We start from the raw sequence: 41,376 nt of genomic DNA on the forward strand, positions 1-41,376 counted from the left end.
CAGTAAAGTATGGTCCTCTTCTATAAATGACTGGTTGCTTATTTCCACCGGCAGCCACCGATTTGATTTTCCTGGGGTAACTCCGTTCCGGTCTTTAAACTTTCGCATCCAGTACCATAACTGCCTGGGGCTGATGCCTTCATGGGCGGCGCACCATTCTCTGACGCTTTGCCCACTCATCTTGTATTCGGCTATTCGGGTTTCCCATAGCGCTTCCCGTTCGGCTTTGGTCATAAGAAAAAATCCTCCTCATCGAGCTTTTATCTGAGGAAGATTATCCCTTAAACTTGGGTATTATGCCAAGGTGGGTTGTATTTGACGCTTACATTTAGAGTATTGCCATTCTGCATAACCCATGAAAAGGTAATGACATTGATAAGGGTCATTTACCTTAGGATCATATACATCGATGATGCTGCAGCTTAATGTTAAATATCTGATATCATCTGCAGCGGAGAGTATTGTTACATCGTCTACCTTAACCTTTTTACCTGACTGAATATCCTTTACTTGTTGCTCTGTTAACCAGTAAGTTTTTTCGTTTATCTCAACATATGGAAATTTAGCTACGCCTCTTTGAATTATTTTATGACCTTGCTTTAAATGTTTAATATGGTCTTCTTTTTCAATTTCATTTATAAAGTTTATTTTGGAAGGCTCTGATAAAATCTCTTGATCAGTTGTAATTTGAACATTCTCTGCCTTTATTGTTTTTGTCTCTCCAGTATTATCTTTCATATGTGTTACACTTGCATTTGCCACACAGGTAAATAGTAAAAAGCTAAAACAGGTAAAGAACATAACAAATATTTTTTTAATCATTATTTTCACTCCTCTCATTTTATTCCTAAACAATTTTCTATCTATTGTTGTTCTTAGAACCACTTACTAACATCTAGCTCTTCTAAAAGCTTAGAATGCTCACTCACAAATGGTAATGTATTTTGTTCTTAATTATACATGTTTAACCCCTCCTTTCTAATTATATTTTAATTTCCATTTTCTTAGTTACTTAGCATTTTTCATCTTTTAAACTGTGAAATTACTGTTCACTATAATGACGGATCAAAAGAACTTTTGGATCCCTATTTCTAAAAAATAAAATGTTATATTTTTTAGAACTAGCTTCCCTAAAACATTTTTAGACAGAAGGAATTTTTATATATTCTGCAGAATGTTTGCCAGGAAATAAAAGGATAAATCTAGATAAACGACCAGTATGCAAGGCCACGGTTTAAGGCTTCAGGGAGGCTAAGCGGGACAGAATGCTGCAAAAAGAAACAGGCCCCCCTGTTCTCCAAAAAAGTTTCAGGGAGGGTTTTTCATTTGGAGAAGGAAACACTCCTGCAAAAATTAAAAAATAAAGATCCTCAGGCTCTGAGATTTCTTTACGAAATGTTTTATAAGCCCTTATTTCAGGCTGCTTTTTTTATCGTTAATGACGTTGGTCTTGCCGAGGATGTGGTGCATGAAGTATTTTTAAAGCTTCACCATAAAATTGATCAGCTCCAGGATCCTTCGAAGTTAGGGGTTTGGCTTCGGCGGATGGCCGTAAACACGGCCTGGGATATGGTCCGCAACCGCGCTAAAAGTACGCTGATCCCCGAAACAGAGATTGGTTATGCTGGTGAACAGTTCATTTCGCCGGAATTAATCTGTTTGGACAAGGAAGAAAGATTGCTTGTTCAAAAAGCCCTCAGGGGTCTTCAGCCGGATCACAGGATTGTACTGTACCTAAAATATTATGAGGATATGTCCATTGATCAAATAAGCAATTTTTTAAACATCCCTGTAAACACGGTTAAGTCCAGGCTAATTCGGGCTAGAATGGAATTAAAAAAATTATTATATAAGGAGCGTGTTGAAAGTTGCCACTTTAAAGACGAGTTGACAGATACGAAAGGGGTGAAATAAGAGTGGGCAAGCATTCCGATGGAAATCTGGATAGAAGGTTAAAAAAAATTATAACGGCAGCAGTGGAATCGGTGTCTCCGCCCTCTTTAGAAGAATCTTGGGAGAGATTTGAGAAAAAACTTGGAAAATGTCAATTGCTTACAAACAAAAACTGCAGAGCTGTTAGAAAAAGACTGCCTATCTTTAAGCTTGCCGCAGGGGCGGGAATCGTTCTGCTTCTTGCGGGAGCTCTATTCGTTTCCTTCCCCACACAGGCCAGGGCGATAAGGGAGAAAATAGTTCGTACAGTGGAAACCTTTCTTGGCGGCACATTAATGAACATCAGGACGGAATACAAGCATGATGAATCTGACCGGGTTCCGCCACCGCCGGAAGGCTTCCGAGAAATTACTGTGGAAAATGTGAGGGTTGTTTCCTTGGAAGAAGCCAAATCAGCTTCACCTTTCCCTGTTGTCACACCGCAGTATATGCCTGGTGGCTTTAAACTTACCGAAGTTAAATTTCAAAAGTTGATCAAAAATGCGGCCCAGGTTCAGTTAAAATATACTGCTTCCGGTTCGAGATATTTCGAGATCACAGAAAAAAACACCCCCGCAGGTTATGTCCAGGGGTACGGATACGATATCGAAGATGCTGTTGTTCAGGATATTAAAATTGGGAATACCAGCGGCAAGATGATCGTATTTAAAGACAAGAGCCTAAAAATTAGGTGGATAAAGCTGGGGATAGTTTATCAACTGGAAGGAAATATTAGCAAAGAAGAAGCCTTAAAAATAGTTGAGTCTTTGCATTAAACAAATCACGGCTGGTGCTTTACTTTATATAAATTGCCGATGAATAAGACTCCGCGGGCTTGCTGGGTTCGGTTACCCCGTCATTGGTCAGGCTGTGCTCGCCTCTTACTCGATAATAATAGGCATAAAGGGGAAAAGGGACAACCGACTCCTTTTCCCCTTTACCACATATGGCTGGACAACCGGCCCCCTCTTTTACATGCGGCCGCCTCTGTCCATGGTTTTTAAGGAAAGCTTCGTAAACTAACAGGCCCTGGTTTGCGGCCTGGCCGCCAGGCCCGCCGCGGCCATCTTGCGGCGCACGTAGGCCAGCTGCATCTGCAGGGGCAGACCCATGGGGCAGTTATCTTCGCAGGCCATGAGGCCCACGCAGCCGAAGGCACCCTCTTCCGTGCCCACCACTTCAAAGTATTCCTGCGGGCTGCGCTCGTCCCGGGGGTCCAGCATAAACCGGGCCACCCGGTTTATGCCCGCCGCCCCGAGGAAGTCTTCCCGGATGTTGGCCGTGGCGCAGCCGGCAATGCAGCACCCGCATTCGATGCAGCGCTCAGCCTCGTAAATTTTCAGGGCCGTTTCGTTGTCCATACGCTCTTCCCGGGCCCGGGGATCGAACTCCCTGGTTGTGTGGATCCAGGCCTCCGTTTTCAGGGACATGTGCCTGAACCAGGTGCCCGTGTCCACCGAAAGGTCCCCTATCAGCTTGAATACCGGCAGGGGAAGGAGGGTGATCCTGGACGGCAGGTCTTTGGTCAGGGTCTTGCATGCCAGGCGGGGCTTCCCGTTGACCAGCATGGCGCAGGAGCCGCAGATGGCCGCCCGGCACACGAAGTCAAACATCAGGGAGGGGTCCTGTTCCTCCCGGATTTTATTCAAGGCCACAAACAGGGTCATGCCCGGCATTTCTTCGAGCTTGTACTCCTGCATGTAGGGCTTTATTTCCGGCGTGTTGGGGTTGTAGCGGAAGATGCTGAAAGTCAGCAGGCGTTCAGCCATGATTTTCCTCCTTATCATGTGCGTGGACTGAAATTCACCCGGGTAACGCTTGCCTTTAAAACTGGCTTGCCCTGCTTGCCGTTTGCACCCACGTTCGCTCCGGTTCGCCTCGCAGGCCAAACTGGCGCTCGGGCTTCAAGCTCCGGCGGGGTTCCCGGCCCATTCGGCATCCTGCCTCAGGGGGCCGGTCGAGCACATCCTGCGCTCGACCCCGCCTCCGCTTTTGCCCTCGCCAAGTTTGGCCTCTGCTCGCTCAAGTCGCTCACTTTGTGCAAACGGCAATCACTTTTTGTTCTCCTGGGTATGGTTGCCGGATTTTGCGGCGTTTGCCGCTGATGATTCGCCGTAACCCCGGTCCCCCGGCGGGAGTTCGGTGATCTTAACCGGTTCATATTTCAGCACCGGCAGTTCGGCACCCGGCGGCCAGTAGGCCAGGGTGCGCTTGAGCCAGTTCACATCGTCCCGGTAAGGGTAGTCTTCCCGGGCGTGGCTGCCCCGGCTCTCGGTGCGGTTTAGAGCGCCGTAGGCTATGCACAGGGCCAGGCGGATCATGCCGGGCAGCCTTAAGGCGGAGGCCAGTTCCGGGCTGGCATACTTCCCGCTGGACCGCAGCCCCAGCTTCAAGGAGCGCCGGTAGAGCTCCTGGAGCTTGTCCACGGCTTTTTGCAAATCGGGACCGTTGCGGAAAATACCCACGTATTCCATCAGGGTGTTTTCCATTTCCCTGCGGATCTCGTAAACGTTTTCCTTGCCCAGCCGGCCGGAGATGAGGTCGTTGATCCTGCTTTCCTGGCGCCTGACGTGTTCGTTCACCAGCTGGAGGGGGCAGTCCAGGGTGGCTCCCAGGGTATACTCGGCCACCTTTTTGCCCACCACCATGCCGGCCACAATGGTTTCGGCCAGGGAATTGCCCCCCAGGCGGTTGAAGCCGTGCAGGTCCCAGCAGGCGGCCTCCCCTACGGCAAAGAGGCCCTTTAACCCGTAAGCATGGCCGTCGATATTGGTTCTCACTCCCCCCATGCTGTAATGCTGGGTGGGACGTACGGGAATCAGGTCTTCGGCCGGGTCAATGCCGGCAAAGTTCTTGCATATGTTGGCAATTTCCCGCAGGTTGGTGTAGATATGTTTCCGACCCAGGTGGCGGATGTCCAGCCACAGGTGGGGCCCCCACTTGCTCTCCACACCGTAGCCCTTGCGGATATGCTGGATCATGCGCCGGGAGACCACGTCCCGGGAAGCCAGTTCCTTTTTCTTCGGCTCGTAGTCGGGCATGAAGCGGTGCAGGTTTTTGTCCAGCAGGTACCCGCCGTCACCCCGGGCGCCTTCCGTGATCAGGATTCCCACCGGCACCATTCCCGTGGGGTGGAACTGGACCGCTTCCATATTGCCCAGGGGCACGACGCCCGTTTCCAGGGCCAGGAACATGCCGCTGCCCTCGTTGATCACGGCGTTGGTGGAGACCCCGTACAGCCGGCCGTAGCCGCCCGTGGCAATGACCGTGGACCGGGCCAGGTAGGCGTGGAGCTGGCCGGTGCGCAGGCAGCGGGCCACCGCCCCGTAACATCTCTCCCCGTCGTGAATGAGGGCGATGGCTTCCATGCGGTCGTGGACGGTGATCCCCATCTTAATGACGATGCTGTCCATGGTGTACTGCAGGGTGTGCCCCGTGCCATCGGAAGTGTAGCAGGTACGCCACTTGGCCGTACCGCCGAAGTCCCGGGCCGTAATCAGCCCTTCGTATTCCTTCAAATCCTCTATTTCCCGGCCGTCGGGGAGTTTTTTCCTGCCGGCCACCACCCGGTTCCAGGGAACCCCCCAGTAGGCCATCTGCCGTACAGCAATGGGGGCGGTGTTGGCGAAGAGGCGGGCCACATCCTGGTCGCACCCCCAGTCGGAGCCCTTCACTGTATCTTCGAAGTGGATATCCGGGTTGTCACCGTAGCCCATGGCGCAGTTACCAAGGGATGCCTGCATTCCACCCTGGGCTGCGGTGCTGTGGGAGCGCCTGGGGGGAACCAGGCTCAGGATGATCACATCCAGCCCGTGAGTTGCCGCCTCAATGGCCGTGCGCTCTCCGGCCAGGCCGGCACCAATTACCAGGACGTCCGTGGTATGGGTTTGGTAGACGCTCATTGTGCACCTCCCAGCCTCATGAAAGCCCAGAGGGTGACTGCTCCCAGGGCCACAATGATTACCGTGATGGTTTTCAGCACAGCTCCGATGGTATGCCGGTTAATCCAGCCCCATTTTACAAACTGGCGGTAGAGGCCGAAGCCGGCGTGATACTCACCTGCCAGGAGCAGGATGATGTAGAACCAGAGAAAGGATTGTATCCGCCCGGCGCTGGTAACGGCCCGGATGGGCCAGCCGGTCAGGACCATCCAGACGTGAATTCCGGCCAGTACCAGGATGGCCATGCCGGTAATGGTCTGGAAGACCCATATCCAGGTGTCGGTATGCCCCAGCATTTTACTGTGGCGCAGGATAATGCGCTGTTCCTTCCATTTGTTGGGGATCCGCCGCCCGGCCACCACTATGTGCACCAGGGCTACCAGGAGAATAAAGGGGATACCGATGTAGGAAAGGTAGTATTCGTCCAGAAATGCGGACAAACGGTCAAAAGTTGTGACCCCGAGCAGTATGGCAGCCACAAACAGCATGTGGGTCCACAGGAAACCTACCAGCAGAATGCCACTGGCCAGTTCGACCAGATCCACCAGCATATCAGCCCGGGGATTGCGTGTGAGCAGTTTTTCCTGCGTATTCATGGAACCCTCCTTTCCGGTGATGACGTTTGGTGATATTTTTTGCCGCGGCACCTGCAGTATTTTCGCAATTTTCGTGCCAAGCTTTCAAAGTTTGCGGGTGAGGGTCGGGGCACCGGGAGCCAGATAAACTGGACCATTCAGGTATAATTAAGACTTATAAAATTTATAAGCCCTGCTAGCTTCTAAAAATATGAATTCTTAAAATTAGAAATGGTTATAATGTTATAAAACTTGAGGTAACTTTTGCCAGGGGGCTTTCCGTTTTTTCAGGCAGGCACTGGTAAGAATGGCAGGGTTTTTAAGCCCGCGGGCAGTATGAGGCGCATACCTTTAGCAAATAATATGTGTGCATTCCCGGACAGGCGCAGGAAAGAGGTGAAAAGATGGTTCGCACGCTGTATGTGGGAAATTTACCCTGGGCGACCAGGGCTGAGGATCTGGAGGAGGCCTTTTCCCGCTATGGAGAAATTATCAGTGCCCGGGTAATTACAGACCGTCAGACCGGGCGCTCAAGAGGATTTGGTTTTGTTGAGGTGGCTGATGAGGATGCCGAGGCCATCATAGCTGCTTTGAACGGAACGGAGTTCAATGGGCGGGTAATTACAGTTAATGAAGCCAGGCCCAGGGAAGAACGTTCCTGAAAAAGAGAACCCCCCGGATCCTCCGGACCGGGAGGTTTTCTTTTTACCGGCAAAATTATCTCTTATTTCAAGCAGGAATTTTCTCTTCCAGTTAGAATACTATATATCCTAACCAGATGAATCCTGGCGCAAATAAAATAATATATAAAAAAATTTAAGGAGGCATGCCTTTTGACCATTGATCCGCAGGCGCTGGTTAAGGTTGTCGTTGAGGCGGCGGAAGATAAAAAAGCTTACGACATCACCGTACTGGATATCAGCAGGATATCCATTATCGCCGATTACTTTGTTATCTTAAGCGGGCGCTCTACAACCCAGGTCCAGGCCATTGCAGAGGAAATTATCAGGGTGGTACAGGAGAGGGCCGGTCTTGTTCCCCGGCAGGAAGGTATGCGGGAGGGGCGCTGGGTACTGCTGGATTACGGTGACGTGGTGGTTCATGTCTTCCTGGAGTCTGAACGGCAATTTTATAACCTGGAACGTCTGTGGGGAGATGCCCGGGTAGTGGCCATGTCCGTGAACCTGTAAAAAATTTTACTTTCAGGCTGTTGACAAACGGGCGGGCATGTCGTACAATTGTAGATGTCTGCAGCAAAGTATAAAATTTAATGACGGTGATGGGGAGCAGTAAGCAGCTTGCGGTGTCCACAGAGAGCCGCCGGTGGGTGCGAGGCGGTGAACCGGGTTGCTGAACTCGCCCCGGAGTTGCCCGGGGGAAAGTAAAAGTACTTCGGGCCGGTGTGTGACCGTTAGAGCACATGAAGAGGGTAAATATGGGGCTGTGGCGCAGAGGGAGCGCGCTTCCTTGGCATGGAAGAGGCCGCGGGTTCGATTCCCGCCAGCTCCACCATTTGCCAAGTAGGGTGGTACCGCGGGAAAACCTCCCGTCCCTAAGAGGGGCGGGAGGTTTTAGTTTTACATACATCGTGGAAAGCGGGCCAGAACGGTCGTTTACTGTAACTTTATTCCTTTATTAAGTTAATATTTTAAAGTTTTAAAATATATTTAGGAGGTCGGTGGGATGGACCGCTTTGACCAGCTTACCATGGGGGAACTGCTCGACAGGACAGCTGCCCTTTACCCCGATAATGAGGCCCTGGTTTACGCGGACCGGGGGTTGCGCTATACATACAGGCAATTTCAAGAATTATGCAACCTTGTGGCCAGGGGGTTGATGGCCCTGGGTATAAAGCGGGGCGAGCACATCGCCCTGTGGGCTACCAACATACCCGAGTGGGTATTGCTGCAATTTGCCTCGGCCAAGATCGGTGCCGTGCTGGTGACGGTTAATACCAACTATAAAACCAGGGAACTGGAGTACCTGCTGCGGCAGTCCGATGCCACCACCCTCCTGCTTATAAGCGGCACGAAGGAATCCAGTTACGTAGAAATGCTTTATGAACTGTGTCCGGAACTGGGTCATTGCCTGCCCGGCCGGCTGAATGCGAAAAAGTTCCCCATGCTGCGCAATGTGGTTTTGATAGGAGATGAAGAACATCCCGGTATGTACACCTGGGAACAGGTGCTGGGGATGGCGGGGGCCATTTCCGAAAAGGAGCTGGCGGCCCGGCAGGCTTCCCTGGATCCCGATGATGTAATCAACATGCAGTATACCTCCGGGACCACCGGTTTTCCCAAGGGTGTTATGCTGACCCACAGGAATCTGGTCATGAACGCCAGGAGTGTGGCCGAGTGCCTTAATTTCAGCTCCCGGGACCGCCTGTGCATTACGGTACCCTTCTTCCACTGCTTTGGCTGTGTGCTGGGGACCCTGACCTGCGTGGTGGCGGGAGCCACCATGGTACCCCTGGAGACCTTCAATCCGGTGCGGGTCCTGGAGACGGTGGAAAAGGAAAGGTGCACCGCCCTGCACGGCGTGCCCACCATGTTCATCACCGAACTGGAAGTGCTGGACAAACAGCATTTTGACACCTCTTCCCTGCGCACGGGCATCATGGCCGGGGCTCCCTGTCCCATGGAAGTCATGAAGGCGGTGGTAAACCGCATGGGGATGCGGGAGATAGTCATCACCTACGGCCAGACCGAGGCCTCGCCGGGAATTACCATGACCAGGACCGGTGACCCCCTGGAAATCCGGGTGTCCACCGTGGGCCGGCCCCTGCCGGGGGTGGAGGTCAAGGTGGTGGATCCGGCCACCGGGGAAGAGGTGCCCCGGGGCTACCAGGGTGAGATTTGCGCCCGGGGTTACAACGTGATGAAGGGTTACTATAAAATGCCCGAGGCTACGGCCAGCACCATCGACGCGGAGGGCTGGCTGCACACCGGCGACCTGGGGATAATGGATGAACAGGGATACGTCCGTATTACGGGACGGATTAAGGATATGATCATCCGGGGCGGGGAAAACATCTATCCCCGGGAAATTGAAGAGTTCCTGCACACCCACCCCAAAATTAAGGACGTACAGGTGGTGGGAGTGCCCAGTGAAAAATACGGTGAAGAGGTTATGGCCTTTATCCAGCTCAAGGATGGCTGTACCGCCACGGCCGAGGAGATCAGGGAGTTCTGCAAGGGCAAGATTGCCCGCTATAAAATACCGCAGTATATTCAGTTTGTGTCCAGCTACCCCACCACGGCCAACGGGAAGGTGCAGAAGTTCAAGCTGCGGGAGCAGGCCATCCGGGAGCTTAACCTGTACCGGGCGGCCCGGGTAGTAACAGCCTGAAAGTAGCCTGTTGCCCCCGGGGTGGTGAAGACCACTGGTTGTCCACCACCCCGTTTTTCTCTTTTCACCGGGGTGAACTGCCCTGTTTTGGCTCCCGCTCGCTCCAGTGAGCCTCGCGGGCCAAACTGGTGCTCAGCTCAAAGCTCCGGCAGGCTTCCCGGCAAATTCGGCATCCTACCTCAGTTGCCGGCCTCGGGCATCCATGCCCTCGGGCCTGCCTTCGCTTTTCGCCTCGCCAAGTTTGGCTAACCGCTCGGCTCAAGTCGCTCGCTACCGAGCCAAAACAGGGTTCAAAACTGGGGATCTCTCAGGATAACTCATTCTTGTCCCGGGCATGACATTTGTGATAAAATGACACTTATGATGAAATGCCGTTGAAATAGAGGATTGGTGGTTCAGGCATACGCAAGGAGGATGCTCAGGTGAAGGAACGCTACGATTTCAGGGAAATTGAAGCCAAATGGCAGAAACGCTGGGCTGAGGAAAATATATACAAGACTGCGGATTTCTCGGAGCGCCCGAAATATTACTGCCTGGAGATGTTTCCCTACCCTTCCGGCAAGCTGCACATGGGCCACGTGAGAAATTACTCCATCGGTGATGTGGTGGCCCGCTTTAAAACCATGCAGGGTTATCACGTCCTGCACCCCATGGGGTGGGATGCCTTCGGCCTGCCGGCGGAGAACGCGGCCATCAAGCACGGCAACATCCACCCCGCCGACTGGACCATGGATAACATCAGGGCCATGCGTACCCAGTTGAAGCAGCTGGGCATCAGTTACGACTGGGACCGGGAGATCGCCACCTGCCACCCCGGATACTATAAATGGACCCAGTGGCTCTTCCTGCAGCTCTACCACAAAGGGCTGGCCTATAAGAAGAAGGCGGCGGTGAACTGGTGCCCCTCCTGCGCCACGGTGCTGGCCAACGAGCAGGTCAAGGAAGGCGCCTGCGAGCGCTGCAAGACGCCCGTGGAAAAACGGGAACTGGAGCAGTGGTTCTTTAAAATCACCGCTTACGCCGAGCGTCTGCTCAAGGACCTGGAGCTGCTGGAGGGCTGGCCGGAAAAGGTCAAAATCATGCAGGAAAACTGGATCGGCCGCAGCGAGGGGGCGGAAATCCGCTTTCCAGTGGACGGTATGGATGAAGAAATCGTGGTCTTTACCACCCGTCCCGACACGGTGTTTGGAGTCACGTACATGGTGCTGGCCCCGGAACATCCCCTGGTGGAAAAGCTCATTGAGGGCAGGCCCGGGGCCGGGGCGGTGCGCGATTTTGTACGGCGGGTGCGCAATTTGAGCGAAATTGCCCGGACAGCCACCGACGCGGAAAAGGAGGGGCTGTTTACAGGGGCGTACTGCATCAATCCTCTGAACGGCGAACGGGTACCCATACTGGTCGCCAATTATGTTCTGATGGAATACGGTACCGGGGCGGTTATGGGTGTGCCCGCCCACGACCAGCGGGACTTTGAATTTGCCCGCAAGTACAACCTCCCCATCCGGGTGGTCATCCAGCCGCCCGGGATGGAACTGGACCCGCAGGCCATGACCGAAGCCTATGCCGGCGACGGGGTGATGGTGAACTCGGGTCAGTTCAACGGGCTGTCCAAAGATGAGGGGATCCGGGCGGTTATTGCCTACCTGGAAGAGAAAGGCCTGGGCCGCGGCCAGGTGAACTACCGCCTGCGGGACTGGTTGATTTCCCGCCAGCGCTACTGGGGGGCGCCCATCCCCATTGTTTACTGCGAGCGGTGCGGTATTGTCCCCGTGCCGGAGGAGGACCTGCCCGTGCTCCTGCCCCGGGACGTGGAATTCAAGCCCACCGGGCAGTCGCCCCTGGCCGACTGCCCGGAGTTCGTCAACACCAGCTGCCCCCGGTGCGGCGGGCCGGCCCGGCGGGAGACGGATACCATGGACACCTTCATGTGTTCTTCCTGGTACTACTACCGCTACACCAGCCCCCGGGACGATAAACAGCCCTGGGACCGGGCCAGGGTGGACTACTGGCTGCCCGTGGATCAGTACATTGGCGGGGTAGAGCACGCCATTCTACATCTTCTGTATTCCCGTTTCTTCACCAAAGTGCTCTATGACCTGGGCCTGGTGAGCATCCAGGAGCCTTTTACCAACCTGTTAACCCAGGGCATGGTGTTGAAAGACGGGGCCAAGATGTCCAAGTCCAGGGGGAACGTGGTCAGCCCCGAGGAGATTGTGGCCAGATACGGTGCCGATACCGCCCGGCTGTTCATCCTCTTCGCCGCGCCTCCCGAGCGGGATCTGGAGTGGAGCGACCAGGGGGTGGAGGGCTGCTACCGGTTCCTCAACCGGGTCTGGCGGCTGGTCACCTCCGTGGCCGAAGGCCTGCTGGAAGCGCCGCCGAAGCCGGCGGGCAGGCTGGTGGGGGTGAACCGCCAGATGCACCGCCTGACCCACCTGACCATTAAAAAAGTCACCGAGGATGTCGGCAACCGGTTTAACTTCAACACTGCCGTCAGCGCCATCATGGAGCTGGTCAACGCCCTTTACCAGTATAAGGAAGTCCCGGAGACTGACCGGGATCCGGCGGTTTTGCGGGAGGCCGTTGAGCACCTGCTCATCCTGCTGGCCCCCTTTGCTCCCCACATAACCGAGGAGTTGTGGGAAATTACCGGCCATACGGAGAGCATCCACAGGCAGCCCTGGCCGTCTTACGACCCCGAAGCCATTGTGGAAGACGAGATTACCATTGTGGTCCAGATCAACGGCCGGGTACGGGAGCGGGTGCTGGTGCCGGCGGACATCACCCCGGAACAAATGAAAGAGGTGGTCCTGGCCCAGCCCCGGGTGCAGAAACTGGTGGAGGGCAAGCAAATAGTGAAGGTCATTCCCGTGCCGGGGAAACTGGTGAATATCGTGGTGAAGTGACAAAAGGCCGCTGGCGTTTCACCAGCGGTCTTTCATATAAGTCCGGCTTCCTTTCCGGCCCGTTGCAGACCAACGAAATCTCTGGATACGCCAAAAAACAGGAGGAAGTTTGCCTTGCTGGTAAAACAGGTAATGCTGGAAAATCCCCGGACTCTTTATCCCTGGCAAACCCTGACTGACGCTTGCGAGGTTTACCGGCGGCAGGGGGTGAACTGCGCCCCGGTTATTGATGGTGACGGTAAGGTTATTGGTATCCTGACTGTTTTTCAGGTTCTCCAGGCCCTGCAGAGGGGGGCTTCCTTTGATACCCCTGTGGAACAGGTAATGGAGCGGGATATCATGACCATAAACGAGGATATGCATTTTAACGAGGTAAGTAACCTGCCCATAGACCGCCTGGTCATTCTTAACCGGCAGGGTAGACTGGCCGGGGTCCTGACCCGCATAGACCTGATCAATAAAGTGCACAGCGCCCTGGAGGCCACCGAGTATAAGCTGGCGGTGATTCTCCAGTCGGTGCATAATGGTATCATTGCCGTGGATGCCCGGGGTGATGTTTGTCACTTCAACGCAGCCGCAGAAAAGTTAACCGGCATCCCGGCGGTCAAGGTGCTGGGACGGCCGGCCGGACCTTTGCTGGAACAGCTGGGTCTTGGCCGGGTGGATCCCGGGGTTGATGCCTATTTGGGGCGCTTTAAGGTGGGGGAAAAGGCGTTGATCATCAGACAGAGCCCCATTTTAAAGGATGATCAGGCTCAGGGCTTTGTGCTGGTTTTGCAGGACATTTCGGATCTGGAAGACATATCCAGTCAGCTGGATTCGGTGCGCAATTTGAATAAAGAGCTGGCCGGGGTTATCCAGTCCTGTTATGACGGTATAGTGGTAATCGATCGGCAGGGGAATGTAGAACGGGTTAACGCCAGCTACGGCCGGATTACCGGCATGGATTCACCGGAGGAAATCCAGGGAAAAAACGTGACCGAACTGGCTTTGGGGCGGCATAAACATCTTTTAAAAATCTACAATGAGATTATGTCCGGCAAGTCCCTATATATCATGGCGGTGCACACGGATGAAGGAGCGGAGCTCATCTTTTCCGGTAGCGCGGTGGCCGGGGAGAGGGGGGAAGTGGACCGGATTGTCATCAACCTGCGGGATATAACCGAGCTCAACCGGTTAAAGGAGGAAGCTGCCCGGGCTTCTGCGGAGCTGAAGGAATTGCGGGCCAGGCGGCTGGCCGGCGAGGAAATCATTGCCGAAAGTCCCCAGATGCGCCGGGTGGTGGAACAGGCCCTGCGGGTGGCCACCGTGGACTCTACGGTGCTCATCACCGGCCCTTCGGGGGTGGGTAAGGAGAGGCTGGCCAGGCTCATTCACCGCTACAGCCCCAGGGCGGATAAGCCTTTTATCGAAATCAACTGCGGGGCCATTCCGGAACCCCTCCTGGAGTCCGAGCTTTTCGGTTACGAAAAGGGAGCCTTCACCGGAGCCCAGAAGGAGGGAAAGCTGGGGCTGTTGGAGATTGCCAACGGTGGTACAGTGTTCCTGGACGAAATCGGGGACATGCCCTTGAATCTGCAGGTCAAGTTGCTGCGGGTGCTTCAAGAGCAGGTCATTTACCGGGTGGGAGGGCGCAGGCCCATTAAGCTGGATATTCGCATAATTGCTGCTACCAACAAGGATTTAAAACATCTCATTGCCGAGAAAAAGTTTCGGGAAGACCTGTACTACCGGCTGAATGTGGTGCCCATCAGCATCCCGCCATTGAAAGAACGCCGGGAAGATATTCTGCCCCTGGCTACCCATTTTCTCAACCGCTTTAACGCCAGGCACGGCACCAGGAAGCGCCTGGGTATGGAAACCTGCCGTTTGTTGGAGAGCTACTCCTGGCCGGGGAACGTCAGGGAGCTGATCAACCTTATTGAGCGCCTGGTGATCATGTGCGAGGAGGAGGTAATTGAGCCCCACCATCTGCCCGGCGAACTTATGGAAGCCCTGGGCAGGGAAGGGTGGCGTCCCCAGATTATGGAGATTGTGTCCCTGCAGGAGGCCAGGGAGGCTACGGAAAAAGAATTAATCAGGATGGCCCTTGAAAAATACCGTAGCCTGCGCCGGGCAGGACAGGTTTTGGGAATTTCCCACTCCACCCTTCTGCGTAAGGCCCGCCAGTATGGCCTGGTGGTACAGAACTGCACCAATGCGGTGCAAAACTAAACCGTTCTATGTGCACAATAAAGAAGATCCCCGGTTGATTTTTGCCGCTGAAACCAGCAGGGGCTTTTTCTTTTGCCTTCGCATGGAGTTTGCGTGGAAAATATGCCGTAAAAAATCTTGAAAGTTACAAACTATAAACAAGATGAGGTGAAGGGTATGCGTTACAGGATTATCGTGATCGGTGGGGGGCCCGGCGGTTATGTGGCGGCTATCCGGGCGGCCCAGCTGGGGGCCCGGGTGGCGCTGGTGGAGAAGGAGGAACTGGGAGGAACCTGTCTGAACCGTGGCTGCATTCCCACCAAGGTGCTGGCCGCGGCTGCGGATATGCTGGCCGGTATTAAGAGGGCGGGCGAATTTGGTATCTCCACCGGAGCGGTGGAGGTGGACATGGCCGCCCTGATGGAGCGCAAGCGCCAGGTGGTCGGGCGGCTTGTTTCCGGCATTCAATTTTTGCTTAAGAAGAACAGGGTGGAGCTGGTTCGCGGGACGGCTGTGCTGACCTCGCCGCGTACGGTTAAAGTAATCCTTTCCGACGGGGCTGAACAGGAGCTGGAAGCAGAGAATATTATCCTGGCCACCGGTTCCGGCCCGGCGCTCATCAAGAGCCTGGGGTATGACGGCCGGCAGGTGATTACCTCGGACGAAGCTTTAAACCTGACCTCGGTTCCGGAACGGTTGCTTATTGTCGGCGGGGGTGTGGTGGGATGCGAGTTTGCTTCCATTATGGCCGCCCTGGGCAGCAGGGTTACCCTGGTGGAAATGATGCCCTCCATCCTGCCCGGCGCGGATCTGGAAGTATCCCGGTACCTGCAGGGAATTTTTAAACGTCAGGGGATTACCGTCAGGACCGGGACCACCATCAAGGCCGTCCGCAAGGAAGCCGGCGGTGTGATGGCCGAACTGGATGGCGGGGAGGAAATTGCCGCCGATCTGGTCCTTATCTCTGTGGGCCGTGTTTTGAATACCGGTGGACTGGGGCTGGCGGAAGCGGGAGTGGCCCTGGGCCAGAAGGGTGAGGTGCTGGTGAATGAACGTATGGAAACCTCGGTGCCGGGCATTTACGCCGTCGGGGACATCACCGGTAAGATCCAGCTGGCCCACGTGGCTTCGGCCCAGGGGCTGGTGGCCGTTCACAACATCATGGGCCAGGACAGGGAAATGGACTACCGGGTGGTGCCGTCCTGCATCTTCACCCGTCCCGAGGTGGGAATGGTCGGCCTGACCACGGAGCAAGCCCGGGCTCAGGGCTATGAAGTGAAAACAGCCAAATTCCCCATGATGGCCAGCGGTAAGGCCCAGGCCATGGGAGAAACCGAAGGTTTTGTCAAGATGGTGGCTGACGCCCGTACCGGTTTCCTTCTGGGGGTACACATAGTAGGTCCCCATGCTTCCGACCTGGTAGCCGAAGCGGCCGTAGCTCTGGAAATGAATATGACGGCTGAGCAGCTGGCCCGGGTGATCCATGCCCATCCTACCCTGGCCGAAACGATTATGGAAGCGGCGGAAGGAATTCACGGTTTATCCATTCATGCCTGACCCGGGTTGCAGGATAATGCAGTTTCCGTGGTGAGGTTTGGTTTTGCACCGGAATGGTGCGACAGTGAACCGGCCTGTTCTGAACGGACAGGCCTTTATTGGTGCGAAAATGAACCAGTATTGGTGAGGCCGGAGATTGCACCTGACCTTTGTCGCCCGGCTGACATATGGCACGCTTTTTGCTGCCATAAGTAAACGTAATAGCGCCGGCGCGGGGATATGCAAAATATCATGAAAGGAACGGGGGGAAAGTATGAATTCTTATGGCTACTGGATACTGGGACTGGCCGTCTTATATACGGCGGTGCTCATAGTTCTGGGCAATATTGTCCGTCGCAGGGCTACCTCTGCCGAGGGGTTCTGGGTGGGTGGCCGGTCCTTCAGGCCCTGGATGGTATTTGCGTGCATTACCGGCCTCTTCTCTGGTTCTACCTTTATCGCTGTTATGGAACTGGCTTATCTTAAAGGAGTATCCGCCGCGTGGTATGGTGTGGCGGAAATGGTGCATGTGCTCATTATCGCAATTGTGCTCCTGGGGATGTTTCGCCGGAAATTGGTTGTTACCATTTCCGGCCTGATTGGCGACCACTTTGGCCGGTTTGCTCTGGGAGTGGCAGGGCTGATTACAGCCTTAACCTTCCCTATGTGGTCGGTGGCAACCGCCCTTTCCTTTGCCTCCGCGGTTTCCGCCTTTACCAACCTGCCCATTACGGTTTCCGTGATTATCAGCGCCCTGTTGCTGCTGATATACCTTCAGGCTGGTGGTATGTGGTCGGTGGTTATGACCCAAACCGCCAACACCATTATGTTCGCCCTCATGTTTATTATAGGCGCCGTTGCTTTCTTCATCAAACCGGGGATTGGTGGTCTGACCCAGCTGGCCGCGAGCAGACCCGAGATGTTTGACCCCGCCGGGGTAGGCCTGCAGGTAATTATTGCCTGGTTCGCCACCTTTCTCATCAACGTGCTGCTGGCCCAGGCCGCCTTACAGATGGCCCTGTCCTGCCGCACGGTGGAAGAGGGGCGCAGGGGGCTACTTATGGCTGTTGGTGCTAACATTTTCTTCATCTTCTTCGGCGTTCTCTTCGGCCTGGCTGCTGCGACGGTAGTTCCCGGCGGTGCCAGGGGAATGATCCAGGTACCCCTCTACCTGGCGCAGGTGCTTCCCGCCCCCCTGGTGGGATTGTTCTTCCTCGGTGTTTGGGCCTGCGCCCTGGGCTGGGGAGCACCCTGCCAGTTCTCCGGTTCCACCAGTCTGGGCAGGGACTTCATGGGTGCGGTTAACCCCGGATTAGCCGACGAACAAAAAGTTCGTTATACCAGGATCTCCCTGGTGATTTTAACCGGATTGATGATCCTGCTCAGCTTTCTGCGCAGCGATCAGGCCGCCTGGTGGAACGTGCTGGCCTGGACCCTGCGCAACGGGGCCACCTTTGCCCCGGTGGTGGCGGCTCTGTTCTGGCCCCTGGCTACACGGCGGGCTGCGGTTACCGCCATGCTCTGCGGGTTCCTATTCGGCCTGGCCTGGTATTACCTGGGCGGCTGGCATCCGAGTAATTTCTACCTGAACATTCACCCGGTGTTTGTGGGCATGTCGGCCAATATCCTGGGTTTGGTTGTGGTAACTCTGGTGGAACAGGCCGGGAAATGGCGTATAGGCGGACCCAACCTGGCAGCTGTACGCCGGTCCCTGGCCCTGTTTTCCGGCACCGCTACCGCAGCGGTTCTGTTCCTGATCCTCACCAGCTTCGGCTGGCTGCATAAAAAGGGATTATTGGGCCTGGCCCTCTTCCTGGTGGTAACAGGTCTCTATCTCCTGATTTTGTCCGTGGTGGTGCCCAAAGAGGAAATGGTGGCCGATATGGAAACGGACCCCGCCACGGCATGATTACCTGGGGTTGAAGTAATTTTCAATAAATTTTAGGAAGGAGACATGGGTTATGTCAGAAGTGATCGTGAAATGGGAAGGGAATATGAAATTCGTGGGCATTGATGAAGCCGGGCGGCAGGTGGCCATGGATGCCAGCCAGATATATGGAGGCATGAATCAGGGTGTAAGGCCCATGGAGTTACTGCTGATGGCTCTTGGCGGTTGTTCCGGAATTGAACTGGCTCACATTTTAAAAAAGATGCGGGTTCAATTTGACAGCCTGCTCATAGAAGTGGAAGGGAAGCGGGCGGAAGATCACCCCAAAGTTTTTGAGAATATCAATATAGTTTATAAATTAACTGGACCCAACTTGCCACCGGAAAAGATCTACCACGCTTTGAAGCTTACCGATGAAAAATATTGCTCCGTATCCAACATGGTGAATAAGGCGGCTGCTATTTCTTATGCATTCGAGTTAAACGGTACCAGGTTTGTATATCCTGCCCGGGAAGAATAAAAGGAGGTCTGACAATGGTGTATCCGCAGGAATTAAAGTATCACCGGGAGCACGCCTGGGTAAGGGTGGAAGGTGAAAAAGCCCGTATTGGTGTGACGGATTATGCTCAAAAACAGCTGGGCGACATTTTATTTGCCGATCTGCCGTCAAAAGGTGATGTGATTGTTGCCGGGGAGCCATTCGGCCGGCTGGAATCGGTAAAATCGGTTTCCGATGTCATTGCTCCGGTGAGCGGGACGGTGCTGGAGGTTAACGAGCAGGTGGTGGAGCACCCGGACCTGGTAAACCTGGATCCCTATGGTGAAGGGTGGTTGATCCTGGTTCAAATGTCCAGCACTGCGGAGATTGAACAGTTGCTAAATGCAGCGGAGTATGCAACAATAGTGCAGGAAGAATAAGAGGAGTCGGAGTGATGTCCTGTGAGCGGGGGTAGCGGTCTTCCCCTGGAGCGGCTGCTGGAAGAGGCCTGGCGGGTGCGGTGGCGGAACTTTGCCCGCCAGGTGGAGTTCGTGCGGCCCACCGCCACCCGGTCGGTTAGCGTTACCGGCACCTCCTGTGCCCTTAACTGCGCCCACTGCGGGGGCCATTTTCTCCAGGGGATGCTGCCCCTGCCCCGGCTGATGGAGCGCTGGCAAAGGGGCGAGGAACTGCCCTGGACCAGCCTGCTTGTTTCGGGCGGCTGCGACCCTGAAGGGGTGGTGCCCGTGGCGCGCCACCTGGACCAGTTGCGGGAACTGGCGGCCAGCTTTAAACTGAACCTGCACCCGGGCCTGGTGGACGAAAAAACGGCCCGGCTCATCGGTCAGGTAGCCAGCGCGGTTTCCTTTGATTTAATCCTGGATGGTGATACCATTGCCGAGGTGCTGGGGCTTTCCTGCGGCCCGCAGGACTACCTGCGGGTCTACCGCCAGCTCAGACGTTACAGCCGGGTTTTCCCCCATCTGGTGGTGGGGTTAAAGGGCGGCCGCCTCCGCGGGGAGTACCGGGTGCTGGAAGCGCTGGCCGATCTGGGGGCGGAGGCCCTGGTGGTCATTGTGTTCTTTCCGGTGCCCGGCACCGCTTACAGCGGTTGCCGCCCTCCTGATGTAGAAGAGGTGGCGCGCCTTCTGGCCACTGCCCGGCTCATGCTCCCCCGGCTGCCCATCTACCTGGGGTGCATGCGTCCGGCGGGGAGCTACCGGGCCCGGCTGGACGCCCTGGCGGTGCGGGCGGGGGTGAACCGGCTGGTGCTGCCCGCCCCGCCGGCCCGGGAACTGGCCCGGGAGCTGGGACTGGAGGTGGCCTGGCGCCGGGAATGCTGCGTGCTGTAATCACCGGGGCCTTCCGGCCCCTTCTTTGATTGGGGTGGTAAGATTTGCACTGGTATGTTTCCGAAGGGACGGCGGCGGTGCTGGGCCTTCTCCCCGTGCGGCTGGACGAGGTGCCGACCACCGCTTACCTGATGACCGGAGAACACTGCGCCCGGGACTGCGCCTTCTGTGCCCAGGCCCGCTCCAGCCGGGGGCGGGCCCACCGCCTGTCCCGGGTGATCTGGCCTCCTTTTGCTGTTGCAGAGGTCCTGCCCCGCCTTGTTGATGCCTGCCGTGCCGGGCGGATTCGCCGGGTTTGCTTTCAGGTGGTGCACTCGGCAGGCTACTTCCAGCGGGTCCGGCAGGCCGTTGCCGCGGTGCGCCGGGAGGTGGACATCCCTTTGTGCGTTTCCGTCGGGCTGCAAACGGTGGAGGAGGTAGGGGAGCTGCTGGAGGAGGGGGTGGATGTGGTGGGCCTGCCCCTGGATGCGGCCACCCCGCAGCTCTACCGGGAGCTGAAAGGCGGCAGCTGGGAGCGGCACCTTCGCCTGCTGCAGGAAGCGGCGGCGCAGTTTCCGGGCCGGGTGGGCACACACCTGATCATCGGCCTGGGCGAAAGCGAGGAAGAGGCCATCCGGTTGATGGGGGAACTGCTGTCCTGCGGGGTGGGGGTGGCCCTCTTTGCTTTCACCCCGCTGCCGGGCACCAGGCTGGAGCATCACCGGCCTCCCGACCTGAGGACCTACCGGCGGATCCAGGCAGCCCATTACCTTTTGAAGCGGGGCCTGGTGCGGCCGGGCGGGATAAAATTTGAAGGCGGCAGGCTCGTGGACTGGGGCATTCCCCGGGAGGAACTGGCCCTATACCTGGCGGACGGCGAAGCTTTCCGCACCACGGGCTGCCCGGACTGCAACCGGCCCTACTACAACGAGCGGCCCGGAAAAACCCCCTACAACTATCCCCGTCCCCTCAACCCCCGGGAAGCCGGGGAGGCGGTAAAGCTGGTGCTGGAAGGGGGAAAATAAACGCAGCGGTTACACCGCTGCTTTTTTATCTGTGGATGATGGAGAATTGTGCCAAAGCAAGTGATCTGATGGTAGATTCGTCCTGTTTCTGGCAGGAGTGTGCGCATGCATGTCGAATAACTGCTATAGACTGGTAAAGCGAACCAGGCAACTTGAGATTATGGTATAAAGTTACTATTTTTATTGGTAGGTACGGCTCTGGCTGCACCGGCCGCCGGCGGTTAAGGTAAGAGAAGGGGGCGGGTATTCCTGCAGGTAAATGCCGTCACCCCGCAGGCAGCCTGCCCTTAGCCGGGATCAGGGGTGAGTTCCCGGAATGTTCCGGCAGCCGGAGCCGGCCTGCGCGGCGAAAGGTGGTTCGGATGAGCTATTCTCCCCTCTCCCCCGACAAAGGCAGCCGCCGTAACGGTATACTGGTAGCCACCCTGGGCGTGGAACCCCAGGTGGTGACCATCACGCTGGATCACCTGCTGTCAGGTGGAGAGGCCATTGTTGAAGTGGTGGTAATCTACACGGAAACCGCCAGGGTGCGGGAAGCCCTGGAAGTTATCGGGGAAGAGTTTCGGAAAGCGTCCTATCCGGGTATACGGCTGCGGGCCGTTCCCGTTTCTTCTGCGGACGGGCCCGTGGGGGATTTCTGTACCGATGAGGACCTGCGGGCTCTCCTGCGCACCCTGTACGGGGAAATCCGCCGCGCCCGCCAGGCGGGGGTTGTCCACCTCTGCATATCCGGCGGGCGCAAGGTTATGGGCATCCTGGGCATGGTGGTGGCCCAGCTCCTTTTCGGGCCGGAGGATCGGGTCTGGCACCTGATCACGGAAGGCTGGCAGCCCGGTTCCGAGCGCCGGCTGCATCTCTCCCCCGAAGATAAGGCCTGGCTGGTATCCGTGCCGGTTCTCCGCTGGAGTGAAGCCGGGGTGCTGATGCAGACCGTGGCCGAAATGAATGACCCTGCCGAAGTGGTGGCCTGGTACGAGAAACTCAGCCGGGCCAACCGGATCAAAAGGCAGCGGGAATTCATTGAGCGCTGGCTGACCCGTGCCGAAAGGGAGGTGGTCCGCCTGGCCTGCCGGGGCCTGGACAATGCCGCCATTGCCGCCGCCCTCTTCAAGCAGGAGCAGACGGTGGCCAACCAGCTGCGGGGAGTTTACGAAAAACTGCGGGACTGGCTGGGTTACCCTGACGGTAACGTGGACCGCAGCAAACTGATCGCCGAGTTTGCGCCATATTTTGCCCTGGTGGAGGGAAGTGAGAGTAAGTGAGGATAATTAATTTTTCTCATCCTTTGACGGAGCAGAATTTGCGGGAAATTGAAAACCTGACCGGGTGTCCGGTTTCAGAGGTGATTGAAGTACCCAGCCAGGTGGACCTGCAGAGCCCTCTGGAACCGCAGATTGCTTCCCGGCTGGACGAACTGGGGTTAAGCTCCCGGGATTGGCAGACCGAACCGCTGCTGCTCAACCTGCCCTCCCTGAACTGCAGTGCAGCCGTGGTTCTGGCCATCGTGCACGGGCGGATGGGCTATTTCCCACCCGTTCTGCGCCTGCGTCCCGATAATGACGGCCTGGTGCCGCGATTTACCGTCGCGGAGATATTAAACCTCCAGGCCATCCGCGAGCGGGCCCGGGGGAAGCGGTGAAAGGAGAGATTATGATTAGCAGACGGAGGTGATAAGAATTTGTCCCTAATCCACTGGCTAGAAGATGTTGGTAATCCTTTGGGTAAACCGGCACAGAAAAAGGAGGTGCCCTCGAAGGCCATCCTCTGGAGTCACCCGGTTACGGGTACGCAGTATTACCTTGATGTCTTCCAGGCTGGCGAAATAACCCGCCAGGGATTGGCTCTGGCCATGGCCCTTTTAAAAAAGAATGGGCCTGAATATGCCGCCGAAAAACTGTCGGATTTTTTTGCCCTGCGTGACATTTTTGTTAGGAAGAAATGGCTTGAGGATAATGGTTTTCAAACTGAGAATGGGGAGGTGGATAAGAGTCATGTCCCGCTGGCAGCTTTATGGCCGGAATTACCCTTTCCCGGTCAAATCTTTACAAGAACGGCCAGGAAAAGCACGCCGTTAGGATGGTTACGTGGTGAGGGGAAACCGTGCATACGCCTGGCTGATTTTTTATTGTTAAGAACGGGATTATTTCATGCCCTGGCGTCTGACCGGATTTCCGGGGAAGAATGGTGCACTCTTCGCCTGACCAGTCTCCTGGAGGGAAGCGATGTTTTTGCGCCGGAAAAAGAGCTGACCAACTTAAGGCCGGTTCCGGACACCCTCCGGTCAATTTACGAAACAGCATCATGGCTGGCCGGTTATTCAGATGAGTTTGAGATAGGACAAGAAATGGGACAATTGAAAGCAGATGTAATTGAAGGCGGGGCCTTTAAAATTAAGGAATACTATCTGGAAACAAACCGCATCAGCGAAATCCGCGGTGCAAGTGTGCTTCTGGATGGCATCAACCGCCGCCGTTATATCCAGATGTTTCGGGAATTACCCGGACTAACCACAGAGTCAATCGTCTACGCTGGCGGAGGGCACTTGATGGCGGTGGTGCCGGCGGGAAAAGGTGAAAAGGTAGCAGAGGAAATAGAGCGCGTTCACCGGGAGGTTTGTCTTACAGCCCGCGCTGTCGGGGTATCGCAAACAGTAACAGTGTCAGAACTTGGTAATAAATTAGATGAATTGCGGGAGTGTCTGGCTGAAAAAATGGCTGATCGTCGCAGTGTACTGGTACCAGCATGGGAAAAAGCCGAAGGGGTGATCGACCTCTACGAAAAAGAATTCCATCTGTCTGTGGAGCCAAACCTGCTACCGGCGAAGACAAAAGATATTTGTGACTCGTGCGGTATTCGTCCAGCCTACAGGCAGTGGCAATATGAAGATGAAAGCCGCGATCTATGCGCCTCCTGCCTGCGGAAACATATTGTGGGGCAGGATGCCAAAAAGTCTATTTTCCTGGAAGAATACCGGCAATTCTGGCAGGCCCGGGGAACAAAGGTGTATCTTAAAGTGGCTGGTGAAATTGATGAAATTGCCGACAGCAACAACGAAATCGCTGTAATTTATGCAGATGGCAACAATTTCGGGCCCCTTTTTGGCCGGTGCAAATCCCTGCCGGAATTGCGTCTGTTAAGCCAGTTCAGTGAAAACGCGGCCTATACAGCCGTTTTTACAGCCCTCAAAGAAAAACATGTATTACTGGAAGGACGGGCAGTAGAAATCATTGCCCTGGGCGGAGATGATATCTTTCTGCTCGTTCCGGCCCGGGCGGCACTACCCCTGGCCGTTACTATAGGAGAGTATTTTGACCGATTGTTCGAGAATCTCTCGACTGGCAAGGCTGGTCCCACCCTTTCTTTAGGAGTGGTTATTGCCGGGGCCAAAACGCCGGTGCGCTACATCTTCGAGATGGCCCAGGGACTCCTTAAAGAAGCGAAAAAACGCATCTATAAGGCCGGGGGAAAAGCCCGGGAAGGCACTCTGGATGTAGCTGTACTGGCCTCCTACGCCACCTATCAGGACCATATCGTTTATTACCGCCAGAGCACTCTGGTAAAGGAAGAAGGTATATATTTCGAGCCGGGTAACCGTAAACAAGATCCAGGAGCGGGGGCGGTTAAAACCCTTTTAACGCTGCGTCCCTATACTTTCACTGAGGCACGGCGCTTTCTGGAGGCGGTTAATCTGCTTCAAACAACCCCGTCTACCCGGGCACCGGGCCGGAGCTGGTTTTACGGGTTGCGGGTGGCGGCAGAAAAGTACGGGAGACAGGTGGCGGAGCTCTTTTTCCGCTATCAATATGCCCGCCTGAGCGAAGAACAGCGCGAGACATTGAAAAAGTCCTGGGAGATCATAACGGGGGCAAATTGTGAACCCGGGATGTTTTTCTCCAGTGAGGAACGGGGAAAAGATAGGTATTACTGTCCGTGGCTGGATGTGGTGGAACTCTGGAACTATGTCGGTGCGGAAGGTGATGTCCGGTGAGCCTGGCCAAAGTATGCCTTACTTACCGGCTGGAGTTTATTACGCCGGTACATGTGGGGGCGGGAACAGGGGGGCGTGGTTTCCTGGATAAGTATTTATACCGCGAACGGGATTATAACCGGGAAAAGGATTACCCGGTCATTCCCGGATCAACCATTAAGGGACGACTCCGGGCTGCCATTACCGCTCTGGTTCAAGCCCGGGTTTACGGCCCGGAGGAGGTTTGCCGGGAAACCGGGGATTGCTCCTGTCTGGTCTGTCTGATTTTCGGTCAAAAAGGTAATCGCCGGGGACATCTCTACTTTGAGGACGCTCGTCCCGGTGATAGCGAGATCGAACGGTTGGTCAGCGTACGTTCCGGGATTGCCATTGACCGTTACCGGCGGGTAGCCCGTGACAACGCCCTTTATACCGTGGAAACAGTTGGGGGAAGAAACGTGGTTTTTCAGGGCCAAATATGGGGATGGGTTCCGGAAGAAAAACAGCAAAAAATCGTGGCGGCGCTTAAGGATGCTTTTGCTTTTAACTACGCCCTGGGATTCGGGAAGAGCAGGGGCCTGGGCTGGTTTAGGGTTCAGGTTGTGGAGGAGGAATGCGAAAAATGAGGTACGCCGTAACCCTGAATTTGATGTCGCCCGCCCTGATCGGTGACCGGCGTGAACCTTCGGCTTACTTCCTTCCTTCCCGCGACTTCATTCCCGGCGGGGTACTGCGGGCTGCCCTGGCACGGGTAATTACCGAGAGCTGTCCCTATTATTCTGAGACAAAGGGATATAACTGGGTGCACTTTGCCGCAGAGCCAGATTGTGCTACCTGCATATGGCGCGGCTTTTGTGCCTCATTCGAACGCGTACGCTTCAGCCATTTATATAAGGACGGTGCACGGGTTGCGCCGCTCACAGCTTACCGCTGCAAATTTAATTCCAACCACCCCATTTTCGACACCCTGCTTGCATCCGGGGGGCGCCGCTGTCCCGAGTGCAAGAATCGCGTTGAACGCGTTTCGGGATACCTGGATGAGGAAAACCATAATGTAGCGCTAAATCGCCGCCTGATAATGCGCCTGGCCGTCGATCCATACCGTGGTGTAGCCATGGATCGCCAGCTTTACGCTCTCCGCGTACTGGATGCAGGCCAAACTTTCCAGGGCTGGCTGGATATTCCCGCTACTATTCCAATTTCAGAAACAGTTGAACTCCGCCTGGGGGCAAAAACAACCGTAGGATTAGGGCGGGCTGTTGTCCATTTTAAGCAGTTTGAGGAGCCAGGTCCGGATGCCATGAGACAACGTATTGAAAGGTTTCAACAAATTATCAGTCAATTAGGTGAATATCAACCGGACTGTACATATTTTTCTCTCACCCTGCTCTCCGACACCCTGCCGGATACGGAGTTGATACCGGCAACCGGGTGGGTTCCCACGCCGTACCTGCGGCAGGAATTGGCCCGGGCCGTTTTTCTGCCACCGCTGGGATCGGCCGGTGCCGGGGTGGAAGTTACCAGAGCCGTCGCCGATTTTAAGGTTTACGGGGGGTACAGCACGGCGGTGAAGGGTGACGGGCGGCAAAGGGCGAGGCTTTACATCACCGCCGGAAGTGTTTTCCTTTGCCGGGTGCGCGGCAGGTTAAATGATGGGCTCCTGCAGGCCCTTTTCCATCTCGAAAAACAGGGTGTGGGATTGAAGACCGAAGACGGCTACGGTGCGCTGTGCGTCTGCGATAAATTTCACCTGGTTAATGGAGGGGTGAGCGATGAAGGCTAGTGAAACGCAAATAACGGATTTCGTGCTCGAGCGGGCCAGGAAAAAAGATCTCGATGAACTGAAGGAAGAGCTGGCGAGAAGGGCAGCAGACTTCTTGAAGGAAAGTAAGCCCAAACCCAAAGAAATCGGGGACAAGCAGATTAAAAACCTAGTCGCCATGGCCCAGATGGCCGCTACACCCCTGGAAATTAAAGCCTTTATCGAATACCAGATGGGACGTGACTCCAGCGGGCAAGGTTGGGCGGCAGAGTTCAATGGAAAGCCTTTTGGCAAAGCCCTCATCGAGGAGATTGAGGAAGTAGAGAAACTGGCCCGGGACAGGCTAAAGGATAGCAACCGCACTGCCGATAGGCGTTTTGTCCTCCTGTGCCTGGCACATTTTTTCGGCTATTTAAGCTGGCGGGTTAAGTACCTGGAGTACCTTTTAAAAGAAAAAAGCCCGGGAAAAAACCGGCGTACCGGGGGTGAACGTGATGACGGCAACCGTTAGCTTTCTTTACGACACCTTCTATAACCGGCGGCGTATTACCGGGCGTTTGATAACCTTAACCCCCTTGCGCATAGGGAGCGGGGAGGCCGTGCCCGACCCCACTGCCATCGACAACCCGGTCATCCGCGATGCTTACGGGCGTCCATTTATCCCGGGTTCCTCATTCAAAGGAGTGTGGCGGAGTTTTGCCGAACAGGTTTTGGGCCGACGTGAAGACGGCACCCGGGGGTGCTGTGATCCTCTAAGTGAACCTTGCTTGTCCAACGAAACGATCAAACAACTAAAGAAAAAGTATAAGGAACGGCGGCAGCTGGCTATAGAGATTTATACTGAGCTCTGCCCTGCATGTCGTATTTTCGGCAGCTCACACTTTGCCGGCCGCTTACGGATCAGGGATCTGATCCTTGATGGGTCCACCTGGCCGGGTTATTGCGAAGTACGTCCCGGTGTCGCCATTGACCGGGATACACGTACCGCTTACACGAAACGAAAATACGAGATCGAGGCAGTGCCGGCCGGAACAACTTTTATTTTCGAAGCAATTGTTGAAAACGCCAGCGATGAGGAGTGGCGGGATATACTTCTGTCGCTGTTGCCCTTCTCCCGGGGTGAACTTCCCCTGGGTGGTTGCACCGGCCGTGGACTGGGCCGGGTGCGCCTGGAAAATATACAGGTGGCTTCGGTTACGGCAACCAACCTGCGTGAATTCCTGACCCTTGGCTGGAACGGTATTTCGGCTGTGGATCTGCAAAATGCCTGTCGCGAAGCGGGGCTGGTCATGGGGGGTGCTATGGGTGTTTAAAAACCTTCGTAACGAGGCGCGTATCTTTTTCTGGTTACATACTGCCGGGCCGCTTTTGATTAAAGGTCCGGATCAGCCGGGACTTGATCCCCTGCTGCCGGATATGCGTTTTATCCGGGCCTGGCATAATGGTCGAGAAGTGCCCTATATTCCCGGTTCCAGCCTCAAGGGCGTTTTGCGCAGCCGGGCGGAACAGGTAATCCGGGCGCTGGCACCGGAAGGGATGACTATTCCCGACCCCTTCCAGCAAGGACGCGATAAAGAGATGAAAGACAAGCCCGGTTGTTACCGCTATTATGCTTCGGATCCCGTAACGCAGCTCTTCGGGCAGACTTACCTGGCAGGGCGCCTGCGCTGTGCCGACGCCTTTCCGGTAGAGAATAAGCCTCTAATATTGAATGAACGGAACCACGTGGCTATCAACCGGATTACCGGAGCCACGCAGGGAAAGGCGCTTTTTAATCCGGAAGTGGTCGAAGAGGGGACTTTTGCCGCTGAAATCAGCCTGACCAACTTTGCGGTCTGGCAGCTCAAGCTGCTGGGTTTATTGCTGCAGGACCTGGACGATGGTTTTCTTCTGCTCGGGGGCGGCACCACCCGGGGCTACGGCCGGGTGCGTGTTGAAAACGCCCGGGTGCTGGTACGGGATTACCGTCATGATCCACCTGCAGAAATACTGCGTGGATATGAAAGCGATGATGTTGTAACACTTTCTGGTTGTCATTATAACAGCATGGGTTATTGCTGGGAGGTTACCTTTGACGGTTTTAAGTGGCTACTGGAACTTGAAGTTGACCTGGCGGACACCTTAAAGAAGCTACACCGCAAACAAAGAGAAGTGCAGCAAAAGCGGGTGAATCATGGTGGCTAAAGGAAACGGAACCCTGCTGCGAAACAAGCCTTATACTTTTGTACCCATCCTGCCGGTGCGCCCGGAAGATCGGCGCGAAATTGTGCCCCATGACCGGATTGATCTCCACCGGCTGACCGGACGGCTGGTTCTGGAGCTTGAGGTTATTACTCCGCTGCATATTGGCAGCGGCTCTTACCGGCTTAATGAAGGGCAGATAGTAAGTGCCCTTATGCGTCGAGATCAGGTCCCGGTTATTCCGGGTTCTTCTCTGAAAGGTGTGGTCAGGAGCCTGGCCGAGGCAGCATCACGGAGTTGCCTGTTTCAAGCAGATAAGTTCAACCAGAAAATACAGGCCGCTATTCCGCAGGGAAACCGGCAGCCGTGCAGCGAAAAGGCTGCCTGCATCACCTGCCGGCTTTTCGGTTTTGTTCAAAAGAAAAAGGGTTATCGGGGACGGGTGGTTTTTGGTGAATTTACGCCCTGCGAAGAAACGAAATGGGTTGTTGCAAAGCTGCCTCCACTGGAACAACCGTTTAAAGATTACCCCCGTACGCAGGAAAACCGGGGTTGTGGTAACGAACGCCTCTACTATTGCCAGTTGTACAGGGTCATTGGTTGCGGCGGACCGGTACATTGTTTAGATTGTACCAAGGAGGAGTGGCTGCGCTGGCGGAGCGGTTTAAAAGGCCGGTCACCAGCCCCTGCTTTTCGCGGGCGCAAGTTTTATCTTCAAGGGGAGCCCCGCCAGGGAAACCAGCCCCACGAGGTTATCCCGCCCGGCAGCCGCTTCCAGGGCGAAGTAACCTTTCATAACCTCGACCGGGAAGAGCTGGCCCTTCTTTGTTTTGCCCTCGGCCTGGACGGTGATATCCGCCTGGGCATCGGCTACGGGAAACCTGCTTACTTCGGGACGGTTCGGCTCAGTTTACGACAGGTGCGCTGGTATACACGGGAATATCTCCCAACAAAAGCGGTGGAGCTGGATCTCGTAGAACTGGCGCGCAACTACGGCAGCAACGACCTGGATGTAGCCAGGAACGTCGCCCTGCTGCGGGAGATTCTCTCCGGCAAGCGCCGCGGCCCGGCGTGGGGTACGGAGGGATATTAGCAGAAGGGCAAAAGGAGGTTCGTGTCCAGATGGCCCTGGATAAAGAACGTCTTTTGGAGCTGGCTTACCAGCTTATCAGAGAGCCGGGTTGGTCCGGCGGTGGCCAGAAACCAGGCAGCAGTGCCATTGGAACGGTGGCTGAGATCTTTCGAGAATTTAGCTGCAGGCCGGCGAAGGAAGACCGCCTGCGTCAGGCGCTATCTGTTATTGAACGACTGCCGGAAAGCCCGCTGGCGCGCACCAGGAGTATGCGTGTTCAATACCGTGGGATTGTTCAAGCCCTGGGCGTACGAAATGGTCAGGTCAAGCATCCGGTACTAAAAAACCTTTCTTTTGAAGAACTGGCCTATGTAATCGGGTGGGTCGCCCGGTTGCACCGGTCATTAACCGGTTCGGTTACAGACCTGCCGGAAGGTGTGACACCGGGGCGTAAATCGTGGAAAGATCCTGCCGGCAGGCAAAGCCGGCCGGAAAACGCCAGCTTCGAGAAATCCGGTCAACCCGGCAAAACATCTCCAGGGGAAAAGAAATACAGTGATGCTGATGATATCGACCCGAGGCTGGCCGTGCTAAAAAACTGGCCCGGTTTTAAAAATGAAACCACACGGAAACCGAAATCTTAGTGTTAAGTGAATTACTTGAAAAAACGCCGCCAAGATTGCCCGTATCAAAGAAATTCTGGAGGGCGGGGAGGGATATTAACTTGCCTGAGCTGATTCTTTCCACCGTGGGGACCAGCCTGCTGACCAACTATGTAAACAAGCAAAGTGATCGGGATTTGAAGTCGCTTTTTATTACCACGGCCAACATGGTTGAAAAAGAGCTGTCCCCTTACCAGAAAGATGTGATTGACAGGGTGGTGGCAGAAGTCGCTGAGGTACTTGAAAGTGCCGGTTTTGAAGAAATGCGGCAGTTGTGTGCCGAGCTTAACGGCCTGCTGGGTTATTACGGCCGGGATATTTATTCCGGGGATTTCGGCAGGGACCATCACGTCCTGGTGGCCACTGATACTTACCAGGGTCATGCAGCAGCGCGTTTGCTTGCTGAACATTTAAAAAGGCTCGGGTTCAACTCCGTGGAGCTTATGGTTCCACCCAGGCTCAGCACCAGGGACTGCTCCAGTTTTACCCTGGGCATAAATGAGGTGGTCAGGTGGTGTGAAGAAACCCTGCCGGGTTACCGCCAGAGCCGTTACCGGATAATTTTCAACCTGGTGGGTGGGTTTAAGAGCCTGCAGGGCTATATGAACACCCTCGGGATGTTCTATGCCGACGAAATTATCTACATTTTCGAAGCACCAACAGCGGATCTCATTCGCATTCCCCGCCTGCCGGTGGTCATGGATGAAATTCCCGTGCTCCGGGAGAAGGCTGTTCTTTTTGCCCTCATGGAAAACGGTTATATCGCCGGGAAGGAAGAGATCCGGGGCATTCCGGAAATCTATCTGGAATCCGATGAGCAGGGCGGTTACACCCTCAGCACGTGGGGATTGCTGATCTGGAAGAGGAATAAACAGAAAATCCTGGGCGGTGAATTGCTGGCGTTTCCGTCCCTGGCCTACGAAAGATCCTTTGAAAAGGATTTCCAGGCCATTACAGACAGTGCCCGCAGGGCAGATATACAAACAACGCTGGCTAAAGTGTCCCTTCTTTACCGTGAAAACGGCCTGGCAGGGTTGCGCAGGGACGGGGGGCTGAAATATAAGGACTACGAGAACGTTAGAGACTCATCTGGGAAAAATATTGGCCACTTCCGGATTAACCTGCAGTGGCGTATCTCCTGTGTTGCCGATGGCGGGAACCTCCGCCTGCGTCACGTTGGCCCCCATGAGGTAAATGATAACCCGTGAAATACAGGTGGAAATAAGAGAGCGAGGAATGAATATATGCAACTCACCATCTTTTTCTCCGCCCCCGGGCCGGTGGCCTTACCCGTTCAGTACGGGCACCTGCTCCAGGGGCTGATCTACCGCCAGATGGATAACCCGGTGCTCAGGAGCTACCTGCACGAGCACGGCTTTGTCCTGGAGAAACGGCGGTTCAAGCTTTTCACCTTTTCCCGCTTGATGGGCAGGGCGGCCCGTTTTGACCGGTCCAGCGGGTCCATAGTGCTTGATCCCCCCCTGCGCCTGGTCATTTGTTCGCCCATTCCCTTCATCCTGCAGGAACTGGGTACCGGTTTCCTGCGGCAGGGCAGGGTGCACCTGGGCGGTGTCCCGCTGGAGGTGAAAGAAATGGCCACCGCCGCCCCCCGCGTTACCGGCCGGAGCATCCGCGTGCGCATGCTCTCCCCCGTGGTGGTTTACAGCACGTTTAGCGGCGAGGGGCGGAAATATACCTATTATTACTCGCCCTTTGAGCCGCGCTTCAGCGAGCTGGTGGCCGGTAACCTGGCCAAAAAGCATCTCCTGGTCCACGGCCGCCGGGCTTCCACGGATGGGTTTGCCATCCGGCCGCTGCGGGTGGAGGACCGGGATCTGAAGGTTACCTACTACAAGGAAACGGTGATCAAGGGCTGGATGGGGGAATACGAACTCTCCGGCGACCCGGACCTTTTGCAGCTGGCCCTGGATACCGGCCTGGGGTCGAAAAATTCCCAGGGCTACGGGTGCTGCTCGTTAATTATTTAGTAATACGTTACCAATAAAAATGTTAGGCGGCGCTCTCGCCGGAGTCAGGATAATGGGATAATCTTGAACAGGGAAAGACAAAAAGTGGTCAGCCCCTCATGGTATGCTGTTTTAAGAAGAAAAAACAGGAGGTGATTGTCCTGCTGGAAGCTGTTGCGCTTGTGGGCAGAACCCTGGCCCGGGACGGCGACCCCATAGAGGACCTGGTTCTGCCCCCTCCCAGACCATCCAGGGGGGATAAGCAGTATCTCGTAGGGTTGAACTTTCTGATGGCCGGGACAAAGCGGGGACTGTCGGCCGATATGGTGGAAATAGATCCCGCCGTGCTTTCCCGGTACCGGTGGGTGGGGAATAACGTTGGCAACCGGCCGCAGTTCTTCCTGACCACGGATAAACTTGAGTACCTGGCGGGTCCGGCCCTGCCCAACCTGCTGGCTGCCCTGCAGGGAATGGGCCGCCTGGAAACGGGCTTTCACCGGAAAATAGCATTTCTGGTGGAGACTTATTTCAGCACCCTTCCGGACGGGACTTATGTGCTGGATCCGGGAAAGATCGGCCTGGCTGAAAGGGACTTCCTGCAGCATGCGTGGGATGGCTCTTCCGGCAAGCCCCGGGAAAGGGCCAAAAAGGTCATCCAGGCGGCGGCCGGGGAACTGAAACGCCATCTGCTGGCGGAGCTGGAGCTGAAGACCCCGGAGGTGGTCCTGTGGTCGGTCCTCCTGGACGGTGAGATCCTGGCGGCCGACCCTTCCTATGCCGAAGTGGTATTGCAGAGCAAAGAGGGAGCGGCGGCGAAAGGAAGCAAAAAAAGCCTGCCGGGAGTTTGTTCCGTCTGCGGGCTGAAGAAAAATTCCGTGACCTTCGACCTTGCAGGGCTGGATTTCTTAAAATACTACATCACGGATAAAATTGGCTTTGCTTCCGGTGTCAGCGAACAGGGATTCACGCGCACCTTTCTCATCTGTGCCGACTGTTTGCGGGCACTCTTGCTGGCCGAAAAGTATGCCCGCCAGCACCTGAACCTGCGGGCCGGCCCGGTTAATTTTCTGGTCCTGCCTTCCTTCCTCATTGAGCAGGAAATCGGCCGGGAAGAGCTGGAAGGCTGGGCGGCAAAATTGCAGGCCCGGGTAGGTGCCCTGAGCAGCCTTAGCGGGTGGCTGGAGAGTATTGGCGGAAGGGGCGGTCTGGAAAAGGAACTGGAGGACTTCCTGCTGGAACTGCCCTACGATAACCTGGCGCTGTTAAATTTTCTTTTTTACCAGAAGAGCCAGAGCGAATTCCGGGTCCTGGCCCTGGTGAAGGATGTGGCCCCCAGCCGGATTACACATCTCTTGCGCCACAGTTACCGGGTGGCAACAAAGGGGGAAGCCCTGCTGGGTGCCGACCGGGCCTGGTGGCTGGATCTCACCCGCATCTATCAGCTCATACCCATCAGCGAGGGCAGGCGGGGAGTGGAACATAAAAAGCTGCTTTACATTTATGAAGCCCTGCTGGACCAGCGGCCGGTGAGTTACCATTTTCTAGTGGAACAGTTTGTAGCCCTGGCCGCCATTTACCACACGGGCGGCTTCACAGGCACCAATATTCATCCCCCGGCACCGGGGTATGAGGAACTGGAGATGGGGCACCGCATGCTCCAGGCCAATTTGCTCCTGATGTTCATGAGGGAGGAGCAGCTTTTGGAAGGAGGTATGTCCTTGAACGGAGCGCCGGAACTGGAAGGTTTGAGCGGGGAAATGCAGGATTACCTGCGGGAAATGAAGTACGGGGAGCCGGCCACGGCCCTGTTTCTCCTTGGTTATCTGATGAACCAGATCGGGCGGAGGCAGGCGGAGGCGGGTTACAGGCAGAAACCTGTCCTGGAAAAGATCAATTACGCCGGCATGCCCTGGGGCAAGGTAATGCAGTTGACCAATATTGTTTTCAGCCAGCTGAGGCAGTACGACATCCTGCGTTACAATGAAGGGCTTTTCGCCACCATGAAAAGATTGCTGGACGCCCACCGGAAAAAGTGGCCCCTTTCTCCCCAGGAGAATGTCTTTTTCATTCTCTCCGGTTATGCCTACGCCAGCCGGGCGGCCATCAAAGCAAGGGAAGAAAATGCCAGTGAAAATAACGCCAGTGCATGAAGGGGGAGTATATGAATGGGCGGAGTGATTAAACAAAACGGGGAAATCCTGTTCCTGTATGATGCCAAAATGTGTAATCCCAACGGGGACCCGGACGATGAAAACCGGCCGCGCTTGGACACCGACCGGGAGCGCTGCCTGGTTTCGGATGTGCGGCTGAAACGGTATATCCGGGACTACCTGCAGGAAAAGGGCCATACCATCTACGTTACCAGGGCCGAGGGCCTGGTGGATGCGACGGAGCGCTTGAAAAAGCTGCTGAACAAGGATGATCCGACCGGTGCCGATCTGCCCGTATTGTTGAAAAAATTAATTGATGTCCGTTTGTTTGGGGCGACCATGCCCATCAAGGGAGACCGGCGGGGCGGAGGTGAAGCGGTTAATCTGACCGGTCCGGTGCAGTTTACCTGGGGCTATTCCCTGAACAGGGTGCAGCTGGTGGATTCGGTGACCATTTCCTCCCAGTTTGCCACCCGTGAAGGGGCGCGGCAGGGAACATTCGGCAAGGACTACCGGCTGTATTACGCTCTCATCGGTTTCCACGGGGTGATCAGTGCCCGGCGGGCCGGGGCGGTGCTGGCCAGGGCCGGGGGTGATGAAGAGGCGGCCACCAGTGAAGCCGATCTGGCTCTCCTGGACGAAGCCATGCTCAAGGCCATTCCCCTGCTGGCCACCCGCTCCAAGATCGGCCAGTACCCCCGGCTGTACCTCCGTTTTGTTTTTACGGATGGCGAAACTTTCATGGGCGACCTGCGGGAGGATCTGCGCCTGGAGCCGGATAGCGGCCTGCGCGCCGTAAAAGACTTCGCCCTGGAAATTGGCGGCCTGGTCGGCCGCCTGGAACGGGTGCAGGAGCGCGTTGAGCGGGTGTATATCTGGCAGGATACGGACCTGCGCACCGTTCTGGATGGGGAGGAGGTTTCCCTGGCCGCATGGATGGGCGATTTACTGGGTCCCGACAGGGTAGAGATTATAGAGGGGATCTGATATCTTGAAGCGGGTACTCATTTTTGACCTCACCGGTCCGATGGCCCACTTTCGCAAGTATTATACCAACTCCTCATCCCTGACCTACGGTTTCCCGCCGCGCACCGTGTTGATGGGTGTGGTGGCAGCTATTCTGGGATACGAGCGGGACTCGTACTATGAGCTGCTTGACCGGGGGCGCTTTGCGGTAGCCCTGAAGGTGCCCGTGCGGCGGCTGATACAGACGGTTAATTACGTGCGGACCAAAAAGGAGGACCTCACCGAATTAAGGCGCCTGGGCCGGGTGCGGGGAACCCAGACGCCGGTGGAATTTCTTTTGCCCGGGGACAACCACCGCAGGTTACGCTTCCGCGTCTTCTTTTCCCACCCGGATGCCGGGCTGGTGGAGGAGGCTGCTGCCCGCCTGCGGGAAAACAGGACGTGTTATCCCCTGTACCTGGGGCTGACCGAGTGTATTGCCGCGGGGGAGTTTGTGGCCCTGGCCGGTTCGGGGGATTATGATGTTCTCCCGGCGGGAAGGGCAATTGAGCTTTCTTCGGTTCTCAATGCCGGCCTGCTGCAGGAAATCCTGCTGGCCGGAGAAGCGTCGTTCCGCCGCCTGGTCCGGGAGCGGGCGCCCCACAGTTTCGGGCCGGGGCGCGCCTTGCGCCCACCGGTATCGGTTGTCTACGAAGCCCGGGCACAATCTATAAACGTGCGCTTGACTGTACCCGCCTGCCGTTTCACTCTCCGTGACAACGTGGTGGAAACGGCGGCTTTTCTGGAGGGATAGAATGCCATACTACGCCCATAAAGATGGCCGGCGCTATCATCTTTTGAGCGTGCACCTGGCCCGGGTGGCGGCAGGAGCCGCCGCCCGGGTGCAGTCCCTGCCGGGCCGGCGGGAACTTGTACCGGCGGCGGTGCTGGCCGGTTTGACCCATGATTTCGGCAAGTACACCACTTATTTTCAGCGCTACCTGCGGCAGGGGCAGGGCGGCCCGGCCAAACAGCACGCCTTTATTTCGGGTCTCTGGGCGGCTCACCTGGCCGGCCGGCTTGATCTTCCCGCCTCACTGCGGCTGGCGGTTTTTCTGGCCGTAATCCGTCATCACCAGGAGCTGGCCGCCCCCGATGAGTTCCTGGTATCCCCGCGGGAATTATCCCTGCCCTCCTGGGATGAACTTGACCCGGCAACCGGGGGGCGATTGCGCGTGATTAAAGACCAGGTGGCCGACCTGCGCAGCCAGGCGGGTGCGATAGCCGGCTCTTTATTCTGGGCTGCCAGGCGGGCTGCGCTGTTCCTGGACGGGCAGGGCCTGGAGGTGCCTCCCTGGCTGGAGATGGACTGGTCCGGGGCATTAGAGGAATTCCTTGACCGGTGGACAGTCGCCTATGGAGAGCTTTACGGTCAATGGCGAAAGCTGAAGCGCCGGGCTGATAAGGACCTGAAGAACTACTTCGAGCTTTTAAGTCTCTTTTCCGCCCTCATTGATGCGGATAAAATTCATGCCGCGGGTGTGGAAGAAAATAAACGGGCCGTTATTCCCGCCGGAGAGGAACTGGTGGAACGTTACCGTGCGGCCAGGTTCACCACGCCCCGGACGGCCATGGAAATGTTGCGGGAAAACCTCTACCGGAATGTTTCGGCCAGGATAAAGGAAGCCCCGCCGGAGCAGAAAATTTTTACCATCACCGCTCCAACCGGCTCCGGGAAGACGCTGGCCGGAATGCAGGCCGCTTTTTACCTGCGCCACCGATTGGCCTCCGCCTCCGGCTTGCCGCCCCGCATTATATACGCCCTGCCCTTTACCAGTATCATTGACCAGACCCATGGTGTTTGTGAGGAGGTAATGCGGGCGGCTCCTGGTTTTACCGGTGCCCGCGTTCCCACCTCCTGGCTCTTAAAACACCATCACCTGGCGGAAATTGACTACCGGCAAGAAGATGACGGGGGTATAAGACCCCTGGATGAAGCGCTCATGCTTATCGAAAGCTGGCAGAGCGAGATGGTGATTACCACCTTTGTGCAGCTTTTTCATACATTAATTGGCTATGAAAACAGGATGCTGAAGAAATTTTGCCGGCTGGGAGGGGCCATCCTCATTCTGGACGAGGTGCAGAATATTCCGGTGGAATACTGGCCTCTGGTGGAAGAAACCCTGCGCCGGGCGTGCGAGCAACTGGACCTGCGGCTCATCCTTATGACGGCCACCCGCCCGGAGTGGTTCGGTGAGCATGAAATCCTGGAACTGGCCGGGGATCCGGAAACCGTCCGGCAGCAATTCCGGGTTTTAAACCGGGTAAATGTTTTCACGGACATGATTCCGCTTACGGTGGAGCAGGCGGCGGCAGAATTCCTGCGCTGCTACCGTCCCGGACTTTCCTACCTGGTAGTCTTGAATACCATCAAAAGCTCCATATCCTTTTACACGGCCCTTGAGGAAGAGTGGGGCGGGAATGGGCCTCCCCTTTATTACCTTTCCACAAATATCGTTCCGGCGGAGCGGGAGCGGCGCCTGCAGGAAATACGTACCCGGCTGGCGCGGGGCGAAAAGCCGGTGCTGGTTTCCACCCAGGTGGTGGAGGCCGGTGTGGATCTTGATTTCGATGAAGTGTGGCGGGACCTGGGGCCGGTGGATTCGGTGGTTCAGGTGGCCGGGCGCTGCAACCGCCATTTTCAGCGGCCGCAGGCAAAAGTTCGCCTGCTACACCTGGTTGATCGGGCAGGTGATGGGGGCCGCTCCCTGGCTTCATATGTCTATGGCAAGATCCATACCCTGGCCGCCCGCCGGCTCTTTGCGGCCCGGCCCCGCCTTGAGGAACCGGACTTTTTTGATGCCGTGGACGATTACTTCCGTGCCGTGCGCCAGGGCAAATCCATGGCCGAAAGCCGGAGGCTGCTGGAGGCCATGGCGGGGTGGCGTTTCACCGGGGGAGAGGATGGCCCGTCCGTTAAGGATTTCGCCTTGATCCGGGATCTACCGCGCTATGTCCAGGTTTTCGTCTGTACGGATGCCGCGGCGGAAGAGGTATGGAACCGCTACCGGGCCACCGTGGCCTGCGAGCGGGACATAAGGCGCCGGCGGGAGGCCTTCCTCGCAATCAAAAGGGATTTCCTGCGCTACCTGATTTCCGTGCCGGCAGAACTCCTGCTGCACCGGTTGGGCGCCGAATCGCAGCCGCCGGTGATACCTGCTCACCTGCTCGAAGAGTTTTACGACGCCCGGACCGGTTTTAAGCGGATTATAGATGATGGTGCCCTTATCTTTTAGCCTGAAAGTGAGAGATGGCCGGCCACAGCCGGCAGTAACGGTTTTACCTGGTGGGTGGTGAAAAGGATGTGGCAGCGGATATCCGGGTGATCGGGAGTTACGTGCAGGCCATGATGATCTGCCCGCGGCAGGTCTGGCTCATGTCGCGGCAGATCTGCCCTGATGAGGATAACGTATACCTTGAGCTGGGCCGCCTGATAGGGTCACAGGCCTACGGTCGTGAACGAAAGGAAATACACCTGGGGCACCTGTGCCTGGACTTGGTGCGCCGCGGCGGGCGTGAATTTGTGGTAGGTGAAGTCAAGAAATCGTCCCGGGCCCGGGAGGCGGCCCGTATGCAGCTGGCCTTTTATCTTTACGAACTGCGGGAAATGGGAGTGGAGGCCGAAGGAGAACTCCTTTTTCCCGAGGAACGGCGGCGGGAGAGGGTGGTGCTGGATGCGAATCTGGCGCAGCAGGTGGAGGAGCTGAAGAAGCGCATCCTTGCCGTTATTTACCGGGATAAACCTCCGCCGCCACAAAAAATACCCTTTTGCTCCAAATGCGCTTATGCTGAATTGTGCTGGGCATAGAAGCGGCTTTGGTAAACTTACCTGCCTCCAGAAATTAAGGCGAACAGGTTCCTGTGAGGTGATTCCATGCAGAAAACCCTGTATCTGTTTGCCAGCGGCCGGCTGAAACGAAAAGATAACACCATCTGCGTGGAAAGTGAAGAGGGTACGAAATATTTCCCTGTGACCAGCCTGCGGGACATTGTTGTTTTTGGCGAGGTGGATTTGAATAAAAAGCTGCTGGAGTTCCTGCAGGAAAATGAAATCGTCCTGCACTTTTTCGGCCATTACGGTAATTATGTGGGAAGCTTTTATCCCCGGGAGCATTACAATTCCGGGTATATCATCCTCCGCCAGGCGGAACATTACCTGGATCCCGGCCTCCGCCTCAATCTGGCCCGGAAGTTTGTGGAAGGAGCCCTGTCCAATATCCTGCAGGTGCTGCGCTACTACCAGAACAGGGGGAAAGAGTTATCTGCGTACATAGAAGCCATTGCCAGCCTGGCGGAGGAACGACTGCCCTTTTGCGGCAGCGTGGAAGAACTCATGGCCATTGAAGGCAATGCCCGGGGTTATTATTACGACAGCTTTAACATTATCCTGGAGGGTGCGCCGTTTGTCATCAAGGGGCGCAGCAAACGGCCCCCTGCCGACCCCCTCAATGCTCTGATCAGCTTTGGTAACTCGCTGGTCTACACCAGGGTTCTTACCGAGATTTACAAGACTCACCTGGATCCGCGCATCGGTTATCTGCACGCCACGAACTTCCGCCGTTTTACCCTGAACCTGGATGTGGCAGAAATTTTTAAACCTATTTTTGCCGACCGGGTACTTTTTACTCTGGTGGGCAAAAAGATGATCGGTCCGGGTGATTTTGAACGCCACGGTGCGGCTGTCCTGCTTAAAGAAGCGGGCCGCCGCCTTTACGTCAAAGAACTGGAGGATAAGCTGCAGACCACCTTCCATCACCGGCGGCTCAAACGCAATGTCAGCTACCAGACCCTGATACGGCTGGAATTGTACAAGCTGGAGAAACATCTTATCGGAGAGGAAACATATGAACCTTTTGTAAGCCGCTGGTAACGGGCGTTCAACCTGCTGCTGGAAAGCCGATTCCATCGAAGAAAACCCCGGGTCGGGAACTGTGGAGAGGCCGGTATAATTCACATTGTTTGGCTTTTGAGCCAGGTGAGGCAGATGTATATCATTCTCGTTTATGATGTAAATGTTGCCCGCGTGGGAAAAGTATTAAAGATCGCCAGAAAATATCTGAACTGGGTGCAAAACTCGGTTCTGGAGGGTGAGCTGACCGAAGCAACCTTTCGCGCCCTGAAGTTCGATCTGGAGCGAATTATCAATCCGGAAGAGGATTCGCTCCTCTTTTATGTCCTGGGAAATCGGAAATACGCTAAAAGAGAGCTCATCGGGGTTAAAAAAGGTGGAGAGGAATGGATCTTTTAGCAGGAATTTTTGTCGTCGATGTCCAATAATGCAAAAAACGCTGGAGATCGACGACAACCCGCCAACAGGCGGAAAGCGGCTTGCAGAGCGGCATAAAGATAAATTAGGGCCGGTAGAACTCAGGAATAAAATTTCAACCGCTTTAAAAAGAGTCCTTATTTTATGCGCCACAAATGGTTCCGAGCCTACCTATGAGGGATTGAAACGAT

The 41,376-nt window shown here is 55.7% G+C and carries 38 protein-coding genes and 1 tRNA gene; 34 read left to right on the forward strand and 5 right to left on the reverse strand.

All coding sequences use genetic code 11. The features are described from left to right. Together tnpA and BUB44_RS10540 are read right to left on the reverse strand one after the other, a co-directional pair. On the reverse strand, positions 1 to 234 hold a 234-nt coding region (gene tnpA, locus BUB44_RS10535; RefSeq protein ID WP_073166087.1), incomplete at its 3' end, for an IS66 family insertion sequence element accessory protein TnpA. A 60-nt stretch (positions 235 to 294) separates the two neighbouring features. Then, on the reverse strand, positions 295 to 822 hold the full coding sequence (locus tag BUB44_RS10540; RefSeq protein ID WP_073166090.1) for a hypothetical protein: 528 nt from the start codon (positions 820 to 822) through the stop codon (positions 295 to 297). 504 nt (positions 823 to 1,326) lie between these two features. On the opposite strand from BUB44_RS10540, the gene BUB44_RS10545 reads away from it, so the two are divergent. Continuing rightward, positions 1,327 to 1,914 carry an RNA polymerase sigma factor gene (locus BUB44_RS10545; RefSeq protein WP_073166092.1) on the forward strand — a complete coding sequence of 196 codons (588 nt, stop codon included), beginning with the start codon at positions 1,327 to 1,329 and terminating at the stop codon, positions 1,912 to 1,914. Positions 1,915 to 1,916: 2 nt separating this feature from the next. Further along, positions 1,917 to 2,708: a DUF4367 domain-containing protein gene (locus BUB44_RS10550; protein WP_073166095.1), complete on the forward strand. Its 792-nt coding sequence runs from the start codon at positions 1,917 to 1,919 to the stop codon at positions 2,706 to 2,708. Between the two features lie 243 nt (positions 2,709 to 2,951). Here the strand turns inward: BUB44_RS10550 and BUB44_RS10555 are convergent, their stop codons facing one another. The 3 genes from BUB44_RS10555 to BUB44_RS10565 all read right to left on the reverse strand — a co-directional run bounded on the left by BUB44_RS10555 (position 2,952) and on the right by BUB44_RS10565 (position 6,469). After that, a complete protein-coding gene (locus BUB44_RS10555; RefSeq protein ID WP_073166096.1) occupies positions 2,952 to 3,701 on the reverse strand; it encodes a fumarate reductase iron-sulfur subunit in 750 nt (249 codons plus the stop codon). Between the two features lie 282 nt (positions 3,702 to 3,983). After that, positions 3,984 to 5,834, reverse strand: coding sequence for a fumarate reductase flavoprotein subunit (locus BUB44_RS10560; protein WP_073166098.1), 1,851 nt, complete (start codon positions 5,832 to 5,834; stop codon positions 3,984 to 3,986). Then, entirely contained in the window at positions 5,831 to 6,469 is a 639-nt protein-coding gene (locus tag BUB44_RS10565) for a succinate dehydrogenase/fumarate reductase transmembrane subunit (protein WP_073166100.1), read from the reverse strand. The genes BUB44_RS10560 and BUB44_RS10565 overlap by 4 nt, the downstream gene beginning before the upstream one ends. 383 nt (positions 6,470 to 6,852) lie before the next feature. Here BUB44_RS10565 and BUB44_RS10570 point away from each other — a divergent pair, with 383 nt between their 5' ends. From BUB44_RS10570 to BUB44_RS15570, 32 genes are all read left to right on the forward strand, one after another. Continuing rightward, complete coding sequence (locus BUB44_RS10570) at positions 6,853 to 7,110, forward strand: RNA recognition motif domain-containing protein (protein ID WP_027357191.1); 258 nt, start codon at positions 6,853 to 6,855, stop codon at positions 7,108 to 7,110. Between the two features lie 171 nt (positions 7,111 to 7,281). After that, entirely contained in the window at positions 7,282 to 7,638 is a 357-nt protein-coding gene (rsfS, locus tag BUB44_RS10575; RefSeq protein ID WP_027357192.1) for a ribosome silencing factor, read from the forward strand. 247 nt (positions 7,639 to 7,885) lie between these two features. Further along, positions 7,886 to 7,960 (forward strand) — tRNA-Ala (locus tag BUB44_RS10580). Positions 7,961 to 8,131: 171 nt separating this feature from the next. After that, a complete protein-coding gene (locus tag BUB44_RS10585) occupies positions 8,132 to 9,796 on the forward strand; it encodes an AMP-binding protein (RefSeq protein WP_073166103.1) in 1,665 nt (554 codons plus the stop codon). A 422-nt stretch (positions 9,797 to 10,218) separates the two neighbouring features. Further along, on the forward strand, positions 10,219 to 12,702 hold the full coding sequence (leuS, locus tag BUB44_RS10590; RefSeq protein ID WP_073166104.1) for a leucine--tRNA ligase: 2,484 nt from the start codon (positions 10,219 to 10,221) through the stop codon (positions 12,700 to 12,702). A gap of 114 nt (positions 12,703 to 12,816) precedes the next feature. Beyond that, the gene (locus tag BUB44_RS10595; protein WP_073166107.1) at positions 12,817 to 14,916 is read left to right on the forward strand and encodes a sigma-54-dependent Fis family transcriptional regulator; all 2,100 of its coding nucleotides are present in this window, start codon (positions 12,817 to 12,819) and stop codon (positions 14,914 to 14,916) included. 156 nt (positions 14,917 to 15,072) lie between these two features. Continuing rightward, positions 15,073 to 16,452, forward strand: coding sequence for a dihydrolipoyl dehydrogenase (gene lpdA, locus BUB44_RS10600; RefSeq protein WP_073166156.1), 1,380 nt, complete (start codon positions 15,073 to 15,075; stop codon positions 16,450 to 16,452). Between the two features lie 253 nt (positions 16,453 to 16,705). Further along, positions 16,706 to 18,340, forward strand: coding sequence for a sodium:solute symporter family protein (locus BUB44_RS10605; protein ID WP_027357197.1), 1,635 nt, complete (start codon positions 16,706 to 16,708; stop codon positions 18,338 to 18,340). 52 nt (positions 18,341 to 18,392) lie between these two features. Further along, a complete protein-coding gene (locus tag BUB44_RS10610) occupies positions 18,393 to 18,839 on the forward strand; it encodes an OsmC family protein (RefSeq protein ID WP_027357198.1) in 447 nt (148 codons plus the stop codon). A 14-nt stretch (positions 18,840 to 18,853) separates the two neighbouring features. Further along, a complete protein-coding gene (gcvH, locus tag BUB44_RS10615) occupies positions 18,854 to 19,237 on the forward strand; it encodes a glycine cleavage system protein GcvH (protein ID WP_027357199.1) in 384 nt (127 codons plus the stop codon). Between the two features lie 21 nt (positions 19,238 to 19,258). After that, the gene (gene lipS1, locus BUB44_RS15420; RefSeq protein ID WP_083543202.1) at positions 19,259 to 20,149 is read left to right on the forward strand and encodes a LipS1 family lipoyl synthase; all 891 of its coding nucleotides are present in this window, start codon (positions 19,259 to 19,261) and stop codon (positions 20,147 to 20,149) included. A gap of 44 nt (positions 20,150 to 20,193) precedes the next feature. Next, entirely contained in the window at positions 20,194 to 21,153 is a 960-nt protein-coding gene (gene lipS2 / locus BUB44_RS10625) for a LipS2 family lipoyl synthase (protein WP_073166109.1), read from the forward strand. 362 nt (positions 21,154 to 21,515) lie between these two features. After that, a complete protein-coding gene (locus tag BUB44_RS10630; RefSeq protein WP_027357202.1) occupies positions 21,516 to 22,415 on the forward strand; it encodes a CRISPR-associated protein Csx14 in 900 nt (299 codons plus the stop codon). Continuing rightward, positions 22,412 to 22,792, forward strand: coding sequence for a CRISPR-associated protein Csx15 (csx15, locus tag BUB44_RS10635; protein WP_073166112.1), 381 nt, complete (start codon positions 22,412 to 22,414; stop codon positions 22,790 to 22,792). Before BUB44_RS10630 ends, csx15 begins: the two co-directional genes overlap by 4 nt. A gap of 39 nt (positions 22,793 to 22,831) precedes the next feature. Next, positions 22,832 to 25,141, forward strand: coding sequence for a Cas10/Cmr2 second palm domain-containing protein (locus BUB44_RS10640; RefSeq protein ID WP_073166115.1), 2,310 nt, complete (start codon positions 22,832 to 22,834; stop codon positions 25,139 to 25,141). Further along, entirely contained in the window at positions 25,138 to 25,746 is a 609-nt protein-coding gene (locus BUB44_RS10645; protein WP_073166118.1) for an RAMP superfamily CRISPR-associated protein, read from the forward strand. The genes BUB44_RS10640 and BUB44_RS10645 overlap by 4 nt, the downstream gene beginning before the upstream one ends. Further along, a complete protein-coding gene (locus BUB44_RS10650) occupies positions 25,743 to 26,903 on the forward strand; it encodes a hypothetical protein (RefSeq protein ID WP_073166120.1) in 1,161 nt (386 codons plus the stop codon). The genes BUB44_RS10645 and BUB44_RS10650 overlap by 4 nt, the downstream gene beginning before the upstream one ends. After that, positions 26,893 to 27,393, forward strand: coding sequence for a hypothetical protein (locus BUB44_RS10655; RefSeq protein ID WP_073166123.1), 501 nt, complete (start codon positions 26,893 to 26,895; stop codon positions 27,391 to 27,393). Before BUB44_RS10650 ends, BUB44_RS10655 begins: the two co-directional genes overlap by 11 nt. After that, positions 27,377 to 28,195, forward strand: coding sequence for a type III CRISPR-associated RAMP protein Csx7 (gene csx7 / locus BUB44_RS10660; RefSeq protein WP_073166126.1), 819 nt, complete (start codon positions 27,377 to 27,379; stop codon positions 28,193 to 28,195). Before BUB44_RS10655 ends, csx7 begins: the two co-directional genes overlap by 17 nt. Then, positions 28,188 to 29,066, forward strand: a complete 879-nt coding sequence (locus BUB44_RS10665) for an RAMP superfamily CRISPR-associated protein (RefSeq protein ID WP_073166129.1) — start codon at positions 28,188 to 28,190, stop codon at positions 29,064 to 29,066. Before csx7 ends, BUB44_RS10665 begins: the two co-directional genes overlap by 8 nt. Next, positions 29,056 to 30,156, forward strand: a complete 1,101-nt coding sequence (locus tag BUB44_RS10670) for an RAMP superfamily CRISPR-associated protein (protein WP_073166132.1) — start codon at positions 29,056 to 29,058, stop codon at positions 30,154 to 30,156. Before BUB44_RS10665 ends, BUB44_RS10670 begins: the two co-directional genes overlap by 11 nt. A 29-nt stretch (positions 30,157 to 30,185) precedes the next feature. After that, positions 30,186 to 30,779, forward strand: coding sequence for a hypothetical protein (locus BUB44_RS10675; protein WP_073166135.1), 594 nt, complete (start codon positions 30,186 to 30,188; stop codon positions 30,777 to 30,779). Between the two features lie 80 nt (positions 30,780 to 30,859). Continuing rightward, the gene (locus tag BUB44_RS10680) at positions 30,860 to 32,005 is read left to right on the forward strand and encodes a hypothetical protein (protein ID WP_073166139.1); all 1,146 of its coding nucleotides are present in this window, start codon (positions 30,860 to 30,862) and stop codon (positions 32,003 to 32,005) included. A 36-nt stretch (positions 32,006 to 32,041) separates the two neighbouring features. Then, complete coding sequence (gene cas6, locus BUB44_RS10685; RefSeq protein WP_073166142.1) at positions 32,042 to 32,785, forward strand: CRISPR-associated endoribonuclease Cas6; 744 nt, start codon at positions 32,042 to 32,044, stop codon at positions 32,783 to 32,785. A 98-nt stretch (positions 32,786 to 32,883) separates the two neighbouring features. Then, entirely contained in the window at positions 32,884 to 34,914 is a 2,031-nt protein-coding gene (locus BUB44_RS10690; protein WP_083543204.1) for a TIGR02556 family CRISPR-associated protein, read from the forward strand. 15 nt (positions 34,915 to 34,929) lie between these two features. Next, the gene (gene cas7b, locus BUB44_RS10695) at positions 34,930 to 35,901 is read left to right on the forward strand and encodes a type I-B CRISPR-associated protein Cas7/Csh2 (RefSeq protein ID WP_073166145.1); all 972 of its coding nucleotides are present in this window, start codon (positions 34,930 to 34,932) and stop codon (positions 35,899 to 35,901) included. 4 nt (positions 35,902 to 35,905) lie between these two features. Beyond that, complete coding sequence (gene cas5 / locus BUB44_RS10700; protein WP_073166147.1) at positions 35,906 to 36,673, forward strand: CRISPR-associated protein Cas5; 768 nt, start codon at positions 35,906 to 35,908, stop codon at positions 36,671 to 36,673. 1 nt (position 36,674) lies between these two features. After that, positions 36,675 to 39,155, forward strand: a complete 2,481-nt coding sequence (locus BUB44_RS10705; protein WP_073166150.1) for a CRISPR-associated helicase/endonuclease Cas3 — start codon at positions 36,675 to 36,677, stop codon at positions 39,153 to 39,155. 68 nt (positions 39,156 to 39,223) lie between these two features. Next, positions 39,224 to 39,727 (forward strand): CRISPR-associated protein Cas4, encoded by a 504-nt coding sequence (cas4, locus tag BUB44_RS10710; RefSeq protein ID WP_027357216.1) that lies wholly within the window; start codon positions 39,224 to 39,226, stop codon positions 39,725 to 39,727. 66 nt (positions 39,728 to 39,793) lie between these two features. Then, positions 39,794 to 40,789, forward strand: coding sequence for a type I-B CRISPR-associated endonuclease Cas1b (gene cas1b, locus BUB44_RS10715; RefSeq protein WP_073166153.1), 996 nt, complete (start codon positions 39,794 to 39,796; stop codon positions 40,787 to 40,789). A 114-nt stretch (positions 40,790 to 40,903) separates the two neighbouring features. Continuing rightward, positions 40,904 to 41,167: a CRISPR-associated endonuclease Cas2 gene (gene cas2 / locus BUB44_RS10720; protein ID WP_027357218.1), complete on the forward strand. Its 264-nt coding sequence runs from the start codon at positions 40,904 to 40,906 to the stop codon at positions 41,165 to 41,167. Positions 41,168 to 41,195: 28 nt separating this feature from the next. Beyond that, the coding region (locus BUB44_RS15570; protein WP_207545650.1) for a hypothetical protein at positions 41,196 to 41,376 on the forward strand (181 nt) is incomplete at its 3' end.

This window comes from Desulfofundulus australicus DSM 11792 (genome assembly GCF_900129285.1).
In the GTDB taxonomy this organism is placed as follows: Bacteria; Bacillota; Desulfotomaculia; order Desulfotomaculales; family Desulfovirgulaceae; genus Desulfofundulus; species Desulfofundulus australicus.

Coding starts and splice junctions, on each gene's coding strand:
- BUB44_RS10540 (WP_073166090.1), bottom strand. CDS start 822: ATGATTAAAAAAATATTTGTTATGTTCTTTACCTGTTTTAGCTTTTTA.
- BUB44_RS10555 (WP_073166096.1), bottom strand. CDS start 3,701: ATGGCTGAACGCCTGCTGACTTTCAGCATCTTCCGCTACAACCCCAAC.
- BUB44_RS10560 (WP_073166098.1), bottom strand. CDS start 5,834: ATGAGCGTCTACCAAACCCATACCACGGACGTCCTGGTAATTGGTGCC.
- BUB44_RS10565 (WP_073166100.1), bottom strand. CDS start 6,469: ATGAATACGCAGGAAAAACTGCTCACACGCAATCCCCGGGCTGATATG.
- BUB44_RS10570 (WP_027357191.1), top strand. CDS start 6,853: ATGGTTCGCACGCTGTATGTGGGAAATTTACCCTGGGCGACCAGGGCT.
- BUB44_RS10585 (WP_073166103.1), top strand. CDS start 8,132: ATGGACCGCTTTGACCAGCTTACCATGGGGGAACTGCTCGACAGGACA.
- lpdA (WP_073166156.1), top strand. CDS start 15,073: ATGCGTTACAGGATTATCGTGATCGGTGGGGGGCCCGGCGGTTATGTG.
- BUB44_RS10605 (WP_027357197.1), top strand. CDS start 16,706: ATGAATTCTTATGGCTACTGGATACTGGGACTGGCCGTCTTATATACG.
- BUB44_RS10610 (WP_027357198.1), top strand. CDS start 18,393: ATGTCAGAAGTGATCGTGAAATGGGAAGGGAATATGAAATTCGTGGGC.
- gcvH (WP_027357199.1), top strand. CDS start 18,854: ATGGTGTATCCGCAGGAATTAAAGTATCACCGGGAGCACGCCTGGGTA.
- BUB44_RS10630 (WP_027357202.1), top strand. CDS start 21,516: ATGAGCTATTCTCCCCTCTCCCCCGACAAAGGCAGCCGCCGTAACGGT.
- BUB44_RS10650 (WP_073166120.1), top strand. CDS start 25,743: ATGAGGTACGCCGTAACCCTGAATTTGATGTCGCCCGCCCTGATCGGT.
- BUB44_RS10655 (WP_073166123.1), top strand. CDS start 26,893: ATGAAGGCTAGTGAAACGCAAATAACGGATTTCGTGCTCGAGCGGGCC.
- csx7 (WP_073166126.1), top strand. CDS start 27,377: ATGACGGCAACCGTTAGCTTTCTTTACGACACCTTCTATAACCGGCGG.
- BUB44_RS10670 (WP_073166132.1), top strand. CDS start 29,056: ATGGTGGCTAAAGGAAACGGAACCCTGCTGCGAAACAAGCCTTATACT.
- BUB44_RS10675 (WP_073166135.1), top strand. CDS start 30,186: ATGGCCCTGGATAAAGAACGTCTTTTGGAGCTGGCTTACCAGCTTATC.
- cas6 (WP_073166142.1), top strand. CDS start 32,042: ATGCAACTCACCATCTTTTTCTCCGCCCCCGGGCCGGTGGCCTTACCC.
- BUB44_RS10690 (WP_083543204.1), top strand. CDS start 32,884: ATGGTATGCTGTTTTAAGAAGAAAAAACAGGAGGTGATTGTCCTGCTG.
- cas7b (WP_073166145.1), top strand. CDS start 34,930: ATGGGCGGAGTGATTAAACAAAACGGGGAAATCCTGTTCCTGTATGAT.
- BUB44_RS10705 (WP_073166150.1), top strand. CDS start 36,675: ATGCCATACTACGCCCATAAAGATGGCCGGCGCTATCATCTTTTGAGC.
- cas1b (WP_073166153.1), top strand. CDS start 39,794: ATGCAGAAAACCCTGTATCTGTTTGCCAGCGGCCGGCTGAAACGAAAA.
- cas2 (WP_027357218.1), top strand. CDS start 40,904: ATGTATATCATTCTCGTTTATGATGTAAATGTTGCCCGCGTGGGAAAA.